This is a genomic window from Bradyrhizobium sp. HKCCYLS20291, from assembly GCF_051167715.1.
GTDB lineage: Bacteria > Pseudomonadota > Alphaproteobacteria > Rhizobiales > Xanthobacteraceae > Bradyrhizobium.
This window is the reverse complement of the sequence record NZ_JBNPTO010000021.1, coordinates 52,965-99,260: the sequence shown is the minus strand read 5'-3', so window position 1 is coordinate 99,260 and position 46,296 is coordinate 52,965. Positions and strand designations below refer to the sequence as shown.

The 46,296-nt window shown below is 61.2% G+C and carries 88 protein-coding genes and 5 tRNA genes; 27 read left to right on the top strand and 66 right to left on the bottom strand.

Features of this window, described 5'->3' with window-relative positions:
• Window positions 1-240 precede the first annotated feature (240 nt).
• From ACQR07_RS32500 to ACQR07_RS32385, 24 genes are all read right to left on the bottom strand, one after another.
• Window positions 241-510, bottom strand: coding sequence for a hypothetical protein (locus tag ACQR07_RS32500; RefSeq protein ID WP_434906133.1), 270 nt, complete (start codon window positions 508-510; stop codon window positions 241-243).
• Window positions 494-817 carry a hypothetical protein gene (locus tag ACQR07_RS32495; RefSeq protein WP_434906132.1) on the bottom strand — a complete coding sequence of 108 codons (324 nt, stop codon included), beginning with the start codon at window positions 815-817 and terminating at the stop codon, window positions 494-496. Before ACQR07_RS32495 ends, ACQR07_RS32500 begins: the two co-directional genes overlap by 17 nt.
• Window positions 818-826: 9 nt before the next feature.
• Window positions 827-1,012 carry a hypothetical protein gene (locus ACQR07_RS32490; RefSeq protein WP_434906131.1) on the bottom strand — a complete coding sequence of 62 codons (186 nt, stop codon included), beginning with the start codon at window positions 1,010-1,012 and terminating at the stop codon, window positions 827-829.
• Window positions 1,012-1,716 (bottom strand): hypothetical protein, encoded by a 705-nt coding sequence (locus ACQR07_RS32485; protein ID WP_434906130.1) that lies wholly within the window; start codon window positions 1,714-1,716, stop codon window positions 1,012-1,014. The genes ACQR07_RS32490 and ACQR07_RS32485 overlap by 1 nt, the downstream gene beginning before the upstream one ends.
• A 244-nt stretch (window positions 1,717-1,960) precedes the next feature.
• On the bottom strand, window positions 1,961-2,305 hold the full coding sequence (locus ACQR07_RS32480; RefSeq protein ID WP_434906129.1) for a hypothetical protein: 345 nt from the start codon (window positions 2,303-2,305) through the stop codon (window positions 1,961-1,963).
• Between the two features lie 68 nt (window positions 2,306-2,373).
• The gene (locus ACQR07_RS32475) at window positions 2,374-2,967 is read right to left on the bottom strand and encodes a hypothetical protein (protein WP_434906128.1); all 594 of its coding nucleotides are present in this window, start codon (window positions 2,965-2,967) and stop codon (window positions 2,374-2,376) included.
• A gap of 247 nt (window positions 2,968-3,214) precedes the next feature.
• Window positions 3,215-3,610, bottom strand: a complete 396-nt coding sequence (locus ACQR07_RS32470) for a hypothetical protein (protein WP_434906127.1) — start codon at window positions 3,608-3,610, stop codon at window positions 3,215-3,217.
• Window positions 3,607-5,217 carry a UvrD-helicase domain-containing protein gene (locus ACQR07_RS32465; RefSeq protein WP_434906126.1) on the bottom strand — a complete coding sequence of 537 codons (1,611 nt, stop codon included), beginning with the start codon at window positions 5,215-5,217 and terminating at the stop codon, window positions 3,607-3,609. Before ACQR07_RS32465 ends, ACQR07_RS32470 begins: the two co-directional genes overlap by 4 nt.
• A 68-nt stretch (window positions 5,218-5,285) precedes the next feature.
• Entirely contained in the window at window positions 5,286-5,657 is a 372-nt protein-coding gene (locus ACQR07_RS32460) for a hypothetical protein (protein ID WP_434906125.1), read from the bottom strand.
• 370 nt (window positions 5,658-6,027) lie between these two features.
• Window positions 6,028-6,264: a hypothetical protein gene (locus ACQR07_RS32455; protein WP_434906124.1), complete on the bottom strand. Its 237-nt coding sequence runs from the start codon at window positions 6,262-6,264 to the stop codon at window positions 6,028-6,030.
• Entirely contained in the window at window positions 6,242-6,664 is a 423-nt protein-coding gene (locus ACQR07_RS32450; RefSeq protein ID WP_434906123.1) for a DUF7717 family protein, read from the bottom strand. The genes ACQR07_RS32455 and ACQR07_RS32450 overlap by 23 nt, the downstream gene beginning before the upstream one ends.
• Before the next feature lie 68 nt (window positions 6,665-6,732).
• Entirely contained in the window at window positions 6,733-7,131 is a 399-nt protein-coding gene (locus ACQR07_RS32445; RefSeq protein WP_434906122.1) for a hypothetical protein, read from the bottom strand.
• Window positions 7,132-7,146: 15 nt separating this feature from the next.
• A complete protein-coding gene (locus tag ACQR07_RS32440; protein WP_434906121.1) occupies window positions 7,147-9,159 on the bottom strand; it encodes a hypothetical protein in 2,013 nt (670 codons plus the stop codon).
• 8 nt (window positions 9,160-9,167) lie between these two features.
• Window positions 9,168-9,632 (bottom strand): hypothetical protein, encoded by a 465-nt coding sequence (locus ACQR07_RS32435; RefSeq protein ID WP_434906120.1) that lies wholly within the window; start codon window positions 9,630-9,632, stop codon window positions 9,168-9,170.
• A 17-nt stretch (window positions 9,633-9,649) separates the two neighbouring features.
• The gene (locus ACQR07_RS32430; RefSeq protein ID WP_434906119.1) at window positions 9,650-11,788 is read right to left on the bottom strand and encodes an ATP-binding protein; all 2,139 of its coding nucleotides are present in this window, start codon (window positions 11,786-11,788) and stop codon (window positions 9,650-9,652) included.
• A gap of 41 nt (window positions 11,789-11,829) precedes the next feature.
• Window positions 11,830-12,834 (bottom strand): M28 family peptidase, encoded by a 1,005-nt coding sequence (locus tag ACQR07_RS32425; RefSeq protein WP_434906118.1) that lies wholly within the window; start codon window positions 12,832-12,834, stop codon window positions 11,830-11,832.
• A 19-nt stretch (window positions 12,835-12,853) separates the two neighbouring features.
• Window positions 12,854-14,371: a hypothetical protein gene (locus tag ACQR07_RS32420; protein WP_434906117.1), complete on the bottom strand. Its 1,518-nt coding sequence runs from the start codon at window positions 14,369-14,371 to the stop codon at window positions 12,854-12,856.
• Between the two features lie 425 nt (window positions 14,372-14,796).
• On the bottom strand, window positions 14,797-15,327 hold the full coding sequence (locus tag ACQR07_RS32415; RefSeq protein WP_434906116.1) for a hypothetical protein: 531 nt from the start codon (window positions 15,325-15,327) through the stop codon (window positions 14,797-14,799).
• A 149-nt stretch (window positions 15,328-15,476) separates the two neighbouring features.
• Window positions 15,477-15,770, bottom strand: coding sequence for a hypothetical protein (locus ACQR07_RS32410; protein WP_434906115.1), 294 nt, complete (start codon window positions 15,768-15,770; stop codon window positions 15,477-15,479).
• The gene (locus ACQR07_RS32405) at window positions 15,767-16,141 is read right to left on the bottom strand and encodes a hypothetical protein (RefSeq protein ID WP_434906114.1); all 375 of its coding nucleotides are present in this window, start codon (window positions 16,139-16,141) and stop codon (window positions 15,767-15,769) included. The genes ACQR07_RS32410 and ACQR07_RS32405 overlap by 4 nt, the downstream gene beginning before the upstream one ends.
• Complete coding sequence (locus ACQR07_RS32400) at window positions 16,138-16,401, bottom strand: hypothetical protein (RefSeq protein ID WP_434906113.1); 264 nt, start codon at window positions 16,399-16,401, stop codon at window positions 16,138-16,140. Before ACQR07_RS32400 ends, ACQR07_RS32405 begins: the two co-directional genes overlap by 4 nt.
• Window positions 16,402-16,462: 61 nt before the next feature.
• Window positions 16,463-17,266, bottom strand: coding sequence for a hypothetical protein (locus ACQR07_RS32395; RefSeq protein WP_434906112.1), 804 nt, complete (start codon window positions 17,264-17,266; stop codon window positions 16,463-16,465).
• A 110-nt stretch (window positions 17,267-17,376) separates the two neighbouring features.
• Window positions 17,377-17,796, bottom strand: a complete 420-nt coding sequence (locus ACQR07_RS32390; protein WP_434906111.1) for a hypothetical protein — start codon at window positions 17,794-17,796, stop codon at window positions 17,377-17,379.
• The gene (locus tag ACQR07_RS32385) at window positions 17,789-18,244 is read right to left on the bottom strand and encodes a hypothetical protein (RefSeq protein ID WP_434906110.1); all 456 of its coding nucleotides are present in this window, start codon (window positions 18,242-18,244) and stop codon (window positions 17,789-17,791) included. The genes ACQR07_RS32390 and ACQR07_RS32385 overlap by 8 nt, the downstream gene beginning before the upstream one ends.
• A 96-nt stretch (window positions 18,245-18,340) precedes the next feature.
• Here ACQR07_RS32385 and ACQR07_RS32380 point away from each other — a divergent pair, with 96 nt between their 5' ends.
• The gene (locus ACQR07_RS32380; protein ID WP_434906109.1) at window positions 18,341-18,787 is read left to right on the top strand and encodes a hypothetical protein; all 447 of its coding nucleotides are present in this window, start codon (window positions 18,341-18,343) and stop codon (window positions 18,785-18,787) included.
• On the opposite strand, the gene ACQR07_RS32375 is transcribed toward ACQR07_RS32380, so the two are convergent.
• The 29 genes from ACQR07_RS32375 to ACQR07_RS32235 all read right to left on the bottom strand — a co-directional run bounded on the left by ACQR07_RS32375 (window position 18,784) and on the right by ACQR07_RS32235 (window position 29,425).
• Entirely contained in the window at window positions 18,784-19,116 is a 333-nt protein-coding gene (locus ACQR07_RS32375) for a hypothetical protein (protein WP_434906108.1), read from the bottom strand. The genes ACQR07_RS32380 and ACQR07_RS32375 overlap by 4 nt on opposite strands.
• 1 nt (window position 19,117) lies before the next feature.
• On the bottom strand, window positions 19,118-19,321 hold the full coding sequence (locus ACQR07_RS32370; protein ID WP_434906107.1) for a hypothetical protein: 204 nt from the start codon (window positions 19,319-19,321) through the stop codon (window positions 19,118-19,120).
• Between the two features lie 13 nt (window positions 19,322-19,334).
• On the bottom strand, window positions 19,335-19,877 hold the full coding sequence (locus ACQR07_RS32365) for an HD domain-containing protein (protein ID WP_434906106.1): 543 nt from the start codon (window positions 19,875-19,877) through the stop codon (window positions 19,335-19,337).
• Entirely contained in the window at window positions 19,877-20,074 is a 198-nt protein-coding gene (locus tag ACQR07_RS32360; RefSeq protein ID WP_434906105.1) for a hypothetical protein, read from the bottom strand. Before ACQR07_RS32360 ends, ACQR07_RS32365 begins: the two co-directional genes overlap by 1 nt.
• A gap of 106 nt (window positions 20,075-20,180) precedes the next feature.
• Window positions 20,181-20,495 (bottom strand): hypothetical protein, encoded by a 315-nt coding sequence (locus ACQR07_RS32355; RefSeq protein WP_434906104.1) that lies wholly within the window; start codon window positions 20,493-20,495, stop codon window positions 20,181-20,183.
• A gap of 124 nt (window positions 20,496-20,619) precedes the next feature.
• A tRNA-Glu gene (locus ACQR07_RS32350) sits at window positions 20,620-20,691 on the bottom strand.
• Between the two features lie 230 nt (window positions 20,692-20,921).
• Window positions 20,922-21,455: a hypothetical protein gene (locus ACQR07_RS32345; RefSeq protein WP_434906103.1), complete on the bottom strand. Its 534-nt coding sequence runs from the start codon at window positions 21,453-21,455 to the stop codon at window positions 20,922-20,924.
• Between the two features lie 106 nt (window positions 21,456-21,561).
• On the bottom strand, window positions 21,562-21,939 hold the full coding sequence (locus tag ACQR07_RS32340) for a hypothetical protein (protein WP_434906102.1): 378 nt from the start codon (window positions 21,937-21,939) through the stop codon (window positions 21,562-21,564).
• A complete protein-coding gene (locus ACQR07_RS32335; protein WP_434906101.1) occupies window positions 21,926-22,189 on the bottom strand; it encodes a hypothetical protein in 264 nt (87 codons plus the stop codon). Before ACQR07_RS32335 ends, ACQR07_RS32340 begins: the two co-directional genes overlap by 14 nt.
• Window positions 22,190-22,199: 10 nt before the next feature.
• Window positions 22,200-22,517, bottom strand: coding sequence for a hypothetical protein (locus ACQR07_RS32330; protein ID WP_434906100.1), 318 nt, complete (start codon window positions 22,515-22,517; stop codon window positions 22,200-22,202).
• The gene (locus ACQR07_RS32325) at window positions 22,514-22,744 is read right to left on the bottom strand and encodes a hypothetical protein (RefSeq protein WP_434906099.1); all 231 of its coding nucleotides are present in this window, start codon (window positions 22,742-22,744) and stop codon (window positions 22,514-22,516) included. Before ACQR07_RS32325 ends, ACQR07_RS32330 begins: the two co-directional genes overlap by 4 nt.
• A complete protein-coding gene (locus tag ACQR07_RS32320) occupies window positions 22,719-22,925 on the bottom strand; it encodes a hypothetical protein (RefSeq protein WP_434906098.1) in 207 nt (68 codons plus the stop codon). The genes ACQR07_RS32325 and ACQR07_RS32320 overlap by 26 nt, the downstream gene beginning before the upstream one ends.
• Window positions 22,925-23,131, bottom strand: coding sequence for a hypothetical protein (locus ACQR07_RS32315; protein ID WP_434906097.1), 207 nt, complete (start codon window positions 23,129-23,131; stop codon window positions 22,925-22,927). The genes ACQR07_RS32320 and ACQR07_RS32315 overlap by 1 nt, the downstream gene beginning before the upstream one ends.
• Entirely contained in the window at window positions 23,131-23,346 is a 216-nt protein-coding gene (locus tag ACQR07_RS32310; RefSeq protein ID WP_434906096.1) for a hypothetical protein, read from the bottom strand. The genes ACQR07_RS32315 and ACQR07_RS32310 overlap by 1 nt, the downstream gene beginning before the upstream one ends.
• A 4-nt stretch (window positions 23,347-23,350) precedes the next feature.
• On the bottom strand, window positions 23,351-23,680 hold the full coding sequence (locus ACQR07_RS32305) for a hypothetical protein (protein WP_434906095.1): 330 nt from the start codon (window positions 23,678-23,680) through the stop codon (window positions 23,351-23,353).
• Window positions 23,677-23,880: a hypothetical protein gene (locus ACQR07_RS32300; RefSeq protein ID WP_434906094.1), complete on the bottom strand. Its 204-nt coding sequence runs from the start codon at window positions 23,878-23,880 to the stop codon at window positions 23,677-23,679. Before ACQR07_RS32300 ends, ACQR07_RS32305 begins: the two co-directional genes overlap by 4 nt.
• A 1-nt stretch (window position 23,881) precedes the next feature.
• A complete protein-coding gene (locus ACQR07_RS32295) occupies window positions 23,882-24,031 on the bottom strand; it encodes a hypothetical protein (RefSeq protein ID WP_434906093.1) in 150 nt (49 codons plus the stop codon).
• Window positions 24,031-24,228 (bottom strand): hypothetical protein, encoded by a 198-nt coding sequence (locus ACQR07_RS32290; protein ID WP_434906092.1) that lies wholly within the window; start codon window positions 24,226-24,228, stop codon window positions 24,031-24,033. The genes ACQR07_RS32295 and ACQR07_RS32290 overlap by 1 nt, the downstream gene beginning before the upstream one ends.
• A 578-nt stretch (window positions 24,229-24,806) precedes the next feature.
• The gene (locus ACQR07_RS32285) at window positions 24,807-25,037 is read right to left on the bottom strand and encodes a hypothetical protein (protein WP_434906091.1); all 231 of its coding nucleotides are present in this window, start codon (window positions 25,035-25,037) and stop codon (window positions 24,807-24,809) included.
• Between the two features lie 73 nt (window positions 25,038-25,110).
• Complete coding sequence (locus ACQR07_RS32280; RefSeq protein WP_434906090.1) at window positions 25,111-25,296, bottom strand: hypothetical protein; 186 nt, start codon at window positions 25,294-25,296, stop codon at window positions 25,111-25,113.
• Window positions 25,293-25,553, bottom strand: a complete 261-nt coding sequence (locus ACQR07_RS32275; RefSeq protein WP_434906089.1) for a hypothetical protein — start codon at window positions 25,551-25,553, stop codon at window positions 25,293-25,295. The genes ACQR07_RS32280 and ACQR07_RS32275 overlap by 4 nt, the downstream gene beginning before the upstream one ends.
• Window positions 25,554-25,689: 136 nt before the next feature.
• Window positions 25,690-25,875, bottom strand: coding sequence for a hypothetical protein (locus ACQR07_RS32270; RefSeq protein ID WP_434906088.1), 186 nt, complete (start codon window positions 25,873-25,875; stop codon window positions 25,690-25,692).
• 91 nt (window positions 25,876-25,966) lie between these two features.
• Window positions 25,967-26,164 carry a hypothetical protein gene (locus ACQR07_RS32265; protein WP_434906087.1) on the bottom strand — a complete coding sequence of 66 codons (198 nt, stop codon included), beginning with the start codon at window positions 26,162-26,164 and terminating at the stop codon, window positions 25,967-25,969.
• Between the two features lie 178 nt (window positions 26,165-26,342).
• On the bottom strand, window positions 26,343-26,513 hold the full coding sequence (locus ACQR07_RS32260; protein ID WP_316200951.1) for a hypothetical protein: 171 nt from the start codon (window positions 26,511-26,513) through the stop codon (window positions 26,343-26,345).
• Between the two features lie 519 nt (window positions 26,514-27,032).
• On the bottom strand, window positions 27,033-27,323 hold the full coding sequence (locus tag ACQR07_RS32255) for a hypothetical protein (protein ID WP_434906086.1): 291 nt from the start codon (window positions 27,321-27,323) through the stop codon (window positions 27,033-27,035).
• Between the two features lie 95 nt (window positions 27,324-27,418).
• Window positions 27,419-27,661: a hypothetical protein gene (locus tag ACQR07_RS32250; RefSeq protein WP_434906085.1), complete on the bottom strand. Its 243-nt coding sequence runs from the start codon at window positions 27,659-27,661 to the stop codon at window positions 27,419-27,421.
• 15 nt (window positions 27,662-27,676) lie between these two features.
• Window positions 27,677-27,874 (bottom strand): hypothetical protein, encoded by a 198-nt coding sequence (locus ACQR07_RS32245; RefSeq protein WP_434906084.1) that lies wholly within the window; start codon window positions 27,872-27,874, stop codon window positions 27,677-27,679.
• Window positions 27,871-28,338, bottom strand: a complete 468-nt coding sequence (locus ACQR07_RS32240; RefSeq protein ID WP_434906083.1) for a hypothetical protein — start codon at window positions 28,336-28,338, stop codon at window positions 27,871-27,873. The genes ACQR07_RS32245 and ACQR07_RS32240 overlap by 4 nt, the downstream gene beginning before the upstream one ends.
• Window positions 28,339-28,534: 196 nt before the next feature.
• A complete protein-coding gene (locus ACQR07_RS32235) occupies window positions 28,535-29,425 on the bottom strand; it encodes a hypothetical protein (protein ID WP_434906082.1) in 891 nt (296 codons plus the stop codon).
• Between the two features lie 1,087 nt (window positions 29,426-30,512).
• Between ACQR07_RS32235 and ACQR07_RS32230 the strand changes: the two genes are divergently transcribed.
• Complete coding sequence (locus ACQR07_RS32230; protein WP_434906081.1) at window positions 30,513-30,644, top strand: hypothetical protein; 132 nt, start codon at window positions 30,513-30,515, stop codon at window positions 30,642-30,644.
• A 483-nt stretch (window positions 30,645-31,127) separates the two neighbouring features.
• The gene (locus ACQR07_RS32225; RefSeq protein ID WP_434906080.1) at window positions 31,128-31,430 is read left to right on the top strand and encodes a hypothetical protein; all 303 of its coding nucleotides are present in this window, start codon (window positions 31,128-31,130) and stop codon (window positions 31,428-31,430) included.
• Window positions 31,431-31,495: 65 nt separating this feature from the next.
• Here ACQR07_RS32225 and ACQR07_RS32220 read toward each other — a convergent pair whose 3' ends face one another.
• Genes ACQR07_RS32220 through ACQR07_RS32185 form a run of 8 tightly spaced genes read right to left on the bottom strand, consistent with a single transcriptional unit; the run spans window position 31,496 to window position 33,355 of the window.
• Window positions 31,496-31,705, bottom strand: a complete 210-nt coding sequence (locus tag ACQR07_RS32220) for a hypothetical protein (RefSeq protein ID WP_434906079.1) — start codon at window positions 31,703-31,705, stop codon at window positions 31,496-31,498.
• Complete coding sequence (locus ACQR07_RS32215; protein WP_434906078.1) at window positions 31,699-31,839, bottom strand: hypothetical protein; 141 nt, start codon at window positions 31,837-31,839, stop codon at window positions 31,699-31,701. The genes ACQR07_RS32220 and ACQR07_RS32215 overlap by 7 nt, the downstream gene beginning before the upstream one ends.
• A complete protein-coding gene (locus tag ACQR07_RS32210; protein WP_434906077.1) occupies window positions 31,832-32,269 on the bottom strand; it encodes a hypothetical protein in 438 nt (145 codons plus the stop codon). The genes ACQR07_RS32215 and ACQR07_RS32210 overlap by 8 nt, the downstream gene beginning before the upstream one ends.
• A complete protein-coding gene (locus tag ACQR07_RS32205; RefSeq protein WP_434906076.1) occupies window positions 32,266-32,484 on the bottom strand; it encodes a hypothetical protein in 219 nt (72 codons plus the stop codon). Before ACQR07_RS32205 ends, ACQR07_RS32210 begins: the two co-directional genes overlap by 4 nt.
• 19 nt (window positions 32,485-32,503) lie before the next feature.
• Window positions 32,504-32,665, bottom strand: coding sequence for a hypothetical protein (locus ACQR07_RS32200; protein WP_434906075.1), 162 nt, complete (start codon window positions 32,663-32,665; stop codon window positions 32,504-32,506).
• Window positions 32,662-32,907 (bottom strand): hypothetical protein, encoded by a 246-nt coding sequence (locus ACQR07_RS32195; protein ID WP_434906074.1) that lies wholly within the window; start codon window positions 32,905-32,907, stop codon window positions 32,662-32,664. The genes ACQR07_RS32200 and ACQR07_RS32195 overlap by 4 nt, the downstream gene beginning before the upstream one ends.
• The gene (locus ACQR07_RS32190; RefSeq protein WP_434906073.1) at window positions 32,904-33,131 is read right to left on the bottom strand and encodes a hypothetical protein; all 228 of its coding nucleotides are present in this window, start codon (window positions 33,129-33,131) and stop codon (window positions 32,904-32,906) included. Before ACQR07_RS32190 ends, ACQR07_RS32195 begins: the two co-directional genes overlap by 4 nt.
• Window positions 33,128-33,355, bottom strand: a complete 228-nt coding sequence (locus ACQR07_RS32185; RefSeq protein ID WP_434906072.1) for a hypothetical protein — start codon at window positions 33,353-33,355, stop codon at window positions 33,128-33,130. The genes ACQR07_RS32190 and ACQR07_RS32185 overlap by 4 nt, the downstream gene beginning before the upstream one ends.
• Window positions 33,356-33,489: 134 nt before the next feature.
• Here ACQR07_RS32185 and ACQR07_RS32180 point away from each other — a divergent pair, with 134 nt between their 5' ends.
• Complete coding sequence (locus ACQR07_RS32180) at window positions 33,490-33,777, top strand: hypothetical protein (RefSeq protein ID WP_434906071.1); 288 nt, start codon at window positions 33,490-33,492, stop codon at window positions 33,775-33,777.
• A gap of 10 nt (window positions 33,778-33,787) precedes the next feature.
• Here the strand turns inward: ACQR07_RS32180 and ACQR07_RS32175 are convergent, their stop codons facing one another.
• Window positions 33,788-34,000: a hypothetical protein gene (locus ACQR07_RS32175; protein WP_434906070.1), complete on the bottom strand. Its 213-nt coding sequence runs from the start codon at window positions 33,998-34,000 to the stop codon at window positions 33,788-33,790.
• Window positions 34,001-34,497: 497 nt separating this feature from the next.
• On the opposite strand from ACQR07_RS32175, the gene ACQR07_RS32170 reads away from it, so the two are divergent.
• Window positions 34,498-34,986, top strand: coding sequence for a hypothetical protein (locus ACQR07_RS32170; protein WP_434906069.1), 489 nt, complete (start codon window positions 34,498-34,500; stop codon window positions 34,984-34,986).
• Window positions 34,987-35,134: 148 nt separating this feature from the next.
• Here ACQR07_RS32170 and ligD read toward each other — a convergent pair whose 3' ends face one another.
• Together ligD and ACQR07_RS32160 are read right to left on the bottom strand one after the other, a co-directional pair.
• Window positions 35,135-36,055: a non-homologous end-joining DNA ligase gene (gene ligD, locus ACQR07_RS32165; RefSeq protein ID WP_434906068.1), complete on the bottom strand. Its 921-nt coding sequence runs from the start codon at window positions 36,053-36,055 to the stop codon at window positions 35,135-35,137.
• 623 nt (window positions 36,056-36,678) lie between these two features.
• Complete coding sequence (locus ACQR07_RS32160) at window positions 36,679-36,945, bottom strand: hypothetical protein (protein ID WP_434906067.1); 267 nt, start codon at window positions 36,943-36,945, stop codon at window positions 36,679-36,681.
• Window positions 36,946-37,147: 202 nt separating this feature from the next.
• Between ACQR07_RS32160 and ACQR07_RS32155 the strand changes: the two genes are divergently transcribed.
• A complete protein-coding gene (locus ACQR07_RS32155) occupies window positions 37,148-37,642 on the top strand; it encodes a TIR domain-containing protein (protein ID WP_434906066.1) in 495 nt (164 codons plus the stop codon).
• Window positions 37,643-37,725: 83 nt separating this feature from the next.
• Here the strand turns inward: ACQR07_RS32155 and ACQR07_RS32150 are convergent, their stop codons facing one another.
• Complete coding sequence (locus ACQR07_RS32150; protein ID WP_434906065.1) at window positions 37,726-38,454, bottom strand: SOS response-associated peptidase; 729 nt, start codon at window positions 38,452-38,454, stop codon at window positions 37,726-37,728.
• Window positions 38,455-38,817: 363 nt separating this feature from the next.
• Here ACQR07_RS32150 and ACQR07_RS32145 point away from each other — a divergent pair, with 363 nt between their 5' ends.
• Window positions 38,818-38,997 carry a hypothetical protein gene (locus tag ACQR07_RS32145; protein ID WP_434906064.1) on the top strand — a complete coding sequence of 60 codons (180 nt, stop codon included), beginning with the start codon at window positions 38,818-38,820 and terminating at the stop codon, window positions 38,995-38,997.
• Window positions 38,998-39,005: 8 nt separating this feature from the next.
• On the opposite strand, the gene ACQR07_RS32140 is transcribed toward ACQR07_RS32145, so the two are convergent.
• Entirely contained in the window at window positions 39,006-39,491 is a 486-nt protein-coding gene (locus tag ACQR07_RS32140) for a hypothetical protein (protein ID WP_434906063.1), read from the bottom strand.
• 709 nt (window positions 39,492-40,200) lie between these two features.
• On the opposite strand from ACQR07_RS32140, the gene ACQR07_RS32135 reads away from it, so the two are divergent.
• From ACQR07_RS32135 to ACQR07_RS32040, 20 genes are all read left to right on the top strand, one after another.
• On the top strand, window positions 40,201-40,377 hold the full coding sequence (locus tag ACQR07_RS32135) for a hypothetical protein (RefSeq protein WP_434906062.1): 177 nt from the start codon (window positions 40,201-40,203) through the stop codon (window positions 40,375-40,377).
• Between the two features lie 72 nt (window positions 40,378-40,449).
• The gene (locus ACQR07_RS32130) at window positions 40,450-40,761 is read left to right on the top strand and encodes a hypothetical protein (RefSeq protein WP_434906061.1); all 312 of its coding nucleotides are present in this window, start codon (window positions 40,450-40,452) and stop codon (window positions 40,759-40,761) included.
• Complete coding sequence (locus ACQR07_RS32125) at window positions 40,761-40,958, top strand: hypothetical protein (RefSeq protein ID WP_434906060.1); 198 nt, start codon at window positions 40,761-40,763, stop codon at window positions 40,956-40,958. Before ACQR07_RS32130 ends, ACQR07_RS32125 begins: the two co-directional genes overlap by 1 nt.
• Window positions 40,943-41,104: a hypothetical protein gene (locus ACQR07_RS32120; protein ID WP_434906059.1), complete on the top strand. Its 162-nt coding sequence runs from the start codon at window positions 40,943-40,945 to the stop codon at window positions 41,102-41,104. Before ACQR07_RS32125 ends, ACQR07_RS32120 begins: the two co-directional genes overlap by 16 nt.
• Window positions 41,104-41,418 carry a hypothetical protein gene (locus ACQR07_RS32115; RefSeq protein WP_434906058.1) on the top strand — a complete coding sequence of 105 codons (315 nt, stop codon included), beginning with the start codon at window positions 41,104-41,106 and terminating at the stop codon, window positions 41,416-41,418. The genes ACQR07_RS32120 and ACQR07_RS32115 overlap by 1 nt, the downstream gene beginning before the upstream one ends.
• Complete coding sequence (locus tag ACQR07_RS32110; protein ID WP_434906057.1) at window positions 41,415-41,840, top strand: hypothetical protein; 426 nt, start codon at window positions 41,415-41,417, stop codon at window positions 41,838-41,840. The genes ACQR07_RS32115 and ACQR07_RS32110 overlap by 4 nt, the downstream gene beginning before the upstream one ends.
• Window positions 41,830-42,084 carry a hypothetical protein gene (locus tag ACQR07_RS32105; protein WP_434906056.1) on the top strand — a complete coding sequence of 85 codons (255 nt, stop codon included), beginning with the start codon at window positions 41,830-41,832 and terminating at the stop codon, window positions 42,082-42,084. The genes ACQR07_RS32110 and ACQR07_RS32105 overlap by 11 nt, the downstream gene beginning before the upstream one ends.
• Window positions 42,075-42,138: transfer RNA gene (locus ACQR07_RS32100), tRNA-OTHER, on the top strand. Before ACQR07_RS32105 ends, ACQR07_RS32100 begins: the two co-directional genes overlap by 10 nt.
• Before the next feature lie 20 nt (window positions 42,139-42,158).
• Complete coding sequence (locus ACQR07_RS32095) at window positions 42,159-42,344, top strand: hypothetical protein (protein WP_434906055.1); 186 nt, start codon at window positions 42,159-42,161, stop codon at window positions 42,342-42,344.
• A gap of 5 nt (window positions 42,345-42,349) precedes the next feature.
• Window positions 42,350-42,424: transfer RNA gene (locus ACQR07_RS32090), tRNA-Gly, on the top strand.
• A gap of 17 nt (window positions 42,425-42,441) precedes the next feature.
• Window positions 42,442-42,687 (top strand): hypothetical protein, encoded by a 246-nt coding sequence (locus tag ACQR07_RS32085; RefSeq protein ID WP_434906054.1) that lies wholly within the window; start codon window positions 42,442-42,444, stop codon window positions 42,685-42,687.
• A gap of 135 nt (window positions 42,688-42,822) precedes the next feature.
• Window positions 42,823-42,990 (top strand): hypothetical protein, encoded by a 168-nt coding sequence (locus ACQR07_RS32080; RefSeq protein WP_434906053.1) that lies wholly within the window; start codon window positions 42,823-42,825, stop codon window positions 42,988-42,990.
• 142 nt (window positions 42,991-43,132) lie between these two features.
• A complete protein-coding gene (locus ACQR07_RS32075) occupies window positions 43,133-43,606 on the top strand; it encodes a hypothetical protein (protein WP_434906052.1) in 474 nt (157 codons plus the stop codon).
• A complete protein-coding gene (locus tag ACQR07_RS32070; protein WP_434906051.1) occupies window positions 43,603-43,959 on the top strand; it encodes a hypothetical protein in 357 nt (118 codons plus the stop codon). The genes ACQR07_RS32075 and ACQR07_RS32070 overlap by 4 nt, the downstream gene beginning before the upstream one ends.
• 2 nt (window positions 43,960-43,961) lie before the next feature.
• Window positions 43,962-44,225, top strand: a complete 264-nt coding sequence (locus ACQR07_RS32065) for a hypothetical protein (RefSeq protein ID WP_434906050.1) — start codon at window positions 43,962-43,964, stop codon at window positions 44,223-44,225.
• A gap of 325 nt (window positions 44,226-44,550) precedes the next feature.
• The gene (locus ACQR07_RS32060; RefSeq protein WP_434906049.1) at window positions 44,551-44,766 is read left to right on the top strand and encodes a hypothetical protein; all 216 of its coding nucleotides are present in this window, start codon (window positions 44,551-44,553) and stop codon (window positions 44,764-44,766) included.
• Between the two features lie 23 nt (window positions 44,767-44,789).
• The gene (locus ACQR07_RS32055) at window positions 44,790-45,023 is read left to right on the top strand and encodes a hypothetical protein (protein WP_434906048.1); all 234 of its coding nucleotides are present in this window, start codon (window positions 44,790-44,792) and stop codon (window positions 45,021-45,023) included.
• A 517-nt stretch (window positions 45,024-45,540) separates the two neighbouring features.
• Window positions 45,541-46,071 carry a hypothetical protein gene (locus tag ACQR07_RS32050; protein WP_434906047.1) on the top strand — a complete coding sequence of 177 codons (531 nt, stop codon included), beginning with the start codon at window positions 45,541-45,543 and terminating at the stop codon, window positions 46,069-46,071.
• A gap of 68 nt (window positions 46,072-46,139) precedes the next feature.
• Window positions 46,140-46,214, top strand: a tRNA-Phe gene (locus ACQR07_RS32045).
• Window positions 46,215-46,289 (top strand) — tRNA-Val (locus tag ACQR07_RS32040).
• Window positions 46,290-46,296: the final 7 nt, after the last annotated feature.

Here is a 46,296-nt window from a genome sequence, read left to right as displayed (position 1 = left end):
CCGGTCCCGTCATTGTTAGAACACAAGCTGTTGCATTTGAGCAAATCTGAGGCCACGATCACGCAGCCTTCTTGACCTGGTCGGCATCCTTGATGCGAGCGAGGTTGCCTTCCTTCCACGCTGACGCGACGAGACGTACGGCGGCCGACCTGAGCATCGGCTCGGTCGCCATTAGAATCCATTTCCCGTTTTTCCGCTGCGCCACGTAGAATAACTGGGGTGATCGGAAATTAGGCTTCTTCACAGTGCCTCCAAGAAATTGGTGATGGGACCGTCGAGCTGGTCGAATGAATTGACGATGCCGCGCTCGTTGGTGTCGTCGACGGGGATCCAGACGTGGAAGACGATCCCCTGGCTTCCGGTGTAGACCTCGATGTGGTCGATGATGCCGATCGAGCCGGCCGGCATCGTGTGCTCGATGTCCTCGTGATCCGCGCCCTTGGTCTCGATCTTGAGACGCACGCGTTGCTCAGACTTGAAGCCGAACGCCTCCTTAAGCAGCGGGGCCATACTGACCCTCCAGCTCGTCTGAGAGCTTCTCGGCGCCGGCCAGGACCGTTGCCAGGCTGATCGTGTAATCGCTGATCAGGTGGTAGCGGTTGCCGTAGACCAGCCACACCCAGCCGCGCTTGCCGTCCTTGGTGAGGTACAGCCTGTCCTCGTCGGTCGAGAACATCGCCTTGAGGATCGCCTCGCGGTCGCTGCTCTGCTTCAGGGGGAAGTCGCCACCGTCCCACACGTCGATCGTGTAGCCGGCAGCAAGAGCGTCATCGACCACCTTCTCGGCGATCTGACGCTCGATCTGTTCGTTGTCCAATATCGTCTCCTATGCGAAGTCCAATTCGTCGTAACCATCCTCCGCCTCATCGTGGCGGCGATAATCTGTGGTGCGCAGGGTGGAGCGGCTGCTACCGCGCGAGGTTCTGATGAGGCTCGCGATGTCCTCCTCGCCGTCGAGCGATTCGAGCAGGCCAACAGAGCCGCGGCCGAAAAATCCCCTGTTCTTGGCCATTACGCAGCCTCCAGCACTGGTTGGAAGTTGTTGCGGCCAGGCCCGTGGACCTGGATGGTGATGTCGGCTTTGGCGTTGGACTTATGGCCGCCGCAGAGCAGGCACTGGGCGCACTGCGTGGCCTTGCCCATCTCCTTGGACGCGGGGCAGTGACCCTCACCAGCGAGCTTCGGAGCGCCCTCAGGACGTACGCGGTAGGTTCGGAATCCGAGCGCCTTGGCGAGCACCCGGCCGATCTCCGTGTCGCAGGAGGCCATGCAGAACGCCGCCAGCTCAGGCTTATCGCGCCACATGTGGGTGAAGCCGGTGACGTCATGGACCTTCGCCAGGATCGTCTCCCAGACGGCCATCGGGATTGCGCCAGGATCGCCATAGGCGCCAGCACGGACGCGCTTGCCGGCCAGCAGCTTACGGGCCTTGGCCAGCGTCACCTCGGGGTAGACGCCGCGCTGGTAGGCATCGAAGACGACGTGCGGGCCGCGCCACAGCATCACGTAGCAGGACCGTCCGACGTTCTTGCGAAGCCCGGTCTTCTCGTCCGTGACCACCTTGCCCATGTGAACGCAGCTGCCGCAGATCGCCTTGTCGGCGCCGATCTGGCTCGCCTTCAGCGGGTTCATGTCCTGGCGCAAAATGTACAACTGGCACATGCTGCCGGTTTTGCTGTTGCTGCCTCCATCCTCCAGACCGGTGGCGATGAGCATAATGGGGCTGCCGTCCACCTCGGACGGCCCCTTCCAAACGATGCATCCATTCACAGTTTCTCTCCGATTTGCATTCAAGCAAATGACGTTGCGTAGCGAAGCGACTCGGGGCCGCGCGATGCGGTGCGCAGCGCTGAGTAGCGATGCGCTGGGGCCTATGACCTAATGAAACGTTGCGTGCGGTGCCTTGCGATGCGTTGCGGTGCGCGGCGGCGCGTAGCGCTGCGCGGCGGCGCGAGATGGGTTAGATCTTGTCGTCAGGGACATCCCGGTTCGATACCGGCTTGATGGACCTGATCATGGCGTACTTTGCTGAGGCGATTGATGCCTTGGCCTGCGTCCGCTTGTCGTTTGACTTCATGGCTTCGCGAGCCTCGAATGAGCCTTTGCGAGCCGTCCGGCGGATGGTTCCGAAGCGATGTTTTCCCTCGGCCATCTCGTTGTCGGCCCGTCGCCTGAAAGAGCGCTTGGCTTCGCCCGCCATGATCGAGACGCCATCGCGAAGCACGATGTTGACCGCGCTCCGATAGCCGGATGTCTGGCTGTTGACCGGAAAGCCAACGGCTTCCGACAGGGCTGCGTAAGTCATGCTGCCGCCGAGCGGTAGTCCTCGCAGAACGGATGCGATCTTCTCTGTCTGCTCTGATGCTTTAAATCTCATGCCACATTACTCCATTCGAACTTGCTGACGGTGAACCGACCATTGCTGCCACCCTTCTCCGGGCGCCACCGACCAACACCCTGGCACCGGCCGGCGGCAGTCATGACGCGCTCGAACACTTCTTCCGGAAGCTCCGGGTCCGTGATGAGAACGTTGACCACTCCGGACCAGGTGGGCAGGATCGGGAATATCCGAAACACGCGCTTTCCACTGCCTCGGATGCCGTCAGCGTTGGCGTGGATACGGATCGATTCAACATCGTTGGCGTGAACACCTAGCTCAACATCGCCTTCGACCAGAACGCCGGTTGTGAACAGCTTCGAATAAGTTGCGTTGCCCTTTCCAGGGATCTTGCCGCCAACCATCTTGGCTGCGCCGTCGATCGCTTGCTTGAAGCCGCCCCGAGGGATGACGACCATACCGTTAGCGTCTGTGGTGAGCTTGTGGCGCCAAGTGCGCCTGTCATAGTCGTCGTGCGTTTCGTTTGCGAGCTTCTCCTCCTCGTGGGCACGAGAGGCTGAGTACGGTGACACGCTTTCGATGTGGACTGCGCACGAACGAAGTGCTGTTTCTACGGTCTTTTTAGCCATGGTCGTTTTCCGTTGATTGGCGGTGAAGTCGTTGCGTCGAGTTGCATAGAGTTGCGTAGCGACACCTTGTGTTGCCGCGCGATGGTCAACTATGACCTAATGAAACGTTGCGTTGCGGTGCGACTCGTGGCGAAGCGATGCGCCGCGTGGCGTCGAGCCGCGAAGAAAGTACCTCCTAATGAAACGTTGCGTTGCAGGGCGAAGCGTGGCGGTGCGGCGAGTAGCGTAGCGCGGCCGTGCCTCGTTGTTATGCACACCTGAGGGTAGGACGAAGGGGGTGCGCGAGGGCCATATCCTCCTCCACGCGCTTGAGCTGCGCCATCAGGACGCGGATGTGCTTCTGCTTCCTGGCGATGAAGGACTCGATGGCCTCTTCCTGGGTAGGACAGGCCCACCGCTTGGTTGCCGTCAGCAGCACGAAGCGACCGCTGATCCACGCCCCTTTTGGGGTACGCCTGGTGATGGCGTACCAGGTCATCTGCAGCTCTGGTTCCGTGACGCCGTACCTGTCGGCGTCAGCGTCGATGACGTAGGAGTAGCGCTGAGCCTCGCAGCGCCACAGAACCTGCATGTTGGTCCCGGACGGATATCCGAACGGATAGACGACCTTCGGAGGCTTCAGGAAGACAGCATGATTGCTCATGCTGCCTTCTCCTTTTCCGCAGGCTGCTGGTTATCGTTGACCGGCTTGACTTTGGGCAGAGGCGGCATCAGGTCGATCAGCTCGTCCATGGCGCGTGTGGCGGCCACGTACTGCAGGTTGACCTCTTGCTCCCTTTCCCAGGGCATGCTGGCGTACTTGGACGGACAGGTGCCGAACCGATCCAGCCAGTAGACCCGCTTCCATTCCCGGCCCTTGGACCGGTGGATGGTCGCCAGCGTCAGGATGCCCTCGACGTTGTCGGCGAAGATGTTGTCGATATAGGCGACGACCGCGGTGATGCTGTCGTGCTTGTCCTCACGGCAAGCATCCATGATGACCTTGAGGGTTTCGAACTTGTCCTCGGCCTCCTGGACCTTCGACATCTTCTTCTTCGGCAGCCAGCGCTCCTTCTCCTTCTCCAGCCAGTCCTCCAGCTTGTCCTCCAGCTCGGGGATGGTGTTGATGGACTTCCATCGGGTCGCCAGCTTCTTCAGCTGCTCGCCGATGTCGCGGCCCTCGATCCGGCACGGCACCTTCTCCCGGATCAGAGCGAAGGCTGCGTTGACGAGTGGCCTGGTGTTGCGGCACAGGATCGCCGATTCACCGTTCAGCCGGTCGCGCTGCTGGATCATCTGCTCGAAGGTTTCGAGGCTGATCCTGCCTTCCGGAGCGCTCGGGTGAGCCTGGATGTGGTTGACCCAGGTCTGGGCGAACTTGACCACCGTCTTCGGGCACCGATAGGTGACCGTGAGCGGCATCTCCTTCGCGCCAAACTCCTGCTTGATGATGTCGAGGCTGTCGTTGTCGGCTCCGGTGAAGCCGAAGATGGCCTGGTGCGGATCGCCGACCGCGAACAGCCGGCCGGTGTTCGGCTTCATCAGCGCGCGTGCCAGCAACCGGCGCACCGTGTTGGTGTCCTGCGCCTCATCGATGATGACCGTGTCGTACTGCCACATCTTGACCCGGTAGAGCAGGGCCAGGTAGATCATGTCGTTGAAGTCGATGACCTGCGGATTGCTGTTCGACTCGTTCAGAACCTCGATCGCCAGCTCGATCAGGTCGTCGGCCTTCTTCTCCAAAGCCTCTTCATCGAACAGGTCGAAGTGCTCGGCGAGATCCTCCCAGACTGAGGTGTCCTCGATATCGCCACAGCCAGGGATGCCAATGCCTGACTGCTTGGCAAGGCCAACGAGCTGGACCACGACGCCGACATGCGGGGCGAGCGATGCATCGATCCGGTTGGTGTCGATCCATCCGGCCGTGATCCGGCCGACCTTCTCCTCATCAATCCGCACGCCGGAGAAGCGACGGTCCTTCCGGAGATTCCGGAGCGCGATCGCATGGCAGGTCGAGGCCTCGGCCTTCTTCCAGTCGATGCCCAGCTTCTGGAGCTTATCCTTCAGCTCTGCAGCGATCTTCTTGCCGAACGCCAGGATGACGCTGCTGCCGCGCATGCGGCTAACCGTGTGGACGATCGTGGTGGACTTGCCGGCGCCGGCCACGGCGATCAGAACGATTGAGCTAGTCCCGTTCCAGGCCTCATCCTGAAAGGCGGCCTGCTGTGGCGACGGAACGTAGATTGCGGGCGCTGCCGCGGTGCTGGACATTTGTTCCTCGTCTGGTTGGGTGCGAACACGTTAGCATTGATTCGCATTCATGCAAATAAAAAAGCAAATCAAGCGGCGGTTTTCTGCTCAAGGCGCTCCTGCTCGCGGAGCACCTTCAGCGCGGCGACGATGCGCTGAGCATTCTCCTCGCTCCGCGGCTTGGCGATGACCTTGCGGTCCTCGAAGATGATCCAGCAGTTGTCGTAGATGTCATGGATCGCGAACACGTCGCCATGTTCGGCGAAGAAGGCTGCTTTGCCCTCCGGCGTTACGTGATGGGTCTGTACCATCGTGTAGCAGTGCTGGTCGATGAAGCCCTTCTTGATCAGGCTCTTGCACGAGGCGATGTGACCCTCACGCAGGTACAGCGTCTCGCTGGCGGACTGCGCAATGGCCCGCGCCATGATGCGCTTCTGCAGGTCAGTGAACGTCTTGCTCACAGGAAAACCCTCCCGATGAATGGACGGCGAGCGAAGATGTCTCCCATCTGGCCGTAGGTGGTGAAGGACAGGTGGACTCCGAGCAGCTTTAGCTTGCGGCAGAACGCGAAGTCGCAGGCCTCCGGGTAGAGGCGCTTGTTCGGTGACAACGAGCTGGCAATCAGCTTTTCGCCGCAGTCGTGAAACTCCGGCTTTCCGCTATCGCCAATGTAGATGGCGTGGTGCAGCCAGCCCTCATATTGGTAGACATGCCACGTTTGGCGATCGGTGTTGTATCCGTAGCAGGGTGCGCGCCGGTCCGCCGATGGGTCCGATCATGACAGGCTGCTGGCTTATCGTTCGAAGCGTGTTGAGCTGGTCCTCGGTCATGTCAGTCTTCGTCCGTAAGCTCTTTGCCGCAATCGTGGCAGCGATAGCCTTCACCTTCATAGGGCGGATGGTCATCGTCGTAGCCGAAGCAGTTGCCCCGGCCGTCCGGGCCGTCGCCGAGGTTGCCGTAGCGCTCTTCGGCCTCATCGCTGTCGGGCGCGCAGTTGCCGCAAAAGTCGATCGGGTCGCTGCAGGATGTGTAAATTCGCATCGGATCACCGGAGGTATGCAGGGCCATACGGACCCATCTTGGCCAGACCGTTGTGCTCGTCGAAGATGTTGCCGCGTGCGTGCTTGGCCGGCTTGGACCAACTCTCGGCCTTGAGAACATCGCCTGTCGACTTGTCGACGAAGCAGTGGACGCCGGTACCCTGGATGATCTTCCAGCGCTTGTTCACCTCCACGATGTGCCAGGTATAGGGCGGGATCGACGAATAGTTCGCTGCGCGGTGTTCCTCGGAGATCCGCTGGCAGCCCTGGTAGAAGATGTCGAGCGCCTCGCGGAAGGTTGCGCGGGTAAGGTGCCCCTTGCCGTCGCAGCTCCAGTCCGTCACCTGGCCATCCCTGACCATGCAGCCGGTGTAGAAGCCGGGCGATTCCACCGCGGCGCAAAGGGTGCATTTTGCCGTCTCGGGCATCGAAGTTCTCCCGTGTGTTTGCATTCAAGCAAGTGGGCGGACAGCCGAAGCCATCCGCCCGAGGCCGGTTACAGGCTTTCGGCTAGCGCCCGCAGCTCATCGACCGACTTGCCCTTGAGCGAGTCGTCCTCTTTCTCGGCGATCAGCTGCAGCAGGCGCTGCTTCTTGGTCGCGTTGTCGCGGGCTGCCACCGCCGCGGCGTTCTCGTCCTGCTTGGTCTCGATGATGAAGCGCAGGATGTCGAAGCGTAGCTGGTCGGTCTGGTCGATCTCCTTCGTCGGCTGCTTGACGAACGACAGGCCAGACACCTTGTCGAGACGGCCCTTCGCCTCCAGGGCGATGTCGGCGAGGTTCAGCTTGCGATCGCTGGAGATCGGCAGATCCCAGAGATCCTCGGCCGCCAGCGGACCCTTCGAGGTGTCGAAGCGGAGCTTGATCCGCGACGCTTTCAAGAACAAATCAGACATTCCATTCTCCTTCCGTTAGAACATGACCTTGACGGTCCGGGTGAAATTGCCCTTCACTTTGGCCAGGATCTCGTTGCGCTGGGTGCTGGAGAATCCGAGGCCGCTGATCTGGTCGACCGACTCGGCGGTCTTCATCTTCGAGCCGACGATCTCGATGACCTTGCGATGCTTGCTCAACTCGTCCCGGAGGAACTCGTTGTAGAAGCCGCGCGCCTGTCCGTCGTTCAGGCAGCCTTCGAGCATGAAGAAGTAGTGCTTGTTGCCGACGCCGTGCCCGTCCCAGTGGTTCGGAGACAGCATCATCAGGTTGACAGGGTGGAAGTCCTGGGTGGCGATGTTCCACACCGTCTTGGTTGCCTGCGTCGATGGCAGGACGGAGCCGATCACGATGCCCTTGGCGCGGGAATAGCGCAGCTTGGCAACCGTGATCTTCTCCTTGTGGCGGACCGCCTTGGGATAGGCGAACCGCGTCACCTGGCCGAGCCAGTCGATCTCGACCTCGAAGCCGACGTCTGTCGTCTCGCGCCTGTTGAAGTTCTCCACGATCAGCTCATAGACGCCCTCCTTCATGGTCGACTGCGAGCTGTAGAAGATATTTTCGACCGCACTCCGGGTGTGCCCAGCGCCGGCATTCATGTCGACGTCCAGCATGCCGCCGCAGCGGGACCGCATGCCCTTGTTGCCGAAATAGATCTCGTGGCCGTCCGGCTCTCGCATATGGAAGTCGAGATCGTCATAGTTGTACCAGGCGAGGCGGCAGCACAGGTCGCCGCTGACGTTGCCGCCGGCCTGCTTGACGCGCTCGCGGACGCCGTCCGCCATGTCGCCGTTGTAGGACCAGGAGAAGTTGTTGTCCCACTTGAACAGCCGCGCCGCGCCCGGGTCCACCGGAGCGATCAGGCTGACCAGGTTCGAGATGTGCCGGTTCTCGAACATCACCTCGATCGAGTCGGCCTTCGGAACCACCTGCGAGATGAACTGCTCGATCGGCAGCTCCTCGACCTTGTCGAACTTCCTGGCCGTCGACTTCACCGGGATGGAGTCGAACACGTCGCCTTCGAGAACCTTGCGGGTGGCGCGGTTGGCGAAGATGATGTTGTTGACGGTGATGTCGGACTGGCGGGCGTAGCGGCGCTCCAGGGCGCCGGTCAGCCCCAGCTCGGTGATCGTGGCCTTGGCCTTCTCGATCATGGCCTTGGTCACGAGGGCGGTCGGCCGCTTGTAATTGGCCGGGGCCACCATGGCTTCGAACTTGCGGACCGCGCCCTCCATGTCCATGCCCTCGGACAGGTTGATGAGCAGGGTGCCGATCGAGGTGTTCTTGATGCCGGTCACAGAGCCCGGATTGGACTTCGCAGCGAGCCAGACGAACGGGTCGCGCCCTGCTGCCGGCAGGCGCTCGAACGCCACCTTGGCCTTCCTGAAGGCCTCCACGGCGAACTTGTGCTCCTGGCCGCGGTAGAGGGAGTTTTGGCCGATCAGCTCCAGGACCGTGTCGATCGAATCCATGGAGATGCTGGTCAGGGAACTCTGGAACACGTCGTGGGCCGAGCGAACCTCGGCGCGCTTGGTGGCGAGCATCTCACCGCGCATGACGCGGCCGGCCGGCAGGTGCAGGTGGAAGTGCTCCCAGGTCTGTACCTTGCCGAGCACATCCTCGAAGTTCTTGTCGGTGCCGACCGAAGCCTCGTAATGGAAAAACTCGTCCGCGATCGCCCGGGACTTCACGAGCTGCGACATCGCATCGGCGACCGTCTGGTAAGCCGGATCGGAGACCTTGCCGTCCCAGATCGAGATCAGCTTGCCGTCGACGATGGCGACCACGTTTCCGACCGCACGGATGAACTGACGGCAGCAGCTGCAGTCGTGCTCGGTGCGCTCGCGGAACATGGGGTTGGTGCCGGCCGGGAAGCTGCCAAGGTAGGCGTCCCACAGCTCGTCCTTCTCCACCGCGGTGCAGAACAGCTGGTCATCACGCATCTTCTTGAACTGCGCCGAGACGGCGTGCTTGAACAGGGAGAAGTCCATGTGGTTTCTCATTCCTTGATGATCTCGATGATGGAGGTGTTGGCGACGAAGCCGAAGAAATCCTCGTCGCTCTCGACGTAGACGCGCTTGTCGGCGTCGGCATTGTCGACGTCGCCGACCGTGTAGATGCCATCAGGCGCATCGGGATCGCCCTGGACGCGAACCCGGTCTCCCGGGCTCACGAGCAGGACTTTCATTGCATCCGGAGCCGCCTGAGCCTTTTGCTCCCACGCCTCCGAAAGCTTTTCGCCGTTGAGGAACAGCCCATCCTCATTGAGGACGGCTGCTCCATCGGTGGCCGCTTCGACCGCCACCCGAACGTCGGCGAGACAAACGAGCTTGTCTGCGTCGGCCTCACCAGCCTGCAGCAACTCCTTGACCTCGCCGAACCTCGGGTGGTCCATCGCCAGGACCCACGGCCGGCCCTGAGCGATGAACGTGATCGAAGTATCAGTGATGATGCTCGGGATCATGACGGTTTCCGTTGGTTTCAGGCCGCCTCGTCGAGGTCATCGTCGAGGTCGAGGTCTTCTTCGTCCTCAGCAACGATGACCTTCTCCTCCTTGGCCGGCACGAGCTCCGCGAACTCCTGGCTGTCAACCAGGAGGCCGAGATAGTGCGTCAGCTGTCGGTAGGTTTCGTTGTCGAAGCTGTAGTAGCCGGCGCGATTAACGATCGTCCTGAGCAACGGGTACTTGCGGCCCAGAGCGGCGTACTCCATCTCGACCACGACCACGGGATCATCCGCCTTCTTCACCTCGACGGAGACGCCGAGCTTCTTGAGGGCACCGTGGGCGATGTCGGATGGCGTGGTCTCCCGGCTGCCGCGGCGGGACAGGCTGGATTGGACCTGGTACAGCTTGAGCCAGAAGGCGCGCACATCGTCCGGCATCCGCTCGATCTGGCGGCTCTTGGCCCAGACCGAGAGGTTGTTTTCGAGCGAGGTGCGATTGTCCTTCTCGGTCAGGTGCTCCGGATCGACCTTCGACTTCAGGTCGGAGACGATATCCAGCTCCGACCAGTTGTCCGGCGTCACCGTGTCCTGTCCCTTGATCAGGAATACCTGACCAACTTCCAGGATGCCGAGCCGCACGCAGTCTGCGACGACGCTGTCGAGGTCGTAGAGGCTGATCGAGCGACCGTTGACATAGAACCAGCTGTCGTGGCGCCGGCGCCGGCCGTAGCCCCCAGTCGACTCTTCGATGTACTCACCACCATCGGCCAGATCGACGTCCTGCGTCATCTTGTGCAGGCCGCTTGCGCTGACCACCAGGGTGCGGCGCTTGCGGACCGTCTTACCGCGACGCTTCTCGACCGGGACCTTGAAGCTGTCGAGATCGACAAGGTTCTCGGGATTGCCGAGGCGAGCCAGCGTGGCATCGCGATTGATGCGCTTGCAGCGGACCCAGAGCACCTTCTTGCCGACCAACTCGGCCATCATGAAGCGGCTGAGCGAGTAGTTCGGATTGTGCTCGATGACGATCGTGGCGTCCGCAGCCCAAGACGAGCGAACCTCGACGTCCTCGAACTTGTCGAACGTCCGCCAGTCGTTGCCCAGCTTCGCCGTCTTGAAATCGTGCTTCAAGATGTGCTGGTGGAGCCGGCGACCATTCCACTCGATCTGGTTGCGCAGCGCCTCCAGCCTGGTCATGCCCAGCTCTTCCTGCTCGGTCTCGAATACCTGGCAGGCCTCGAACAGCGTCTTGGCCGCACTCACCTTCCGGCGGACCTGGTTGATGAAGTTCTGCTCGAAGGACGCAACCAGGCCCTTCAGCGTGGCTTTGGTATTCTCGTCGTAGGCCAGCTCCTCGCGAGACAGAGTGACCTTCAGCGAGCCGATCGGCGCGTCGAACAGCACAGTGTCGTCGTGATGCAGGAATCCGGTAGTCTCGATCTGGCGGAGATCGACCGGATACATGACGCAGCCCATGCGGACCTGCGGACCGTAGAACGGCACCGTCTCGTCCTTGTACCAGGTCCAGCCTTCGCCGGATGACGACACCTCGGCCTCATTCCAGTGCGGTGCCGGGGTGATCCTGGGGCGCGGATTGAACGACCAGAGGATCTGATGGGCGCGGGTGTTGAAGGCGTGGATGTCCTCGCGGCGGACCGGGAACGACACGTCAAGGCCTGACGGCTCGTCGGACGGAACCTCGGCGAGCATACGCAGCACCGGGAAACCGCCGGCAGCCAGCGACATCACGTAGGCACGCATCATGCCGCCCGTGTAGGAGACGACGTTGTAGGAGCCAGCGCCGTTCTCACCGATCAGGTAGGCAAAGGGCGAGAAGCGGCCGAGGCCCCAGCCTCCAACGTCGTTGTTGCTCTCACGCTTGGTCGACGCATACATCTTGGCGTAGACCTCCTGCATCTGCTCAGGCGTCATGCCCGGACCGAAGTCGCGGACGCGGAACACCGGGTTCAGGCCGGTCGGCAGATGGACCTCGTAATTGCCGCGTGAGGCATCCCATGCGTTGGTCGAGATCTCGCGGATCGGATAGCCGATCTTGTCCTTCGCCAGGCCCGACATCTGGGCGTAGAAGGCGACCGCGTTCATGTCGAACGTGACCTTTATCTCCGACTGTACACCGGACGCGACGTCGACGTGGTCCTGCATTCCAAGCTTCATGGCGTGGTCTTTCCGTTATCAGTGGTGATGGTGTGGATTGATCAGGAGGCGATCTTCGAGCCGAAGCCGAAGTCGTTGTCGTCATCGAACAGGTCAGAGATCGAGAGATTGCCGCCTTGATCGATGTTGGGCTTCTGGTTCTGGCACTCGATGATCGTGTTCACCTCCTTGAAGGTGAGACCGACCTCATCCTGCAGGAAGCGAGCGATTGGACCCGGGTTGTGATAGACCAGGTCGTAGACCGTTGATGGCCGCTTGCGCCGGTAGCTGGACAGCTTGCCCAGGATTGAGCTGGGCAGCTCGGGCTTCTTCGGATCGCGCTCGACCACGAACTTGCTCTGGTCTATTTTGACCATGTAGTCGCGCAGCTTGATCAGATGAGCGACATCCTGCTTCTCTTCCGGATGATGCTCGCTGTAGTAGCCGACCGACAGGTTGCTGCATTCCGGCACCAGGTTCATGTACTTCTTGGTGTCCGTCAGGAAACCTGTCGGGTCGAGCTTGTAGCCTTCGGGCAGCTGGGCTGCGATCGACTTTCCGAACGTATCCGAACAGCACCGCGCTCCCTGGTGAGTGATCACCGATTCCGTCCGGCGACGATCGAACGCCACCGCCACCTGGATGCCATCCAGGAACTCCGGCGTCTTCTCGGCGATCGCGCCGGAGCCGATGCATCCGATCTCCTCGGCCGCATGGAACATGTAGAGACCAGGTACCTTGGCCTTGATCATCTCCATCATGATCCACACGCCCGCGGCACAATCGGCTCCGAGGCAGTTCGACTTCGATTTTTCCGGCAGGCGGAGGAACTTGCCGTCGTACTGCACCTTCTGGTAGCCGGTCCGATTGTGGACGCTGTCGGTGTGCGACGACCACAGGACAGTCGACCTCTCCTCACCGATGATGAGGAAGTGGTTGTCGAACTGGTCCTTCTTGACGCCGAGCGGCAGAAGGAAGCGTTCGATGAACTCCGCTTCCGTCTGCGAGCCGGCCGGACGCCGGAAGGTGAGCATCGCTTGGATGGTCTCGAGGTCTTTGTTGCTCATTGCTCTTCTTTCGTAGGGATTAGGCGATGCGGCGACGGATCGTGCGGCCGTCGATGGTGCGGGCCGTCACGTATTCGACTTCTCGTGGTGCGGGGGGTGGATCGAAGCGACCTTCGATCATGTCGCGGATGGTGAAATCCGGACGTGGCATGGTGAGCCGGCTGCTGATCGGGACCTGTTCGTACTCATCGACCCAGACCTTGTCGGCAGTCATCCCGCGATAGGACCCGCGGAACGGATTTTCCATGTCCCGTCCCGCCCAATTGCGGGAGACCATCTTGCCTTTGTACTCGACGAGATCGGACTTTTTGCAGGGCTTGCCAGTCGCCTCGCAGACCGCACCGTTCTCATTGAACCACTTCTTTGAAACCCAGCGCGTGCCGCCGAGGCCGAGGCTCTGGAGGACGACTTTGTAATGGTCCTCGTCGGGCCAATACTCACCCGTCTCCGAGCACTGGAAGGCGTAGCGATCACAGGCTGACACCGACCAGTGCTGGTCGACGCCATGGACCTGCCTGAAAGATCGCTTGCCGTAGTAGCTGCGCATCTTCGGGCACCAGCGCTTGATCTCCGCGTAGCCGTTGGTGCCGCCGCTCTTGACGATGTCGGGATGCTCCTCGGTGCTGAGGGGAGGCTCCTCCTCCGCGGTGATCCAGTGATCGCCGGCATCGACGCAGACCTTGAGGTCGTCGAAATAGGGCATCACCGCGTAGTTCTCGTCGGCGTTCAGGAAGACCTTCATCATCCTGGCGCCGACGAAGGTGGGGCCGTTCTCGTCGGCGGAGTGACCCTCGCGCGGCGTCTCGAAGCCATCGGCTTCCAAGGCGGCTTCTAGGCGCTGCACGTCGCCGTAGCAGCGGCCATAGACCTTCTTCTCGGGCCAGCAGACGGCACGAGACTGGATGCGACCACGACTATTCACCGTGTAAGCAACGGCCAGGTCGCCAGCCCCATACACCGAGACCGGTCGGACCGGAGTCGAGAACTTGTGGTCGCCGTCCATGCACGAATCTGGGCCTTCCGCGTAGACGCGGACGATCTCGTCGGGATCGAAGGCGAAGTGGATCTCGCCGCTGGGGTCGATCGACGAGATGAGCTTTCGCCGCTGGTCGTCGGGGATCTTGTGATCATCCGTGTCGTAGTACCGGCTGATGTACCGACCAGGAGTGACCGAGGTGAACTTGTCGAGGATCGCGTCCTGTTCGGTCGCAACGAAGGTGATCATGGTGGGGGCGCCCACCAGCTGGATGTGGGCGAAGTGGTCCGCGATAGGCGGCAAATTCCACTTCTCGGGGAGCGCTTTGAGAATGCCGCGCTCGATGCCGTCTTCGAGGCGCTTGCGATGACGCTCACGCCAGTCGCCGGCCTGGCTCATGCGCCGGGGCTGAACACGGACGCCGAGATACTCGCCGACGCGCTTGGCCTCCTTGGCGGCCTCACTTCCCTTCTCGTAGGGTCCGTAATCCGGCAGCGGCACATCAGTGCAAACGCCGGGTTCATTCGGGTCCGGTTCGAGGCGGACGAGGTAGAACGACATGCATTTCTCCGGTTTGCATGTGATTGCATTCAAGCAAACGCGCAGGCGCGCGTCTGCCGCGAGGTCGGCTCTTCCGTTTGCCTGTTTGCATTCAAGCAAACAAAAGTGCAAGCGGAAAATGGGCGCTTGAGCGCCTCTTCTTATGGTCTATCCCTTGAGCGATATCGAATTGTGGTCATGAGCAACGCCTCCGATTGTCGGGAAGTGTTGGAGTTGTCGTTGGCCCAGCCGGTCTATCTCGTGAATGAAAAAGGCGGACCCGCCGAGCGAGACCGCCTGTCCTGTTGTGACGCATACCCTGTACTTTCTACTCTTCTTCGCCCGTCCTAGAAGAGTTCTCACCGTTGATTAAGTCCCTCTGTGTCAGCGATTTCAGTCACCGACCGCTCCCAGATCACGGTCGGCTTAAGTCGATTTTCCCTCCTCTATTCGTCTTTCCAGTTGATGACCAATTCACCGCCGAAGAAGTCGACGGCCTTGGCGATGTGCTTCATCACCGGGAGTCGGCGCTTCGCCTTTGTCCCCAGGCAATGACTCGAAAAATACGCCCCTGCCTTCAGCTCGCGATCGAGGTCGCGGACGGCGATGCCATCCTCCTCGCAGCGACGCCGAATCGCGTCCACGAGCTGGTTGCCCGTCATGGCGTACTTCGAAACCTCACTCTTGAATTTGATGCCGAGGGTCTCGGCTCGCGTGCGGACTGAACCTTCACCGCGCCCCATCAGCCGCGCTACCTCGATCGCGCCCTTGGTCTTGGCGTGCTCGATCAGCTGCCTGTCGTCTGATGGGTACCAGTTCTTGTACTCGCGCGTGGCGGCGAGCCCGAGATCGTCTCGCTTCCGCCTGATGGCCTGGATCGATCTGCCGGGAAGCTTCTTCTTCAGCTCCTTGACCGGCATTTGCGGATTGTCCCGCAGGATCTGCATTTCACGATCAGACCAGTACGTCAGCTTCATGGTGGTCTCCACGGCGAACGAAGCGCCTCACGGCACGACGTTCGCGTCCTCGCTTGCTTTTCGAGAATGGTTTGGGGTGGCGCTTCCAGGTGTGCTCTTCGAGCAGGAAGCGGAACGCGGCTCCGATGGCGCGCTGGGCTGGATGGCCCTTATCGCTGGGGTGCCTCCATCGGCGGTGACGCAGAAACATCGCGATGCTCCTTCAATCGACAAACGAGCTGTGTTTCGTCCTTCCCGTATTTGCCGGTCGCCGTTTGCTGATGTAGCTCCAGCGGCTTCGGGCAGCCGATCTGCCAGTTGCCGCATTGCTCGCATGTGCCGCCCCGACCGCATGGGTATTGAGCTGTGACCTGGGTGCAGGTCAGGCGCGGCTTGGGGATGTCGTTGTCGCCATCGTCGCAGGCGGCGAGCAGCAGAGCTGCCAGGAGGATGGCGCGCTTCATGCCGCCACCTTGTTTTCGTGCCGGTAGAACTGCGGCTTTCCAGCCTCGTACCAGAACATCACGCGAGGCGGCTCCTCGAATGCCACCACGACTGTCGGATCGGAGTCCTTGTAGCGCCGGGCGGCCTTGCGCAGCGTCCGGCCGCTCTCACGGGCAGTGTCGACGATCAGCAGCTTGAAGCCTGCTGGGCATCGGGCGCCGTAGGGGATGTATGGGATATGCAGGATGTGCGAGGCGTAGACGGCAGCGACGGCGCCTGATCGGCCTGGGCCGGTGACCGCGCCCACATGGGAAAGATCGGTGCTCGACAGCACCTCGCGGAAGCGAGCGGCGAAGGTCGGCTCGTCGATAACGCGGACTGGCTCTTTCATGCTACAGCCTTGTTGTTGACGGTGTCGAGGATGGTTTGGTGTTCGAACGGACTGTGCTCGGCGAGGAAGGCCAGCGCCTTCTGGTGGTATTCGCTCTCGCGGTCAGCGACCTCGACCACGTAGCGCCAGGCCTCGATGTCGTTGCGGAACTTGTCGCTCTCATCCAGCTTCTGCAGCTGATAGGGACCGTTCTCGCTGCCGCTGCACTCGAAGATTCCCCAGCCCTCATCGAAGGCTCTGTTGTTGTCGAAGATGGGCATCGTCGCTCTCACTGCGCCGGAGGGAAGGTGCCCGCCCTCCGCGGAGAGCGGGCAGGTCGCATCACCAGTTGCGGCTGATGTTCTTGTTCAGCGCCCAGTAGGGGGTCTCGCCATCCGCCTGGATGTAGAGCTGCTTGTGCGCCGGGTAGTGCCGGGTCTTGAGGATGGTGCAGGTGCGCGAACCGCGGTTCTTGCGATAGGCACGCACCTTGTCGCCGGCCTTCAGCGTCATGCCGGCGATGTACTTCGGGCCGGCATCGACCTCCTCGCCCTCGTCCTCCTCGTCGTCATCGTTGGCGGCAACGACCGGGAGCGGGACCGGCGGGATCTCCTGCTTGAGGGCAGGGATCGTGACCGGCAGGACCGCGAAGACGTCGCTTTCGTTGCGCGCCACGTCGAACGCCGCCTGCTCGGTGTCATACAGCTCGGCGCCGAGCGAGAACTCGCGACGGTCCTTGAAGATGATCACGAACTTCGTCTGCTCGATCGCGGGAGCAACGTTCTCGACGCTCAAGTCTCCGTTGAGGCTGTTGCCATCGGTGTCGAACTGGGTGACAACCTCCTCGCTGCCGTCGTGCGACACGACGACCACGGGATAGTTGTTGCCGGCCAGGACAGCCAGGACGCGGGCGTTGGCGTGCCGATCATCGTCGTCGTTGGAGTCGAACACCTCGAACGGCTTGTTGAAGTCGACGGCGCCGACCGGATAGTTGGTTGCCGGCGTCTCCTCGATGCTCGACACCGAAGCGATTGCCTGCGAGTCGACGCGTCCGGATCCGAAGGTGGTTGACGCATCCGGAGCGTCGCCGTGCGGGCTATCGTTCAGAGTGTCCAGCGGTTCAGCGAACGCGGCAGTCTCTCCCATGGTGGGATCCATGCAGTCTCTCCTTTGTGGTGGTTGATGCGTGCCGTGCATTCCCACCCCCGTCAGAGGGCGGCGCGCTGGCTCAACGGGGGTGTTGGGATGGCTTGAATTCAAGCAAACGGCCAGACGGAATACTCCCCGGCAGGTCCGTGCAGCTCGACACGGCACATCTTGCCGTTCTCGTCCTCGATCAGCTCTTTGGTAGGAACGCCTTCGATGTCGTAGTCCATGACCTTGACCACGATGTTGTCCGGGACCTGGGTGATGACGGCGAGGCCTTCCTTGACCTGGACGATCACCAGGTTCTCCGGCGATGGAGCGTTGATGATGTCCCAGATGGATGCATCTGCATCGCCGCGGAACATCTTGGGGTACCGGCCATCTTCCTCGCGGAAGGCGAGGCGCTCGATGCCCATGTCGTCAACGGCGAACAGCAGCGGGCCGCATCCATCGCCATTCCAGAAGCCACGGCCGATCAGCCGGGCGCGGCGACCCTCGCGGGTCTGCATGGGCTTGCTGAAATCAAGCATCTTCGACCTCGAAGGACTGGTCGATGCCGCAGGCGTGCTGCCATTCCGGGTTGCCGGTCGAGAGGAAGCTGTCGATCGCCATCAGGGCGGCGCCCGGCGTGATGTTGTCGTAGGTCATGCCGTCGAGTTCATCGAGCGGCGGATAGAACAGGAACTGCAGACGGTAGCTGCGATCGTTCTTGACGTACCTGGCGCCGCTCTTGCTCTCGGTCGTGCCGTCACGGCGCATGATCGCCCATATCCAGCCGCCGATGCAGGCGGTGGTGCCGCACTCACGGTTGTCGAACAGACACTCCATGTTGAAGCCCCTCGGCTGGTCGAAGTTCATCTCGTGGTCGTGGTGGAAGGCCTGGTTGGCGAACAGCTCGCGGACTTCGAGCAGCGCCTTGTGCTCCGCCGGCTTGATCTGAAGGGCGTCTGCGGAAAGCACGGGTCTTCTGTCGGTCATCTATCCCTCCTGCGTGGGTGTGATCTGGGTAATTTGCATTTGCGCTCGGCGCAAGCAAAATTTGCATTCAAGCGTATCCCGCTCCATAATGGTGGAATGGGGAAATCTGAAATCGTAAACGGCCTGCCCTGGTTCGCGACGAAGCAGGAGCGCGAGATCTTCACGAAGCTGGGCTTCTGCTCGGTCTATGCGGTGGGGCCTGACGGCGGCCGGCCGCTGCGGATCGGTGTCTCAGCGAACCTGCAGAGCAGCCTGAAGACAATGCAGCTCGGCTGCTGGAAGGAGCTGCAGGTCCACCAGATCATCTGGGTCGACGGCGAGCTGCTTGCCAACCGGATCGCGGGCGACGTGTGCAGCGTGTTAGACAAGGGGAACAGGCGCCTCGCCGGCAGCTGGTTCGATGTCACGGCGGAGTTCGCCGTGCAGGCCATGCGCCTCGCCACGGACAAGTCCCGGATCAGGTTCCTGTCGCATGGCGAGATGCTGGAGCACGTGCGGTCGGTGCGGAAGCGGAAGATCGAGGAGGCCATCGCTCGGGCCTAGCGGCTCGGAGAGCCTCCGCAGTCCTCGATCGCAACCTCACGGGTGCGCCGAAGCAGGAACTCCAGTGCGCCCTCGCCGTCATCCGACCAGCCCAGAGACCTCGCGGCCTCCAGCACATGCGCTCCGGTGCGTCGCTCGCGGTCCTTCTGCGCCTGGCGCTCGGCCTGGCGGTTCTTGACGGCGTCGATCTGCTCCTGCGCTTTCTTCAGCGCAGCATTGCGGCGGTCGTCCATGACCGCCTTGAAGTAGCGCGACTGGCCGCTGTAGCTTTCCCAGCACGGCGGGTCGATCGTGTAGGCCAGCTCCTTGACGTCCTTGTCGTAGGGCATCTCACAGCACCTGCCTCAGGTCTTCCGTAATGGACAGGATGCGATTGTAATCGTCGCCGTTCGGTGGCCTGGAGTCGTCGCCGCGAGGTGGTGTGCCGTTCAGGCTGCGATCGTACTGGTCGATCTCGAGTGTGACAGCCCTTGCTGCCTGCTCAATCCGCATCAGCTGCCTGATGCGGAAGAGCGCACGGATTGTGCGGAACATGTTGGAAGCCTCCTCAGGCTGCGATCTGCAGCTCGAACTTTGCCTTCTCAACCTCATCGAACGCCGCCCGCCAGAGCGGGTAGCACCAGTTCCTGGCGTTCACGAGGACCGGGATCAGAGCGGATTTCTCCGGGATGTAGACCTCGCGAGCGAACCTGTGATCGTGCTTTGCGATGTCACGTGTGTTGCTGATGGTGTCAGCGCACTTGATCATCTGGCCGAAGGCTGAGGCACCAGCCAAATACTGCCGATCGAGGCGCTTGCGCATGGGGCGGTTGCCGTGCTCGGGACGACTGACGTCCGAGACTTCCAGCACCAGATCAGCGATGGCCGCATTGAACTCGACTTCCAGCTGCGCGTGCGTGGTGTCGGTGTCCTCGATCGTGTCGTGGAGCCAGCCTGCGGCAACCACGATGGGGTTCGATGAGTAGCGCAGCAGGATGCAGGCCACCTCTTCCAGGTGGTGCCAGTACGGCACGCCGGTGTACTTTCGGAGCTGTGACCCGTGGGCGTGCTTGGCGAAATCTCTGGCTTTGTGGATCCAGTACAGGTCCATCAGGCGACTCTCTCGTTGTCGTTGTCGGCGGGGTGAATGGCGGCCAGGTCCAGCGCGGTCACGCTGACGCTCAGGTCCATCGGCTCGGTCCAGCTGTGGTTCTGGAAGTCGCGATGCACATGGTTCTTCCGAAAGCAACAGATGGTGATTGTGCCGAAGGGCAGGCGGTACTCCGGACCGGTTACGAAGGCGAACATAAGCTTCTCCTGCTCTGAATTGGCATCGCAATTAGTGCAAACGCAACACAAAAACAAACGCAAGCCGGGAGGAGATTGCTCCCCTCCCGAAAGTACGATCAGCTGATCAATGGGCCGAGGCGCTGAAGACGTACCAAGTCGAGGGATCGCTCTCGACGATGGTGCTCTTGGCGTAGGCCGGGTTCGAGAAGTTGTGCGACGGCCGGCTGTCGACCGAACCGGCGCCGATGCTCGGCCAGGTGTTGATGTCGCTCTCGACGACGGTCGACGGTGCCGTGTATTCGAGGTGCAGGTTGCCGGTGCCGACCTGGCCGGTGGCCGAGTTGTAGACCGTGTAGTCGCCGGCAGCAGCCGGGGATGCCATCACGGACATCGCAGCGAACATGGTGGCAGCGGCAAGAAACGCGAACTTCTTGATCATGTAGCAGACTCCTTCTGATGAAGCCGGAGGTTGTCCGGCAGAGCAGACGCATGTCGCTCCGTTCTGCGCTCCGTGATGGACGCGCAGGGCGGAAGGTCAGCGATGTCGGGGTGTGTTGAGCGAGCGCTCCCGGAAGGAATCGAACCTTCCTTTCCGCCTTGAGAGGGCGGTGTCCTTGCCGATAGACGACGGGAGCTTGCTCAGATCAGAAGCGGGAGACGAACGTCAGAGCACGCACGAGAGACGATCAACAAGGAACAAACCACAAGCAACGAGCGCTCATAGGACCGGACGATTGACGAAGCTCCACACAACGGGGAGCGGGTTCAGCCGGGTAACGAGGAGCGTTGCGACCTCGGGGTGAGGGCGTTTGCCATGATGATCTTTCGATCGGTGTGCCTTCGGTAAGTCTCCCGCCCACTTGCGTCAGATGAGGCCCAGCTGCCGGAGCAGGTTGGCGTCACCTTCAGCGAGTTCCAGATGCACCGCGGCGTTCAGCCCGGCGCGGTTGTCTTCGATCGCTTCGAGCGACCGCTTGGCTTCGATGTAGCCGGCCGCCGCCTTGTCCCGCAGCTCGGGCAGCACGACCGACACGGTCACAGCTCGGGTCGCGCCATAGCTGCGTTCGGGGATGCGCAGAGCATCGAGGCTGAAGGCCAGCTCTGCCTTCAGCTGCTCATCTGCCGGCGTCACACCAGCGGATGCCAGCTTCTTCAGGATCGCCATGATGCGGTTGTGGTGCGCCGCCTGGGCGAGGGCAGCCTCGACGCCTTGCTCGACGTTGGCCTTGGCGATCGCCTGACGCAGGTTCGCCAACACCAGAGAGAGCGCCATGTATTCGTCGATGCGTCGGGTCAGCGCCTGGACGCCGGGTCCGATCACCGTCGACGGATCATCGACGTTCTGCTGTATCAGCAGCGACAGGCTGAGGTTGGTCGGCAGCTCGATCTTGCCGAGCATCGCCTCCAGCTCCTTGCGGAGCTTCAGCGCCCGCTTGAGTGAAATTCTCATTCGATTCTCCGTTTGCAGCATATTTGCATTCAAGCAAAGCAAAAGTCAAGAAAATTCACAGATCGTAGCTGCGCTCCCCGGCGATATCGCGACAGATCGCCATTCGCTTCTCCTCGATCTCCTTTGGAGAATACTTGCTGGTCATCCACTCGATAGCGTCACCGTAGCTGGCGCATTGCTGCGCATCTCGCTCTCCCTCGTAGCCGGCATTCTCGACCACGACATAGACCGAAGTCCTCGCCCTGGCGTCGGCGATCTTGTTGAGCGCCATATCGAGCTGGTCGCGCAGGTTGCGGGCGTCGCTTGTGCTGAGAACGCCGCAGAACTTGGTCGCGCCTTTCGGACCGTAGATCGACAGGATGATCCGGTCGTTCTCGGGATTGTCATAGCGCCAGCCGGAGCTGGTTCCGGAAGCGTGCTCACTCACTCCCATCTTCGTCCTCCTCTTCGTCGTCCGCCGGCTTCAGCTGATCAAACGTCCACTCGGCGCCGTTCTCGTCGAGGAAGATCATCTTGCCGTCATCTGTCCTGGCGGTGACCTGATCGTCGTAGAAGATCTCGGTGCCACCCTGGTAGAGGGGCGTTCCGTCCTCTTCGATGCCCATGATCTCGGCGCGACCGGTCAGCTTCTCCAGCGTGCCAAGGATCGGCGATCCAGTCGGAGACACGTATTCCCTGCTCATAGCCGGTTCCTTACATTCCGATTAGATGAGGTGTGCCGAAGATCGACACGCACGGATTGCGCCGGCTGCTGCCGATGCATTGATCAGGTGCCATGATGGCGAGACGCCACCGATAGAGGTATTCCTGCGCAGCAGCCTGCTCGACCGTCTTGCCGTGAGCGATGCGGACTGCCAATCGAATGACCGTGTCCATGCCAGGGACGCGGGCCGGAGGACTTCCGGCGCAATAGCGGCGATAGATCGAATACGCCACCTCAGCCGAGAGATTGTGCGCGTCGAAGGCCTCGCGCGCCTCCTTCAAGATGCCGACACGAACTGCTCCGCTCATGCCAGCCTCTCGTCGAACTTCTGCTTGATCTCCTTCGCCACGCCGACCCAGGCGTGACCGTTGACCATCGGCGTGTCCATCTCGACCTGATCGGCCTTGGCAATCGCCTCGGCCATCTTCGACAGCGCATCCATCACGAAGATCTGCGCCATAGCGCCGTACCGGCTGTGGTTCATCAGGTCCTTGACGAACGTGATGTTGTCAGGCCGTGGTCGCTTCCGGGCCATTAGCCAGCTCCTGCTTGCTCGTGCGGCGGAATGCGCGGTGCATCTTCGCGTTGTCGCGAGACCGCGCCTTCTTCGATCGCCGGCTGTTGTAGGTTTCGGAGGGGTAGAGGTCGTGGCCTGGGCAGCAGCCGTAGTCACGACGATGCCGGCCATAGGGACGGCGATGGCGTTGCTTTGCCATCAGTTGTCTCCAGCCTTCACCTCGCCGCGATCGTACTGGCCGCATTGTGCTGCGGTCCGCACGTAAACCCGGCGGCGATGTGTGAAGCCGATCATGCAATTATCGAACGTCACGTCACCGTCCCGCATCTTGCGGGTGTACCAGTGGTCGCGATCGAGCTTCCAGCCGTCAGGCGTTACCTCGCGATGAACGTTGAGCTGCTGCATCACTCGGCTCCCGTGAAACCGTAGACCAGGCGCTTGGCGTCGCCCTTGCTCACCAGCTCCAGCTGGTCCTCGGATCGACCCCAGCGCTTGTTCTCGGCGCAGCGGACGATGTAATCCTGGCCACCGTGGCAGTTGCCGGTGATCTGGCCGACGAACGACTCCTTGGAGCCGACCGCAACTGATCTCACCCAGTCGTTGATCTCGATTTTGGGCATGGCTTCACCAGATGATTTGGCCGACAAGCCGGATTGCTCGCGAGCGGGACTCTTGGATCCACTCCTCGCTCCAGCTCACGCGGCCGGTGATCACGACGTCTTCGACACGGCGGATGATGCCGCACACGCCGGATGCGCTGACGTATTCGGCCTCGTCGCGCAGGCAGAACACGAGTTTGCAGTTGTCAGGTCCAACGTCTCGGGCCAGGCCGTGCTGACGCTTCGACCGCTTGAGCCATGAGCTGACGCGGAAGCCGTGTCTGAACGGCGGCTCGCCGTCCTCGAAGGTCTCGCCGATGTCGGGGACGCGGCGGATCAATGCGGTGCCCATCACTTGCCGTCCGTGCAGATCAGGTGGGCGGCCTTTTCGAGCGTCTTGGCATCTGCATCCCATGCCTTCGCCGTCGTACCGTCCTGCCAGTTCTGGCGAATGTGCTCGGCCTTCTCGGCACAGATCAGCGACAGGCCAGTGACGACATGCGTCAGGCCATGCCGGTCGATCAGGCCTTCAAGGATCTCGGTGACGTTCTCCATGTCAGCACTCCAGAGTCTCGAGATAGGCCATGCCGGCCGGTGTGATGTGCAGCTCGCCCCAGATCACGACAGCGAAGCCCGCCAACAGCGCGCTCCACTGCGGACCGAGGAAGGCCAGCGCTTCGTAGGTGGCTGCTTGGAGGGCGAGCATCAGGCGCCTCGGCTCGGTAAGACGTCGAGCCAGCCGGCGAACCGGCCGTAGTGATCGGGACGCAGCTCGATCAGCTTCACCAGGTCCTCGCGCGTCATCGGGTTTGTCGGGTGCGCGACCATCTCCATGAAGGCGATGTCGGCATCGGCGAGCCGGCGACGCGCCACTTCGTAGTGCTGCAGCTGTGTCAATGTCATTTGCATTTGCCTTCAAGCAAAGCCCAAGACGCACCTCGGGCGGGAAATCATCCACCGCAATATCGCTGGCGGTGGTCAGCGCCTCAGCAATCTCGATTGCTTGGGATGGGCGGGCCTTCTTTGGCCAGAACCGGGTTTAACGTCGTCGGGTTGACGCTGTGGTCAGCAGTGTTGTGATTGGCATCTGACGTGTTCGCTCGAAGCGGCAGCCACGTAGCGTGGCATCTAACCTTCGAGACCGACGAGAGTGCCGTCTTCGATTTGTTGCAGCGACTATGCCTTGATGGCCTAACCGGATGGGGCTGCTATGGGGGGAGGAGACGAACTTATAGTTTCATGACAGCACCTGTTGGTTGCCGGTTTGCGCCGGCTCGCCACTGCTTTCGGGTAGCAGCAACCAAATACGCTCCCGATTTCTCCCGGGTCGCGAACTTCCCCATGTCATGCTCGGTGGCCATCATCGCCGGGCGTGGGTCGACACCCATGTGGCTAGGCCGTTTTAAAGTTGGCAGTTCGGATCTCGTGCGCCGACTGCCTAGACCCTGCGGATTTCCCCTGCCTTTGCGAACATACCGCTTCTACTGCTCGCGGGGCCTCGTGCTGAGCCAGGATTCGAACTCCGACTCAGTCATTCCGAATTGCGTGATCGTGGTGCAGTGCCCGACGTTCTCGCCGGATGCGACCACCTTGAGCGTGCCGACATACATGACGCCCTCGACGAACGCCGCTCGCATGGCGCGGTGCTCGACCGTGTCCACCGACCAGCGTCTTCCAGCCGCGTCTTCAGCGTCCTTCTTCACGTCGCTCACTTCCGCCTCCTGACAAAGATCGCGTCCAAGATCAGCGCGATGATCAGAGCGATGGGGTTTGGAATTCCGATCATCACACCGGCTCTCCCAGGTACTGCCGGATGGCGGCCTTGAGCTGATCGTCGGTGACGCCGTCCGCGATCAGCATCTCCGCATGGGCGTAGACGCGCGGGATCGCCGTCATTGAGATGATCATGCCGGTGATGGCGCGCTGGATGCGATCGGCATCGATCTTCTGCTTTCTCTTGGATCGCTTCATTCTTGGTCCTCGACCAGTGTGCAGCGGACGGGAGCGCCGACCTGCTTGTCATATGCGATGAACCGGGTTGCGCAGGCCTCGCAGTAGTAGAGGCGCTCATCCGTGAAGGTCTCATGGTCTCGCATCCACCAGTGCGGACGACCTTCGAGCGGGGCGAGACATCCGGAGCGGTTGCAGTGGCCGTTCTTCAGGCCCTTGTCCTGCGGATAGCCCTCCTGCAGATTCCGCTTGCGCTTGGCGCGTTCGAACATGCTCATGCGATCACCAGTTGGGTTGGAGGTGCGCTGAGATGCGCAGGCGCCACAGCTCGATGATGAGCTGGTGGCCGTTGCCCTCCCAACGCCAGCCGAGCAAGTGACGGAAAAACGGGAAGCAGGTCCCGATCTTCATGGCTCACCCGATGAGGTCGGCGTAGACGCGCCAGGCGTCTCCGACCACGAACTCGGCGTCTCGGAACAGGGCGTCCGTGCTGCATTTCTGCGGCGCGGCGTTCATGCCGGCCGCCGCGGCAGCGATGCCGATCGTTGGGCCAAGCGTGATGGCGGCGATGATCATCACCGCGACAACGAACCTGAGCATGGTCAGCACTTCCAAATGTAGAGGAAGGCGGATAGGGCGGAGACGGTCATGCCGCCCACGATGAGGTATTCGCCGATGTGGCCGTGCATGGTCAGGCTCCTGGAGCGCAGCTGGTGAGGTGGGCGTCGTCGCCGAACATGTCGGCGGACAGCTTGATGAGGTCGCTGATCATCTCGTGCAGTTCGTCCTGCGTCAGCGACGGCGCCGGCTTGAACGTGATGCCGGCCGTGGTCTCCCCGTGACTCGGGGTGGTGCGGTAGATCGTGGCGTCGAAGAACTTGCTGGCCATGACCGAATCTCCGTTGGTGTGCGCATTTGCACGAAAACGAAAGCAAATGCAAGAGCAAACTTTCGCCACGGTTGTGTGAGAGAAAGGAGGCTGGGAACGGTGCGTTTTCGGGGGGTGGAAAATCCCCAAATAATTCGGCAGAAACCCCGTCAGAAATTCCCGCGAGGGAATTTCGGCCTCATTTTCCGAAGGCCGCCTGAAGGTACTCGAACGCCATACGGACCAAGCCGGCCGAGGCGTTACCAGACCCCAGAAGGTAGGCTACCTCGTTCAGGGCGTAGCACTGTTCCAGGGTCTTCGAGGGGGCAAAGCGAAGCTCCTGATAGAGCTTCTGAAGCATGTCGAGCATGATGGGCTCCGTGCGTTAGAGTTGACCAAACTTCCAAGAAACAGCCGAATTTCCAGGAGCCGCCCATTCGCGGTCCGCCGGACAAGCACACCCTCAAGAGGGCGCAGAGACAGGGGATGAAGCAGGGACAGGGGAAGGAGCAGAGACAGGAGCGACAGGAGGGGAGGGGCTTACGACCCACTCGGACCCCATGGTCGAAGCCATGTCATTCAGCCGGCAAATCGATGCAAACAGCAGCCAGAGCGCCAGGTTCGTCGATCGCCCCTTTCCCTCGCCATAAAAGACAAATTTGCATTTTCACGCCTCAACACACGGTCAAAGCACCAGATATAGTGTGCTGAGGGGTCAAAATGGTCCCGAAACCGGGTCTGAGACCCCATTTTCGAGGCCTCAGACACCAGATGTTGTGTTCACCACCAAATTCCTCCGGTGGCCCAGCCGGCGATCGCGGCTGCGAGCATGATGATGGCGCTCCAGAAGGGGTCGACGCGATACGAGAACAGACCCATGGGACCAACCTCACGCAGCGAACAGGTCGACGGTCGGCTCGGGCTCCTCGTAGGCGCCGTCCGCTATGACTTCGACCAGGTGGAAGCCGTGCTCTTCGTGGAATCTCTTGCCGTTCTGGAACGGGCGACCGGCGGCGTAGCGGGTCTGGTAGAAGGCGAGCCATTGCTCGGCCTCGATGCGCTCGACATCGCAGCTCAGCATGATGCGGCCGGAGATGTCGCGGACGTTGTAGAGGCCAGGTACGGGGGCGTCGTCCTGCGAGACCAGCTTGAGCCAGTCCAGGTTGGTGACGATGGTCATGGTTGGTGTCCAGGGTTGGAATGGGCGCGACGGAAAACGCGCCGCAGAGCCTGCGACGCGCTAACCAGGTCGGATGATGGTTGGGAGGGGTGCGCTTACGGGCGCAGCAGCCGGTCTATGACGCTCAGGAGCGTGACGCTGGCAGCAACCATGCCACCAATGCGCAAGGTCAAGCGCAGCACCGCGTTGTCGATTGCGGTGGTCAGGTCGGTCTTTGTCACCAGCTCACTCATGACGAAGTCCCGTGCGGCTTCTGCGTGGGCGTCAGCCTGGGGGCGGGGTACGCCTCCCTCTTGCAGACGCTTCGAATAGCCGAGCGTATCAAATGCGTAGGCCATAGTCATTCCTCATGTTCACCATTTCAGGGGGCGGTTCTGCTCGACCAGGTCATCGACGAGGAGCACGCACTGGTGCCCTCGCTCGTCCTTCGCGAGTGCTTCGTGGAACATCGCCGCGTAGGTCCGCTTCTGTTTGCGGGTCAGGCGGCAGCGGATGTGGCGACCGAGCCGGGACAGTCGGCCCTTCGCCTCCTCAAAGCGCGGGTGGGTCATAGGAAGTTGACCTCGATGCGCTTGGAGAACGGGTTGACCTTGATGGTCGCGGTGGGCTTGCCGCGTCCGTTGGTCACGGTGAGCGTGTGGTGCCGGCGCTGGTCCTGCGGCAGCTCGCAATCGCGCTCGTTGCGCTCGGCAGCCTTGCGCTTGCGTGGCGCTTCACGGCGGATGCGCGCGGCAGGGGCGGGCGAGTAGATCGACTTCGGCTCATACTGGCCGGTCTTGCCCAGGCGATCGGGGATCTCGTTGTGCTCGTACTCGTCGAAGAAGCGGTTGAAGGTGGCCACGTCTTCGCGGGCCTTCAGCTCGGCCTTCGTTGGCAGCGGGGGCTGAGGAGGCGGCGCATAGTTCGCGGCCAGCCAGTCCTTGGCCATGTCCAGCTTGCGTTCCAGCTGCGCCTCGCGCTCGGCACGGTCGACGATTTGGCGCGCAGTGGGGCGTTCGATGAAGCGCTTGCCCATCGTTGCAACTCCGAAGATTTGAGGGTGGGGGTCGCTCTGTCGTGAGCGGGAGAATTTCCAAACCCGGCCAGCTCGCGCTGTGTGTCAGCGCCGGCCCCTGCCGGAAAAAGTCAAAAAAAAGCCCGCACCGAAACCCTACCCGGTGAGCCGGGCAGGGCTTGGTCTACTCCGCGGGATTGGTCTCGCCGTGCCGCCCTTAGGCGGCTTGGGCCGGGATGAGAGTCGGCGCTTCCGCCGGGGCTTCGCCGAACACCGACTCAATGGTTTCGTCGGTTGCAGCGCGCTTGGCGACAATCTCGTTAAGGCGCCGGAGCAGGACCGCGAGTTCCCCGTCCGTCATGCCGTCCGCCCGCTTGACGATCGACTCGATTGCGTCAACCTGCTTTTGCGGCTTGTCGACCGAAAGCGCGGCAGTCAGCTTGCCGAACGATGGGCCATAGGTCCGCTTCACAAAATCTGTGAAGTTTTGAACCAAGGCGTCACCCGACGCGCCGGCTTTCTGCTTTGCCAGCATGTCCCGGATGACGTCCGCATGATTGGTGCAGACGTCCGTCATCAGGCGGAATGACCACGTCCGAAGCTTGGAAAGGCCTTCGTTCAGCTTGGCGCCTTCCGGCTTGGCGAACGTCGTTTTGCACGACTTGCCACCGTCAATGTACTCGGAAACCGCCGCCTCGCGCTGCTTCTTGTCGCGAATTGCCATGAAGCCCGAAACCAAATGGTCCGTATCACGCCAAACCGGATTGCCCTTGCTGGCGAAGTATTTCAGGAAGGCCCGAAACACCTTCTTGTTTTCCTTGTCATCGATTCCCTTGTCGGACTCGGCGAGTTCAACTTGCTTGTTCGCCATGACAAGCGCCAGCGAAACGGTGCCAGTGAACGCGGCGGCATCGTCCGCCTTGACAGCCTTAACGGCCGCATCAAGAACGATTTGGCCAAGGGTACGGGCAGGGGTAGCGTTTGCGGTAGTCATCTTGGTTTCCTTTCTCTCAAATGCTGTTTCCGGGGAGGGCCGGAGAATTTCGAGGTTGAGGCAAAGGTCTCCCGTGCTCTGGAAACGTCGTTTCCTGAGTTCCAAACGACTCATGCGAGTCGTATCGTGAGAGTCCCTAGTCCGTTCCGAATTCTCCGTTTGTCTAGTCCGTTTGCATTTGCACGAATACAATAGCTCAACGAATGCTTAGTTCAATCGGAAATTTGCATTTTTGGATCACATGATTGTGATGCAAATGCATCTTGACATAGTGTTCCCTGTGAGCGTGTGCGGGGTGCGGATTTTCGGAATTTTTTATCCGACATAGCCCCTGGGATGGGAGATACCCCCATACTTCGAACCGCCAAAAGGGCCTTTTTCACCCTCTGGACCAAGGGCATGCGCCAAACGTGTCTCTCCGCTGGCAGAAACGGGGGCAGGAGAGCGCAAAGCGGGCTGGCCGCCGCTCTGGTACCCTGGCTGGAGGTGCTTACAGGCGGCCCGCGCTGCGCCTCGGCGGTCCGTCAGGCTCAGAAAATGCAAATGGGGGTGGCCTGCAAAAAGACCCCACCCCTTTCGGGGGGTCATGCTCCGCGGTGGCGGCTGAAAGAGTATTTGTTGCGAACTGCCTGAACGATATATCGACCTTAAAGTCAGTGAGCCTGGTATCACGACCGAAGGTCGCCTCTTCTGGGGCTTCTTTCCGTTGGACGGCCGTTGGTCTGGAACGGAGGTGCTGACCCAGCAGCGATCCCGGTCGTCGCATGGTTGATGGTGTCGGACTTCAAGACAAGCGGTGGACGCGGGCGGCTTCAGCGTTCGACTGGAGCGGCGTGGTGACGCCGGTCACCATCTGGTCGATGCCTGGGTCAATCCGCCGCTCTATACGGCCAGGCTGCCGATCATCTTGTCCGGCGGCACTAGCAGGACAAGTGCAAGCGCAATCCTGATTCGGAACCTGCCCCTGCTTTCCACCCAAAAAGGGCCTTCTCGTCGATGCGGAGGCACCTTGTCGGAGGGTGTGTCCCAAATTGGGACAACTGTTTCCCAAATTTTCTGCTTGCGTGTTGTCCAAAGGCCACAGGTTAACCGATCTTTAACGCGAGGCCTTGCCTCTTACTTTTACGCGCGAGATGATCTTAATCGGTAGGGTTAATTGACCCTGCTGGTCCAGAAAGGACCTAACCGCAGGAGTAACGTCATGGAAAGCCTAGTGTTTTCCCTTGGAGCTGCAGCGGTCGCCGGCACCGGGATTATCGGTACCGGCGCCGCCGCAGTCGTGGCGATTGTCGTCGCGTGGTTGGTGATCCGGGCTGCCACCCGGGCCTCCTGAGCGTAGACGAAATCCACTGACAACAAATACCGGCGCCGGGGGCCTCTGCCGCCCGGCGCCGGCGCATTTGACCTCCATTTTTCAGGGATGGCAACCCTTGCGGTCGCCTCCCCGGGGCGTCCAGCGGAACGACGCCGCAGAAGAGGTGACCCTCAGGCCGGCGGACTTCAAGACAAGCGGTGGATGCGGACGGCTTCCGCGTTGGACTGGTACGGCGTGCTGACGCCGGTCACGATCAGGTTCGATGCCTGGGTCTAGCCGCCCCTCTCAGCGCCACGATGGCTACAACTGGCAAGAGCTTCGCGCTAATCATCGGGGGGGGGGCGGCTTGCAGGCGGTGCGCGATCGGAATGGACTGTGACAAAAAGGGCCGGCGAGCGCTTCGCGCTGAGACTCCAGACAGTCAGCGAAACTCCCGAAAAGGTGAGTACCGGCCGAGCGCAGGGCGCTGAAATCAGGTAACCCCTTTCATTGGAGCTTTTCATGACCGACATTCCCGTCACTGACGCCCCCGGCTACATCGTCAAGGTCTACGACCGCGGCAGAGACGACCAGGCCCGTTACTTCGTCGTCTGCGGTGTCTCTGATGGCGCAGAGGCCGTCTCCAAGGTCCTGAGGTGCTTCCCCGGCAAGGTCGGCGAGGCGGTGCGCAACGCCAACAAGCTTGAGGTCAAGGGCCTGGAGCCCGGCACTTTCGAGGAGGCGATCACGCAGTTCGGAATGACCGAGCCGGAGTTCGATGCCTGGCTCGAACGAGAGGCCGAGGTGCGCAGCAAAGGGGACTGACGAGCACGATCCGGCGGCATCCGCCCGTCCCCGCTCAGCTGGTCTAGGCCGGCGAGCGCTTCGCGCTAGACATCATCATCTGCGGGCGGAAGCTTGGCTAACAGGTGCGGCCAGTTCCGCTCGACTATGCCGCGGACCTCGGGATCGATCCCCTCAATCGAGTCAAACTCCTCGATCTGCTGGCGGATCTCCTCCAGCTCCTCGGGATCAAGCACGCGGCCATGTAGGAACTCTATCGGCATGGCGAGATGATACGCCCTCTCCGCGCTCAGCACCACACCATGTCGAGATACTCGGCATAGTTCAGGATGCAGTCCGACCAATAGCCCGGGCAGGGATTGTCGCCGTGCTCGGCGCGCTGCCGCTCGAACCACCTGAGCATGCGGTAGGCCCACTGCCAATCATCCATGGTCATGCTCCCGCTTGGCCATGGCGGCCTCAATGCGATCGCCCTCCTCCCCGCTGCAGAGGGCGCAGTCCAACAGGAACGAGATCTGATGGATCGGACAGGTCCGTGGGGCGTCAAGTATGGCGACGGCTTCGCCCTGATCTTTCAGAGGCTCGGGCCAGCCGAAGCCGACGAGGTCACCGCCCTGGAATATCATCGGTGCAGGCGCCGCTCTGCAGGCCTCGATGGCGGCGAGCTGGCGGATGATGTAATCGATCTCGGCGCGGATCGGCTCCACGCGGCCATGAAACACGGCCCATGCATGGCGGGCGGCCTCGGTATTGCCGAGGGCAATGGCGCGGTCGACCTTCTGACGGACGTTCAGCTCCTCCTCGGCGAGCTGGCAGCCGAGCTGGTCGAGCAGCTCCTGGACGGGATCGGGAATGGTCATACGAGCTCCGCGGCGCTCGGCGCCAGCCTGTAGGCGAACGGCGGTGACTCGCATCGAATTTCTATAGTCTCGACCAAGCCGATATTGACCAGGTCCTTCAGTACCCGCTTCATTTCAGAATGGGCAGCGCACCACCAGCAGCCGTCCGGATGCCACATCCCATAGGTTCGTAGGCCTCGCATCACCTCGCGCTGTTCTAACGTCAGTTTGGTCATGGCCGGCGAGCGCTCCGCGCTAATAATCCCAACTCAGGGCGTCGGCGCGCCCGGTGAACACCATCCACGCCGCATAGAAGCGATCGCGGAAGCTGCGGCGGCGGCCAGAGAAGCGTTGAGCAGTCTCGCTCATGATCCGCAGCGTGTCGGGGTGCGCGTAGACGATCAGCGTCGGCCTCATGGCACATCCCGTGACGCATGCAGCTCGCAATCCTTGAGCCCGAGCTTGGTCTCGACGCAGTGGGTCGTGATCCAGCGATGTGAACTGTATCGACGCCCCTCGATCTCCTCGCGGTGCCAGAAGTGCATGTTTGCCGGCAGCGGCGTGATCACCGTGCAGACGCGGTAGTGCTTCGCGTGGTCCGGGTTGTCGGGCACCTTGAGGTGGCGACAGGTGTCGCAGGCGCGGGTTACAGCGGTCATTCCGACACCATGTCGGCACGGTAGGCCAGGAGCAGCCGGATCAGCTCATCGAGCTGGTTGGCATTGTAGGCGATCCAGGCGAGCGGGCTGCCCTGGATGACCGTCGTCAGCGTGACCTCGCGTCGCGTCGCGTCCCGCATGCGGACGCCGATCATGTTCGGCGCCTTGGTGGCCTCGGCATTGGCGAGGGCATCGGCCATCATCCTGTCGACGGCGGAGGTCATGACATCCTCCGCTCGCAGGCCGTGATCACCTGGTCGCAGATGAACATCGCCTGCGCGTCATCGATGGTCGCGGCGCCGAGCTTCGCCATGACCAGGTTCTGGATCATCCGCTTCTCCGCCAGAGCCTCTGCGAGGGTCTGCTGGCAGATCGCGGCGCCCTGGAATTTATCGGACAGGCGAGCGGTCCGGCTCACTTCGGGGATTTCGACTTCGTGAAGTTGCATCCCGTCCGGTTAGCACGAATGCAAACAAAATGCAAACGTGGCAAGACAGCAATATGTTACCTATGATTGAAAAAGAACATTGCGTGTACAGAATTGTTGCGGTATTCTTCTGACATTCCGAAGTGGAGACTTGAATGTCTGATAGCCTGATTCAACGCATACGAACCCACCTGATTGACGAGCGGATCCACAACCGGGTCGAAGCCAACGCCGAGATCGACCTTATGACCAACGTCGAGCTGGTCGAGGTGATCAGCTTCGTGCTCGAAGATATTCTTGCCAAACGGCCGACATGGTCACCGCTTCAGGAACGCCGCTGCCGTCAGGAGTTTCGCGCGAGACACCGGGGAAACAGGCATCGCAGCCAGAGACATTTTCGGCCCCAGCCAGCAGCTGGCTCTCAGCTGCCCCATCGACCCTGAGCGGTGCGTGTTACCGAGTGATACGGTAGCTCTTCGCCCTCTTTTTGGGAGGCTTGGGCGCAGGCGCGTCCTTGCCGAGCGCCTGCTTCATCGCGATCCAGGCGTGCAGCATGAAATCACGACCCTCGGCAGCTCCGATCAAGATCTCGATCGCCGTCTGCCAGGCGCGATGCTGCTGCTCAACTTTTGGCAGGCTCACGATGTAGTCGGCCGCCTCGCGCAATGTTCTTGCGATCTTGCCGTTGGGGAGGGGGATTGGATCGTCGAAGGCACTTGACCAGGGCATTCCGCGTCAGTTCGCGGGAGCAAACGTCAATGGAAAATTACTACAATGGTATTTCGGTGCCACAGAATTGACCCTTCGTTAACTCCTGGTAGACCATTCTTAATTCTGTCGAAGCTCACGAAAAAGGCCCCGGGGTCCGGGGCCTTCGTGTCGAGTAGTTGCTTACCTGCGGAAGATCAGCAGGATAAGCTTGGCGAGATCGAGAAGTATCTCGATGAATCGCCATGGGTCGTCTTTGGGAATAAGCATCTGAGGTGCTCCAAAGGCGTTACGGAATGGGGAGAGGTGGTGGAAACACTTCTCCCCGTTTCACCGGGCCATTGAACGACCTGGCTTACCTTTGATCCTGCACCTATGGCCTTAACGAAATGTTGCCGTAAAAATTGGCCTTAGGACTTCGTTCGCTATGTGCGTCGTAGCGATCATCAATATGATTGATCACGTTGGCTTTTTCTGTCGTTCAATATTTACAAGAAGCTCCTCCACCTCGTCAATATCTTGTGGATCGAGCAGGTGGCCATCCGCAACCGCTTCAGCGACGAATCCATCCGGCATCAACGGCCTGGGCCGCAACCAGGGTAGAAGCCGCAGCGACACGCCGGATTCAGCACGCCTCAACCGAATATGCGGGAGGTGCGGTTCCCGATACCGCAAGATATGGTGCTTCTGTCAATCCGAAAAAGAACATTGCGGGAACGTGCGGGATGTGGCACACTGTTCTGGCAATCCGAAGGGTAAACCGCATGAGCGACAGCCTGATCCAACGCATTCACATTCACCTAACCGACGAGCGTATCGATAGTCCTGAAGAAGTCACGGCGGAGCTTCGGCTCATGGAGAATGACGAGCTAGTCGAGCTGATCTCGCTCATGCTCGACGACATCATGGAAGGTCGTCCGACCTCGCGTCGTATGTTCAATTAGGCAGGCTGGCGAGCGCTCCGCTGTGACTCACGTTGGCCGCACTTCCGCGGCGAACGCCTGTGTGTTGTTCGACCAGTAGTCGGCCCCATCGGGCCGCATGAGACTGACTACGCCGCCCGGCGTAGTCTCTGCCAAAGCAGCGCCCACGTCATAGGTCCTCCCGCAAACCCTTGAAGTAGGGGTGGCGGACTTTTCCTTCGGCCGACTTTGTCCGGTACTCGATCTCCGCGAGCAGCCTGGGCTCAACCCAGACGCCACGATGGTCGACGCGCTTCGCGTAGGGCTGGGTTTCCCGGATCAGCGGCCTGAGGCGGTTGCGAAGATCGTCTGCGGAGTTGCGGTCGAAGCCATGGTCGACCTTGCCGGCATAGACAAGGTCCCGACCCTTGTAGCGGCCAAGATAGATGCCATTCCATTCGTCACCGTCGAGGGCGAAGCCCGCGATCGGCAGCGTCTCGCGCTGAGCGCAGGTCTTCTTGACCCAAACGTTGCCGCGGCCGGAGACATAGCGGCTGTTGCGCACCTTCGAGACGATGCCTTCCAGCCCGATCTTACAGGCGTGACTGAACATTTCGCGGCCGTCGATCTCGAAGCTCTCACTGAATTGCGCATTGGTGCCCGCGATCAGCTTCTTCAGCTGCGTCTTGCGCTCGACCAGGGGCAGCTGGCGGAGGTCTGATCCGTTGAGATAGAGCAGGTCGAAAGCGACCAGCACGATCTTCTTAGAGCGGCCCTTCAGTTCGTTCTGCAGCACCGAGAAGTCGGTCGCGCCGTTGGCTTGGGGCACCACGACCTCGCCGTCGATAATCGCTGAGCCGACGCCGATCTCGCTGGCATCGCCAACGATCTTGCGGAAGCGCTTGGTCCAGTCATGACCGCGGCGCGTGTAGACCGTCACCTGGTCATCCCGCAGATGCACCTGGACGCGGTAGCCGTCGAACTTGATCTCGTGGATCCAACGCGCGCCTGCGGGGACGCGGTCGACGGAGGTCGCAAGCGCCGGCTCGATGAAGCCGGGATAAGGTATTTTGGTGCCGACGTTGGTCAGCCTACGAGCTTGCGACGCCACTGCGCTAGGACTCCACGCAAACAATCGAATCGAGTCCTTGAGGCGGGATTCGTTCCGCTTGGCCAGACCTGCCTTGTTATGCGGAGGGGCGAAAGGGTGAGGATTTCCCGAAGCTTGAAGTGTGTTTCTGGATGGGGCATCACATCGCCTCGCCAATAGCGCCGCGCCCAGTCGTTGGACTCATCGTAGGGGCCGGTTCCTTTCCAATCTGCCTCGTGGCTCGCGGCTGATGGGTCCACTACCGCGACCTCGTAGAGCACACTCAGTGGAGATTTCTGCGAAGTATAGTATTGGGCCTCTTCGAGATCCGCGATCATAAAGCCGCATTCCCACCTAGATGGGAGTTGGGCGAATTCGGCCTGCCTGATAGTTTCTAGGATTGTCTCTCTTTTCCACTCTGTATGCGATGGGCCGATCGCTCGAAGGATACGCCCCCAATTGCCCGGCCGAACCACAGCGCCAGGCTCAAGCAGCATCGTGCAGGAAAAGTATGGCATCGGACCCCAGGATGTTTCGGACTGAAGCTCGTGGTTGAGACTGCCACGCGCAACGATCGTGAGCAAATCGGCCGGCAGCGGCCACCGCAGCGCCTTGGCCTCCAACGGTCCAGCAACAAACCTGGTTCAAGCAAACAGATCTTTGCCGTCCTGCGTGAATTTGTAGTAGGTGCCGCTCTCATGCATCCAGAGCCAACCTTTCTGCACGGCAAAGTCAATGCCCGCGCGCCATTCGGCCGGCGTGGCGCCCAGCTCGAATAGCATCGGCCAATTGAGCTTCTCGGTATAAAGCCGACCATCCCAGACATCACCCAAGCCATTGGCAATGTCGATAATCTTCCGAGCGGCGGCTTCGGGATCAGCGTAGGGGCGCGGTTCAACAAACTTGCTCATGGCCTCCAGTATCGGGTTGGAAAGCTGCCGTCGAGATCAAGGCGTGGGGTCAGCCGCCGGCCGGACAGGATACAAGTTGAAATGTGGGTGCGCGCAATCGACAATTGTGAGGGGCCTCGATAGCCTCTGGAACCGGACAGAGAAATGGACGCTGATTCGATGGTGGGCTGTTGTGGCTAGTCTCTTCGATCTAGTGCGGCCAGTGCGTCGCGAAGTGTTCGTCAGTTATCATCACGGGGGTGACCAAACCCATTACGACGACCTCTCGTCGGTGATGCATGACCGCTTACAGCTTTTTACAGACAATTCACTTGAGCGTCGGATCAACAGTGCCGATCACGCCTACATCATGCGCCGCATTCGCGAGCATCACCTTCACGGCAGTTCCTGTACGATCGTGCTTTGCGGAGCTGACACTTGGCGGCGGAAGTACGTCGACTGGGAAATTCAAGCCTCTTTGGAACAGCAAATGGGATTAGTTGGAGTGTGGCTGCCGACGCTGCCGCTGTCCAACAACGGCGGCACCGTCAAACCCGCCCGCCTACAGGACAACATTGATAGCGGTTACGCTGTCTGGAGAACGTGGAGAGCCATTTCAGCGGATCCGACCGTGCTGACTGACGCCATTGAATTAGCAAATAATGCCTCAGTCCGCTTGATTGACAATACTCGCGCTCGACTGGATAGGAACCTGTGAATTCTGTTCAACGGGCCTGATTCACAAGATGCCGCGGACCTTGCGACGGCTCACAACCGGCGTGCGACGCCGAGATCGATTTGTTAAGGCGCCGGATCTTCCTTGACGCCTCGCGCGACGATCCGCAGCGCGTCGTCGGGTAGCGGCCGTTGCAACGCCATTGCTTGATCCCATGGTGCGCGGAGCCAGAGGTCATATTCTTCCGCGGTGCTTAGGATCACCGGCATGGCTTTAAGATGGATCGGCTTGACGAGGGCGTTCGGCTCAGTCGTCAGGAAGCCGTAGACATCGATCGAGACCTCGCCCTCCTTGATCTTGCGCACCGAGGTCCAGTGCGTCCACAGGCCGGCGAACGCGAGCAGGGGCCGGCCCTCGTCGGCGGCGAACCAGACAGGCACCTTCTTGCCGTCGACATCGTCGTATTCGCTAAACGAGGTGAACGGGACGAGGCAGCGATTTTCCGGACCCAGCCAACGTTTCCAATGCTTGCTCGCGACGTTGCGGATGTTCGTGGTGCCGCTGTTCGGCTCCTTGCGTAGGAGTTCCTTGAAATCGACCGTTTGGCCCTTGGCCTCGAGCCGTTCTGCTCGCCGCTTGGTCGCGTTCATCAGCGCCTGCTGCGACGACGGCATGCCCCAGCGCGCCATGACGAGTTCGCGGCCGGCCTCGCTGTTGCGCACGATCGGTGCAGGATAATCGGGGAAGATGCCAGGCAGGACAGGCAGGTTGCCGGTGCGGTCATGCTCAGGCGCGATGCCGAACAGGCGCCTGATCGCGTCCACGTTCTTGGTCATAGAGTAGAGATTGCACATGGAGCGATTTTTCTTTGCCTAGTAGCTATTGCGGTCACGATCCGGGTTGCCTATAATTTTGCCCATAAACTGCCGACAACAACTATAGAGCCTTTTCAGGCAGCTTTGCTGACCTCCCAATGGGGAAGGTTAGTGGCCTCCCTGAGTCGATCAGATTCAGGCGAGCCTCTGTTGCAAAATGAATCGAGCCGGAAGGGGTAGGGGGTGTCCATCTCCTTGACGGCCAGGTGTTGAACCCATCCGACTGGCGCCGCAACAGAGGGCCGAATCGGAGTCATCACTCTCGGTTTCGAGGGTGTGGCTCCGGCATTTTGCCAAAAGCCCATCCTCCGACGCCGAGCCGATTCGGCCACAGGAGGACTCATGCAGTCGGCTCTCATCGTCGCTACATTTTCTATCGCTTGCGCCGCGCTGGCGTTCATGCTGGCGCTCCAAACGGGCAATGCGGATGCTGTCCACGCCCTGATCAACACCCTGCTCGACACGTTCAAACTCGGGGCAGGTGCGGTGATCGCCCTCATTGGTGGAGGACAAGAGCGTTAGACCAAACATCAGCTCTTCTGCGCCCGGTCAGGTTCGGGGTCCGGCAGCGCGCACGTCAGGCGAAGGATGTGCGCGCGCTGCCGGCCCCAGCGTCTCTTGTTGCTGCACGGCTCGCAATAGAGGGCGGCCTCGAGCTTCCAAACAGGCGTCGCCGGCGGACGGTTGAGCGCGCGCAAAGGGACCAGCGAGATCCGCCGGCAACGATTACATTTTGCCTCGAGCAGATCGAAGCCGGCATTGAGCGCCATGCCGATCGTGGGGTTGGCCTGCGGCTCGCCCGGGGCGGGCATTGCCGGTCCGCCGGCCCACATGATCGCGTTCCAGGCTTCGCACTCCAGCCGATCGGCTTCGCGCAGTTTCTCCTCGGCCGCGCTGCGGATCAGCTGCGACTGAGCGAAATAGCTGTCGTGAAGACCATGAGCATTGCGCACGCCCTTGGCCTGCGCCTTGCGATCGCCACCGGACAGCGGGATTTGGATGATGCGCGGGGACATGGCGCCCAGGATTCCCGACATCGATGAGGAAGGGAAGCCGCTATGTCTGGGGGCGTCCGTTACCGCGGTGCCCCAATAGCCGGCCCCTGATCTCCTAACTCCTAGCCAAGGGCGAGACAGGGCTCGACCCGGTACTTGGGGTTGCCAGTTCTGGCCATGCTGTTTGCCCACGCCAGGGGCGGGGCGCTAGGCGCCCAGATCTAACCGAAACAGGGGGCCGCGGAGGGGGAGGGGGGTGTCAAAATGGCCGACGCCCCCTGTCAAGCTGGCCGACACCCCCTGTCAAATACGCCGACACCCCCTGTCAAACTGGCCGACACCAATAACCGTATACTAGAACCCTCACTACAACCCCCACTCCAACCATGTCATTTCCGCCTGGCGGCGGGCGCCGGCCGTGTCATCCGCAGCCGGTCATGGAACCGTCAGGTTCCGTCGTTTGCATTCACGTTTGCAGTTGACTTGACGAAGGGCGTATATTGGGGTAATGAACGGCTAGATTGGCATTCGTGCAAATTCAAGAAACCTGACAATTCGCCCCGATCCCGGGAACGCCGGCCTCCAACGCTGGCGTCGCCCGGGGGAAGGCGCGGAAAGGATCACCTGTGGCTCCCCTCGCATCCCTCGTCCTGACGCCGGCCGTGTTCGCCACCGTGCTCGGACTGTTCTGGATCCTCCAGCATTTCGGGATGCCGCCGGGAGCGCATTCGTGACGTTCGCCGACATCGAGTTCGTCGTCGTCATCAGCCAGCTGCTCCTCAAGCTCGTCACCCTCGGATTTGCCGCCATGGTCCTCGTCACGATCCTCGCTCTCGGCACTCGGCTCGTCGAGAAGCTCAACCGGCGAAAGGCGCCGGAGAAGACCAAACGGCGTCGGCCGTTCTGAACCAGTTTCCCAGAGACCGGTGCTCGCCAACGGCAGCCCGGCTCACCCATTCAAAGCGAGTAGGCAGACCTCATGGGCGTGAGTGCTGAACTGACCGCGAAGGCGCAACTCGCTTTCGACGACGAGCTGAAGCTGTGGACACGCCACGGCACCTGGCGGCGTGGCATGACCCAGCTCCGCCGTGATGAGACCCGCGCCACGATGGCGCCGATCGGTCCGGCTGACTTCCCTGTCGATGCTGTCATCGAGCATCACGAGATCTCGGACGAGCTGGTTCATGACTTCCTGTTCGTTCAGGCCATGACGAAGGCGCTCGAAGCCGTCCAGAACGACCTCGTGCAGGCCGCAGTCAACGCGGTGGCCTTAGCAGAGGAAGCAGCGTGATGGAGCAGCTTTACGCTGCAGCCCACGCCGCATCGCGGCTCTACGCGCAGAGTTGGCCCCAGGAGCACATCGCCATGTGCCGCCGACAGCTCAAGCGCTCGCTTGGGCCGCGGTTGCGGAGGTTTTACCAGGACGAGATCGAACGCAATATCGACCTGATCCTGATGGAGGGGAGGCTCGCATGCGGACATTCGTGATCGGTCTGATCGGCGCGTGCATCGGCGCCGGCCTGGCGCTCCTCATCAACGTGCCGGCCGATACCTGCCATGCCCGCGTCTCGTCCGCGCACCTCTCGGTCTGCCTCGATAGCAAGGTCGACAAAGCGAAGGCACTGTTCCGCTGATGCCGAAGGGTCAATACCAAATCCCGTTCGACAAGTACGGCAACCAGCAGCACTGGGCTAACAGCTGGATGACGGATCTCGAATGGCGCGACAACGCGCCGTTCGTGGCGACGCTGACCTATGTCGGCTACAGCCGCGGCCGGTCCGCTGCTTACTTCGACTTCAAGGATCACAACGGCAAGCTGGTCGTCGTCTTCCTGAAGGACTTCGAGGAAATGATCCCGCACCTCGTCAAGGGCTCGGTGTCGGGCTCGTTCAAATTCATCAAGCGCGGTCAGAACTACGGCTGCCAGCTCATCGAGTCAGGCCTATGACCACGATCGCCTACCGAAACGGCATGCTGGCCGCCGACACCCGGATGATCCAGGGAACCGCCATCATTGGCAACGTCGTCAAGATCGTGCGCCGGGAGGACGGGTTGCTGGCCGGAGGCGCGGGCGACTGCGCCTGGGTCCAGGCCTTCCATCGCTGGTTCCTCGGCCATGAGGAAGGCGATCCGCCGGAGCTGGACGATAACTGCAAGGGCATCATCGTCCGTCCGGACAAGACCGTGGAGATGTTCGAGCCGATGGGCACCATCGAGTTCAAGCCCCCATTCGTCGCCATGGGCTCCGGCAAGGAGTTCGCGCTCGGTGCGATGTGGATGGGCGCGACAGCCGAGCAGGCCGTTCGGGCAGCTATGGAGCTGGACCCAGGCACTGGCGGCAATATCACGGTGCTCACTCATGGCGAGTAGCGACTCGATATCGACCTCGCCGCTGGCGATGCAGGCCCACAACGTCATCAAGCACCTCGACGAGGTCGTAGGCACCGTCGAGGCGCAGTCGTGGATGCTCCGCAGCAACGAGCTGCTCGGCGGCATCACGCCTGTGAGTGCCATCAAGGAGCGTCGGGTAGACGACGTCCTCAAGGCCATGCGCGCCGTCGCCATGGAAAAGGGGCTCTTCGAGGAGCCCTTCCTGCCACCTTCGCCGAAGTAGTTCAGTGGGAGAACGCCCGCATGGGATGCGCTGGTTCGAGCCCAGTCTTCGGCAACCTGACAAATGAGGGACACGTGCGGATCAATCCGAAGCTGCTCTACTGGTATTTCGCCTGCATGCTCGTGGCTTGCAGCGCATGGATCACGCATGTCGTGACCACGATCATGGATGGCCGGACCGTGTTGCTGATCGCTGGCGCGATCGCATGGCCGGTCGGCGTGATCCACGGATGGGGCATCTGGCTCGGCTTCTGGCCGTAGAACCCGCTGGGGTAGCTCAACGGCAGAGCGTCTGCCTTCCAAGCAGATGGTTGCGGGTTCGAGTCCCGCCCCTCGCTCCAATTCAAGGATCTGTCCCATGAGCAACGCCATCGTCGCGGTGACTATCGCCGTTGCGGAGCAATACATCTCGGCCTTCGGCCTCGATACCAGGCACTGGCGCGTGTTTCGGCACAGCGACAATCCGGCGGGCCGCAGGTTCGATCGCCTTGTGATCATCCGACCTCACTGGCGCGTCACTTCGGAACAGATCACCGCGTTCGAGGACACCATTCAGAGCTGGTTCAGCCGCGTCGATAGCGCAGGCCACATCACGGTCATCTGACCATATCCACCGACAAGCTCGCCGGCACCGCGATCGCGGTGCTGCTGACCCTTTCCGCCGTCATGAACCTGGCTGCCGTCATCAGGGCGGAGCAGGCTACCGACAAGATCAAAACCTGTTCTGCATCGAGGCCCAATGATCCTCATCGAGACCATCATCATCGCGCTGGCGATCTACTTCGGCATGGATGCCATCGGCGACGGTTTGCACAACGTGGCGGTCGGCATCGAACAGGCGGCAATCCGCCTCGCCGAGGCGCTCGAAGAGCCCTTCGCCGAACTCGACGAAGAGGACGAAGACTAATGCCGTTCCCGCTGTCGATCTTCCTCTTCAGCTACGCGACGTGGCAGGCGTCGATCGAGCGCGCTTTCACCTTCAACCCGATTGAGATGGCCGCGAAGCCAAAGATCTGAGCGCTCGCTGGGGCGAGCCGGAGACACCCGACATGAAAGCCCTGGTTCGCCTGGCTCTGGCCGGGCTGCTGGCGCTCGGCTCGCTGCCGGCGCACGCCGACCCCTACACCATCTTCGATGATGGCGGCGGCATCATCGTCAAGTACGTCCGCAAGTACACGGACATGCGCGACAACCACATGAAGCTGCAGGTGGCCGGCGAGTGCGCCTCCGCCTGCACGCTGTTCCTCGGCATCCTGCCGGTCACGCAGTATTGCGTGATGCCGACCGCACGGCTCGGGTTCCACACAGCGAGCACTCGTACCGAACGCAAGGGCAAGGTCACCCACGAATACGACCCCGAGTTCTCGTACCTGATGTTCTCACTCTATCCCGTCTACGTCCGCCAGGTCATCAAGGGTCTCGGCTGGGACGGCGACAAGGATGTGGCTCATCCCGACCTGGTCTGGGTCGAGGGCAATGACCTCGACAAGATCGCACCGGTCTGCCCGAAGGACGGATCATGACCCGGCGCCGAAAGATGCCGGACCGCACACAGCTGCCGTCTGTCATCAAGATCGGCATCTACGAATACGAGCTTATCCACTGGGATCCCGCAGAGGCCGACGCCGAGGAGAACCTCGGCCGGTGTGATCGCTTCAACTTCGACATTCGTGTGCGCTCCGACATTCCCGACTCGTCGTTCGCCGAGGTGCTTGAACACGAGATCCACCACGCCTGCTGGCATGCAGCAGCGCTCAAGTCGAAAGCCAACGAGGAAACAGTCGTCAACCGACTGACCCCGATCATCATGATGGCACGCCGCGACAATCCAGAGATCTACGCCTGGATCGACCGCGCGATTGCCCAGAAAGACTGACCATGCGCAACGCAATGGTTGCCGACACCAAGAAGCATGCCGAGGTGATGATCACCTGGATGCGACTTGATCCCAAGGACTGGGAGCCCGTCACCTACGGACAGAAGATCGCCAAGCTGTATTCGAACTCCCTGTTGGTCTATCCGGCCCGCGGCGTTTCGGACGAGCACTATGGCTGGGTTCTTGAGCAGCTCATTCCGAGCACCAGCATGGCGATCGACGCGCTGCCGCAGCACTGGCGGCTCCCGCAGCAGAGTATCGCCTGATGGCCACGAAGAAGAAAAAGAAGAAGAAGGTCTCCAGGGCCAGGATCGTCACCGATCTGCGCCTGGAGCGCAAAGCGCGGTCGCGTCGCAAGGCCGCCGGCTGACGAACACGAATGACCGGAGCTGTTGTGTAAACAGGGAGCTGTGCCTAGAGCGCAGACCGTCTGACCCAGCCCGGCCGCACGGCTGCGGGGTTTCTCTACTTTACCCGCCCCGTGCTGCTCCGAGAACAAATCAGCCGGCGCCCACCGGCTGCAAAACCCCGGAGCAACCATTTTGCGAATTGGAGCGGTCCACGTCGGCCTTTTCGGAGCACGGAGAAACAATGCTGACTGTCAAGCAGAGAACATCGAGCGGATGTGAAAACATCATCGAGACGAGGAGCGTCTCGTACCAGCCGTCGTCGGTTATCGACGGCGTTCGCGCTCGAACCGTCTACATCCGGAGTGAAGACGGTGCCATGGTCCCGAATCGGGACGGTGTGTTCTATGTCATGAACGAGGCCGGCAACACCATCGCCAAGTATGACCTTGGCAGTTAACGCTAACCAACGAAGAAACGACAATGAACAAGCTTCGAGAGCACTGGGCTCGCGTGCGGTTTCGTTGGCACGCTTTCCTCGCCGCTTTCACCTGCGCCACGCCGGTTTTGCTGCAGCAGCTCCAGGTCATCGACCTGAAGCCGCTCCTGACCAGGTACATGAGCGCGGAGCTTGCGGCGGTGGTGATCGGCCTCCTGCCGTTCTACATCGCGCTGCTGCAGCCCATGATCCACTTCGAGGATCGCAAGGACAAGTGAGCACCGCTGGCACGGCTCGGGTCGCCCCCGCTGCGTGCCGGCAGACCCTGAGCGCTCAGGGACATCGGGCGGAAATCCCGAGACTACAACTTGCGGACCGGCGGGGACTTACGCACAGCCAATCAGCGCAGAGGTCCATGGTATGGCGCTGACGACCGTTTGAGACGAGTAACGCCTGAGGGTGCGTCGAGGTCGAAAGGATCGCAACTACCGCAAGATGCAAGCCCCAGCGAGCGACGATGCGAAATGCATCCAGCACAGGAACTGTGCCGTGGCGTTGCTGACCCACAAGCCCCTAAAGACGATAGGAGTCGGGTCGCTCTTGGGCGTGAATTTCTCGGTGCCCGCCGACTGTCACCTGAAGACATAGGGGTGGCGGGTTAAATGAGGCCATGCGTCAAGCCGAGCGCTGGCGTCGCGCCAGAGCAGCGCAGGATAGTAGTCAGGGAGTGGAGGGCCTGCGCCCTGTGGAAGCTCCAGCAGTTTTACACCAGAAACACCACGGAGAAGAGCGCTCATGGCGCGATATGCAATTATTGACACCAGCACCGGAACTGTCATCAACGTCGTCGAATACGATTCTGATCCTGGTAATCCTCCGCCGGGCTTCCCGGATGGCATCATTGCGGTGCAGTCAGATCAGGCCAGCCCTGGCTGGCATTGGGATGGCACCCAGTTCACAGCTCCGCCACCGCCGCCTCCTGCTCAGTGGCAGCTATTTGGCTATGCCAATTCGATGTATGGCACCAAGTCCAGCTATATCGTGACGATCGGCGACGCACAGGTTGCCGTTCCTGCGACGACCGACGTCCTGACGGTGATTAATGGTCTGATTCTTCGCCTGCAGCAGCCAAATCCGCCGACTTCGATCTACCTTCAAGTCGGCCTGTTCAACGTGATTGAGGTCTCTACAGAGGTCTTTGCTCAGCTGTCGGTCGAAATCTACGATCTGGCTCAGGCTGCAGCTGCAAAGCTGAAGGTCGCTTTCGAAGGCATATCGGCCGGAACGATCACGACCTACGAGGAGATCGACAGCATCTTCGCATAGAACAGAACAAGCGAGGCGCAGGATACACCTAACGTGGGCCTGCGCCCGCTAAGGCTTTGCCCATTTTCGTCAGGATAGCTCAGACGGAAGAGCTTCCGGTTGAAACCCGGAGCGCGGTGGTTCGATCCCATCTCCTGACACCAGCTTGGGTAGCTCAGTAGTAGGGCAGCGGGGTCACAATCCGCTTGTCGCAAGTTCGATCCTTGCCCCCGGCACCAAGCACGG

Coding starts and splice junctions, on each gene's coding strand:
- ACQR07_RS32240 (WP_434906083.1), bottom strand. CDS start 28,338: ATGGGCAAGCGCTTCATCGAACGCCCCACTGCGCGCCAAATCGTCGAC.
- ACQR07_RS32245 (WP_434906084.1), bottom strand. CDS start 27,874: ATGACCCACCCGCGCTTTGAGGAGGCGAAGGGCCGACTGTCCCGGCTC.
- ACQR07_RS32290 (WP_434906092.1), bottom strand. CDS start 24,228: ATGACATTGACACAGCTGCAGCACTACGAAGTGGCGCGTCGCCGGCTC.
- ACQR07_RS32190 (WP_434906073.1), bottom strand. CDS start 33,131: ATGACCTCCGCCGTCGACAGGATGATGGCCGATGCCCTCGCCAATGCC.
- ACQR07_RS32065 (WP_434906050.1), top strand. CDS start 43,962: ATGCGCAACGCAATGGTTGCCGACACCAAGAAGCATGCCGAGGTGATG.
- ACQR07_RS32400 (WP_434906113.1), bottom strand. CDS start 16,401: ATGCCCATCTTCGACAACAACAGAGCCTTCGATGAGGGCTGGGGAATC.
- ACQR07_RS32430 (WP_434906119.1), bottom strand. CDS start 11,788: ATGAAGCTTGGAATGCAGGACCACGTCGACGTCGCGTCCGGTGTACAG.
- ACQR07_RS32215 (WP_434906078.1), bottom strand. CDS start 31,839: ATGGATGATTGGCAGTGGGCCTACCGCATGCTCAGGTGGTTCGAGCGG.
- ACQR07_RS32235 (WP_434906082.1), bottom strand. CDS start 29,425: ATGAGTCGTTTGGAACTCAGGAAACGACGTTTCCAGAGCACGGGAGAC.
- ACQR07_RS32180 (WP_434906071.1), top strand. CDS start 33,490: ATGTCTGATAGCCTGATTCAACGCATACGAACCCACCTGATTGACGAG.
- ACQR07_RS32375 (WP_434906108.1), bottom strand. CDS start 19,116: ATGCCCTACGACAAGGACGTCAAGGAGCTGGCCTACACGATCGACCCG.
- ACQR07_RS32405 (WP_434906114.1), bottom strand. CDS start 16,141: ATGAAAGAGCCAGTCCGCGTTATCGACGAGCCGACCTTCGCCGCTCGC.
- ACQR07_RS32250 (WP_434906085.1), bottom strand. CDS start 27,661: ATGGCCTACGCATTTGATACGCTCGGCTATTCGAAGCGTCTGCAAGAG.
- ACQR07_RS32390 (WP_434906111.1), bottom strand. CDS start 17,796: ATGCTTGATTTCAGCAAGCCCATGCAGACCCGCGAGGGTCGCCGCGCC.
- ACQR07_RS32160 (WP_434906067.1), bottom strand. CDS start 36,945: ATGAGCAAGTTTGTTGAACCGCGCCCCTACGCTGATCCCGAAGCCGCC.
- ACQR07_RS32335 (WP_434906101.1), bottom strand. CDS start 22,189: ATGAGCAGGGAATACGTGTCTCCGACTGGATCGCCGATCCTTGGCACG.
- ACQR07_RS32355 (WP_434906104.1), bottom strand. CDS start 20,495: ATGATCAAGAAGTTCGCGTTTCTTGCCGCTGCCACCATGTTCGCTGCG.
- ACQR07_RS32230 (WP_434906081.1), top strand. CDS start 30,513: ATGGAAAGCCTAGTGTTTTCCCTTGGAGCTGCAGCGGTCGCCGGCACC.
- ACQR07_RS32050 (WP_434906047.1), top strand. CDS start 45,541: ATGGCGCGATATGCAATTATTGACACCAGCACCGGAACTGTCATCAAC.
- ACQR07_RS32360 (WP_434906105.1), bottom strand. CDS start 20,074: ATGTTCGCCTTCGTAACCGGTCCGGAGTACCGCCTGCCCTTCGGCACA.
- ACQR07_RS32265 (WP_434906087.1), bottom strand. CDS start 26,164: ATGGCCAGCAAGTTCTTCGACGCCACGATCTACCGCACCACCCCGAGT.
- ACQR07_RS32465 (WP_434906126.1), bottom strand. CDS start 5,217: ATGTCCAGCACCGCGGCAGCGCCCGCAATCTACGTTCCGTCGCCACAG.
- ACQR07_RS32255 (WP_434906086.1), bottom strand. CDS start 27,323: ATGACCATCGTCACCAACCTGGACTGGCTCAAGCTGGTCTCGCAGGAC.
- ACQR07_RS32435 (WP_434906120.1), bottom strand. CDS start 9,632: ATGATCCCGAGCATCATCACTGATACTTCGATCACGTTCATCGCTCAG.
- ACQR07_RS32195 (WP_434906074.1), bottom strand. CDS start 32,907: ATGACCGCTGTAACCCGCGCCTGCGACACCTGTCGCCACCTCAAGGTG.
- ACQR07_RS32415 (WP_434906116.1), bottom strand. CDS start 15,327: ATGAAGCTGACGTACTGGTCTGATCGTGAAATGCAGATCCTGCGGGAC.
- ACQR07_RS32115 (WP_434906058.1), top strand. CDS start 41,104: ATGCCGAAGGGTCAATACCAAATCCCGTTCGACAAGTACGGCAACCAG.
- ACQR07_RS32150 (WP_434906065.1), bottom strand. CDS start 38,454: ATGTGCAATCTCTACTCTATGACCAAGAACGTGGACGCGATCAGGCGC.
- ACQR07_RS32060 (WP_434906049.1), top strand. CDS start 44,551: ATGCTGACTGTCAAGCAGAGAACATCGAGCGGATGTGAAAACATCATC.
- ACQR07_RS32070 (WP_434906051.1), top strand. CDS start 43,603: ATGACCCGGCGCCGAAAGATGCCGGACCGCACACAGCTGCCGTCTGTC.
- ACQR07_RS32075 (WP_434906052.1), top strand. CDS start 43,133: ATGAAAGCCCTGGTTCGCCTGGCTCTGGCCGGGCTGCTGGCGCTCGGC.
- ACQR07_RS32080 (WP_434906053.1), top strand. CDS start 42,823: ATGATCCTCATCGAGACCATCATCATCGCGCTGGCGATCTACTTCGGC.
- ACQR07_RS32475 (WP_434906128.1), bottom strand. CDS start 2,967: ATGGCTAAAAAGACCGTAGAAACAGCACTTCGTTCGTGCGCAGTCCAC.
- ACQR07_RS32485 (WP_434906130.1), bottom strand. CDS start 1,716: ATGCTCATCGCCACCGGTCTGGAGGATGGAGGCAGCAACAGCAAAACC.
- ACQR07_RS32385 (WP_434906110.1), bottom strand. CDS start 18,244: ATGACCGACAGAAGACCCGTGCTTTCCGCAGACGCCCTTCAGATCAAG.
- ACQR07_RS32210 (WP_434906077.1), bottom strand. CDS start 32,269: ATGACCATTCCCGATCCCGTCCAGGAGCTGCTCGACCAGCTCGGCTGC.
- ACQR07_RS32380 (WP_434906109.1), top strand. CDS start 18,341: ATGGGGAAATCTGAAATCGTAAACGGCCTGCCCTGGTTCGCGACGAAG.
- ACQR07_RS32490 (WP_434906131.1), bottom strand. CDS start 1,012: ATGGCCAAGAACAGGGGATTTTTCGGCCGCGGCTCTGTTGGCCTGCTC.
- ACQR07_RS32365 (WP_434906106.1), bottom strand. CDS start 19,877: ATGGACCTGTACTGGATCCACAAAGCCAGAGATTTCGCCAAGCACGCC.
- ACQR07_RS32205 (WP_434906076.1), bottom strand. CDS start 32,484: ATGACCAAACTGACGTTAGAACAGCGCGAGGTGATGCGAGGCCTACGA.
- ACQR07_RS32185 (WP_434906072.1), bottom strand. CDS start 33,355: ATGCAACTTCACGAAGTCGAAATCCCCGAAGTGAGCCGGACCGCTCGC.
- ACQR07_RS32500 (WP_434906133.1), bottom strand. CDS start 510: ATGGCCCCGCTGCTTAAGGAGGCGTTCGGCTTCAAGTCTGAGCAACGC.
- ACQR07_RS32425 (WP_434906118.1), bottom strand. CDS start 12,834: ATGAGCAACAAAGACCTCGAGACCATCCAAGCGATGCTCACCTTCCGG.
- ACQR07_RS32370 (WP_434906107.1), bottom strand. CDS start 19,321: ATGTTCCGCACAATCCGTGCGCTCTTCCGCATCAGGCAGCTGATGCGG.
- ACQR07_RS32310 (WP_434906096.1), bottom strand. CDS start 23,346: ATGCCCAAAATCGAGATCAACGACTGGGTGAGATCAGTTGCGGTCGGC.
- ACQR07_RS32445 (WP_434906122.1), bottom strand. CDS start 7,131: ATGTCTGATTTGTTCTTGAAAGCGTCGCGGATCAAGCTCCGCTTCGAC.
- ACQR07_RS32315 (WP_434906097.1), bottom strand. CDS start 23,131: ATGCAGCAGCTCAACGTTCATCGCGAGGTAACGCCTGACGGCTGGAAG.
- ACQR07_RS32345 (WP_434906103.1), bottom strand. CDS start 21,455: ATGCTCGGCAAGATCGAGCTGCCGACCAACCTCAGCCTGTCGCTGCTG.
- ACQR07_RS32140 (WP_434906063.1), bottom strand. CDS start 39,491: ATGTCCCCGCGCATCATCCAAATCCCGCTGTCCGGTGGCGATCGCAAG.
- ACQR07_RS32105 (WP_434906056.1), top strand. CDS start 41,830: ATGGCGAGTAGCGACTCGATATCGACCTCGCCGCTGGCGATGCAGGCC.
- ACQR07_RS32330 (WP_434906100.1), bottom strand. CDS start 22,517: ATGAGCGGAGCAGTTCGTGTCGGCATCTTGAAGGAGGCGCGCGAGGCC.
- ACQR07_RS32300 (WP_434906094.1), bottom strand. CDS start 23,880: ATGGAGAACGTCACCGAGATCCTTGAAGGCCTGATCGACCGGCATGGC.
- ACQR07_RS32110 (WP_434906057.1), top strand. CDS start 41,415: ATGACCACGATCGCCTACCGAAACGGCATGCTGGCCGCCGACACCCGG.
- ACQR07_RS32145 (WP_434906064.1), top strand. CDS start 38,818: ATGCAGTCGGCTCTCATCGTCGCTACATTTTCTATCGCTTGCGCCGCG.
- ACQR07_RS32280 (WP_434906090.1), bottom strand. CDS start 25,296: ATGAAGCGATCCAAGAGAAAGCAGAAGATCGATGCCGATCGCATCCAG.
- ACQR07_RS32320 (WP_434906098.1), bottom strand. CDS start 22,925: ATGGCAAAGCAACGCCATCGCCGTCCCTATGGCCGGCATCGTCGTGAC.
- ACQR07_RS32085 (WP_434906054.1), top strand. CDS start 42,442: ATGAGCAACGCCATCGTCGCGGTGACTATCGCCGTTGCGGAGCAATAC.
- ACQR07_RS32130 (WP_434906061.1), top strand. CDS start 40,450: ATGGGCGTGAGTGCTGAACTGACCGCGAAGGCGCAACTCGCTTTCGAC.
- ACQR07_RS32120 (WP_434906059.1), top strand. CDS start 40,943: ATGCGGACATTCGTGATCGGTCTGATCGGCGCGTGCATCGGCGCCGGC.
- ACQR07_RS32055 (WP_434906048.1), top strand. CDS start 44,790: ATGAACAAGCTTCGAGAGCACTGGGCTCGCGTGCGGTTTCGTTGGCAC.
- ACQR07_RS32260 (WP_316200951.1), bottom strand. CDS start 26,513: ATGCTCGACATGCTTCAGAAGCTCTATCAGGAGCTTCGCTTTGCCCCC.
- ACQR07_RS32275 (WP_434906089.1), bottom strand. CDS start 25,553: ATGAGCATGTTCGAACGCGCCAAGCGCAAGCGGAATCTGCAGGAGGGC.
- ACQR07_RS32395 (WP_434906112.1), bottom strand. CDS start 17,266: ATGGGAGAGACTGCCGCGTTCGCTGAACCGCTGGACACTCTGAACGAT.
- ACQR07_RS32450 (WP_434906123.1), bottom strand. CDS start 6,664: ATGCCCGAGACGGCAAAATGCACCCTTTGCGCCGCGGTGGAATCGCCC.
- ACQR07_RS32455 (WP_434906124.1), bottom strand. CDS start 6,264: ATGGCCCTGCATACCTCCGGTGATCCGATGCGAATTTACACATCCTGC.
- ACQR07_RS32225 (WP_434906080.1), top strand. CDS start 31,128: ATGACCGACATTCCCGTCACTGACGCCCCCGGCTACATCGTCAAGGTC.
- ACQR07_RS32270 (WP_434906088.1), bottom strand. CDS start 25,875: ATGCTCAGGTTCGTTGTCGCGGTGATGATCATCGCCGCCATCACGCTT.
- ACQR07_RS32470 (WP_434906127.1), bottom strand. CDS start 3,610: ATGAGCAATCATGCTGTCTTCCTGAAGCCTCCGAAGGTCGTCTATCCG.
- ACQR07_RS32340 (WP_434906102.1), bottom strand. CDS start 21,939: ATGGGAGTGAGTGAGCACGCTTCCGGAACCAGCTCCGGCTGGCGCTAT.
- ACQR07_RS32200 (WP_434906075.1), bottom strand. CDS start 32,665: ATGAGGCCGACGCTGATCGTCTACGCGCACCCCGACACGCTGCGGATC.
- ACQR07_RS32295 (WP_434906093.1), bottom strand. CDS start 24,031: ATGCTCGCCCTCCAAGCAGCCACCTACGAAGCGCTGGCCTTCCTCGGT.
- ACQR07_RS32125 (WP_434906060.1), top strand. CDS start 40,761: ATGGAGCAGCTTTACGCTGCAGCCCACGCCGCATCGCGGCTCTACGCG.
- ACQR07_RS32480 (WP_434906129.1), bottom strand. CDS start 2,305: ATGACTTACGCAGCCCTGTCGGAAGCCGTTGGCTTTCCGGTCAACAGC.
- ACQR07_RS32420 (WP_434906117.1), bottom strand. CDS start 14,371: ATGTCGTTCTACCTCGTCCGCCTCGAACCGGACCCGAATGAACCCGGC.
- ACQR07_RS32325 (WP_434906099.1), bottom strand. CDS start 22,744: ATGGCCCGGAAGCGACCACGGCCTGACAACATCACGTTCGTCAAGGAC.
- ACQR07_RS32440 (WP_434906121.1), bottom strand. CDS start 9,159: ATGGACTTCTCCCTGTTCAAGCACGCCGTCTCGGCGCAGTTCAAGAAG.
- ACQR07_RS32410 (WP_434906115.1), bottom strand. CDS start 15,770: ATGAAGCGCGCCATCCTCCTGGCAGCTCTGCTGCTCGCCGCCTGCGAC.